We start from the raw sequence: 57,671 nt of genomic DNA, 5'->3' as shown, positions 1-57,671 counted from the left end.
CCGCACTGGATGCCCTGACCCTTGCCGCCGCGCCCGGCACGCGCGCCAGCAAGGCCAGCCAGTTAGCCCGCGCTCGCCAACTGCAGCCCGCCGCCCGCGCAAGCTTCTGGCGCTCGTTGAAATCGCGTCAGGGCACCACCACCCGCCAGCGCTTCGCCGGCTATGAACACCCTGAGCCCCTTGAGCCTGGCTCACTGAGACCGGTGCACAGCGGGCCCTACCGGCACACCCTGCGCCACACTTCCGGCGAACATTTTATTCTCAGTGAAGGGCGGCATTTTAAAGTCAGGTACGAGGCCACCACCCACGAAATGCGCCTGGTCGCCAGCGGCAAGTACTATTCACCGATCATTGCTCTGGACCACGCCCTGCACTGGGACACGTACTCGGTATTGCACGGCGGACACCTCACCGGCTACTCAGGCGGTAGCCGTCGCCCTGGGCGCGGGTCACGTCGCCCGGGCGCCAGCGTACCCGCTGCGGTGGAACGCCAGACACCCGCGGCGGTTTCACAAGTCAACCAGCAACGCCGGGCGACGCTGCTGGAGATAGGCAGGCTCAGCGATGAATTCGACGCACAGATATTGGTGTCCCAACGCGAGTTGACCGCCTTCGAACAGCAATTTGCCCTCCCCGTCACGCCAGCAGACACCGCCCAACGGCTCAAAACCACCAAAACGCTGGACGCGTTGATGGCCAGGGACATCGAAAGCGCCAAGCAGGTGTACACGGCCACTCAGAGAGCCGCCGGTTTCGACGGCCACACCTTGCGCCAGGACATCACCTTTAACCAAAGCCGCACTGCCCTGGTGGTGGGCGACCGCCTGATGCGCCAAGGTATCAATGCCAATCGGCGGCTGCTCGGCCTGCAGGATCAAATCGTCGATCTCTCCCAACGCAGGCAGAAAATGCGCAGTTACGGTCCAGAAGACCTCGCCGCGCAAGACGCGCTCAAACGCATTCGGATTGAATGGATCGATGACATGAACAGCATGGGCGACCTTCTCAGGGAGCTGGATACCTGGCTGCCACGCATCACCGTGCCGTCCATGAAAACCAAGGTCGTCCCAAATGTCACCAAGCTGCAGACTACCTATACCGAGCGCGCCCAGTTGCTGCTTAAAACCGGGCATCTGCTGCAATGCCTGCATGGTCAGCGCCAACCCTCGAACATCAGCTGGGCCTATCAGGAAGTGGTGCTGCAAGACGCCATGCAGCGACTTGATCGCACCCTGGTCACCCACCTGCAACTGCCCACTGCCAGCCTCAGCAAGGCTCAGCGCAACCAAATGCTGCAGAACATCATCGAGGTGTACGGGCAGTTCCATCGCGACCTGAGCACCTGGCATCTCGTGTCGCCGAGCCACTTTGACCCGCTCTATGTGCAGCCTCTGCTGGATCACCTGTCACAACTGATGGATACCGCCCGACGCGGGATCAAACAGGCCCATACCCGACCGCAGACGAGCGCCGGCAGAGTGCCTTTCGAGACCGAGGATGGGCAACTGTTGATGGGCACGGAGCAACCTGCGCGCCAACAATCGCCGAGGCAGTTCATCGTCACGAACGAGGCGGGAAAAACCGTCGAGGTCTGGGACCAGGTCTCCGACAGCCAACGCTACCGCCTCAATACCACCTTGAGCCAGCCGGCAGCAGCGGCGCCTGCCGTGCCTGGCAACCTCACCGAGGTCGTCAGCGAGGCCGGCGCTCGCCTCGCTGCGGTGGATGCCTTTGAACACAAGGTGCGCGCTTACAAAAACCTGGAACCGATCAATCTTGAGCATCTGCTCGTCAGTGAAGCCCAGGCATTGGAATCACGAGCGAGCCAGGTGCAACGCCTGGATGCCAACCATCCGCTGATTGCCCAACTGCGCAGCCGCGCCGCTCCCCTCAAGGCGGCCGGGCAGGCCTTGCGGATTGAACGTACGCTGGCCAGCAAGACCCCCACCGAGGGCTATCTGGACTACCTGATGGACCAGAACCGCGTTGAAATTCGCAAGCTCGGAGCTCGTCGCGAGCTCAAACTCAAGCGCCCCGATGGCACCACCGATCACTTGCAGGAGTACGCCGTGCATGACCGCCAGCAAACAGCGGACAAGCCCCTTTGGTATGCGCATTTTCATTACCTGAGCGCCGACTCAGGGTTCGAGTCCTTTACCAAGGCCCACTTGAAGATCCCCGACCAGCGCCTGCAAGGCCTGCATTGGCAGATCGCTGCCGAAGGGCGTGGGGTGACGTTTGCCGACCTGAAAATCTGGCGGGGCAACATTGATAAACCGATCGCCAACAAACATTTCAGCGCAATCCAATAGCCGCAGGGTAGACGGCGTACAAACATGAACAGAACTCAATGGGTTAACATTGATCACAAATTCTGCTCATGGAGGCCATCGTGCTGGAAATCCGTCATCTCAAGACCCTGCACGCCTTGCGCGAAGCCGACAGCCTGGTGGAAGCCGCCGAACGCCTGCACTTGACCCAGTCCGCCCTGTCCCACCAATTCAAGGAACTGGAAGAGCGCCTGGGCATGCCCCTGTTCGTGCGCAAGACCAAGCCGCTGCGCTTTACCAGCGCCGGCCTGCGCCTGCTGCAACTGGCCGACGCCACCCTGCCGTTGCTGCGCGGCGCCGAGCGTGATATCGCGCGTTTGGCCGGCGGCACCGCCGGGCGACTTCACATGGCTATCGAATGCCACAGCTGCTTCCAGTGGCTGATGCCGACCATCGACCAGTTCCGCGATGCCTGGCCGGAAGTCGAGTTGGACCTGGCCTCCGGCTTTGCCTTCGCCCCACTGCCCGCCCTGGCCCGCGGCGACCTGGACCTGGTGGTGACCTCCGACCCGCTGGAATTGGCCGGTATCACCTACGTGCCGCTGTTCACCTATGAAGCCATGCTGGCCGTGGCCAACCAGCATCCGCTGGCGAACAAACCCTACATCGTGCCCGAAGACCTGCTCACCGAAACCCTGATCACCTACCCGGTGGAGCGCGACCGCCTGGATATCTTCACGCGCTTCCTGGAACCCGCCGACGTCGAGCCGGCCCAGGTGCGCACCTCGGAACTCACGGTGATGATGATGCAACTGGTGGCCAGCGGCCGCGGCGTGTGCGGCATGCCCCATTGGGCCCTGCATGAATACAGTTCACGCGGCTACGTGAAGGCCAAGCGCCTGGGCGAAAAAGGCTTGTTTGCAACGCTGTATGCCGGGATCCGCGCGGACATGCTCGATGCGCCTTATATGCGCGACTTCCTGCTGACGGCCAAGGACACTTCGTTCTCCACGTTGGATGGGGTCAGTGCGGTGCGTTAAGCAAGTGCTTGCCCCCATGACGGGCTCACGGCGCCCCGCTATCCAAATGTGGGAGGGGCGTTGCGACGATTCGACTTGCTCCCGATGGCGGCCTGACAGCCGACCAGGATGTTGGATCAGACCGTGTACATATCCATTCCTGCGGTAACGGCCACTATTGGTTCCGCTTTTACAGCGGGTCACTTTCGAAAAGCGCGAAAGTAATCAAAGCGCTCTTGCCCCACCACTCGGCACCTCGCCCAGGCTCGGTGTGCCCGTAATCCGACAGGGATTTAGGGGGCCGCCGCCACGCGCCATCCATGGCGCGGGGCGGCTAAACCGGCATCCCTGCCGGTTTACCCCCCAAATCCCTGTCGAATTCCGGCCAGCGTGGTTTAACGGGGCGCCTAAGATCAAGATCAAAAGCAGATCAAGATCAAGAGCAGCTCGCTTCGCATCGTGGTTACTGACGGTCGCTACGTCAGAGTTGTGTAGATACCCATGCGCATTGCAAGCCAGCTGCCACATGTGGATAGAGGTGCATCAGCTGGTTCCTCGCCACATGCAACCCGCCCCCATGTCGACCCAATTGTTCGCTTCAGGCCAGCGCAGTCAGTGAAGCGCGATAAAACGGCAGGATCTGCTCACGGCTCAACGGCGCCAGCTGCAAGCCGCCGTCGCCGGCCGGGTCGATCCAGCGCACTTCTTCGATCTCCGCGGCGGGGGTCACTGCCACGTCGATCCGCAGCTGGAACATCTCGGCCTCTACGGTATACCCAGGCTCGTTGGCGGCAGGTCCCGAGAATGTACCGATGTATACCGCTTCACTTGGGTCGATATGCAAGTCCAGTTCTTCGCGCAGCTCACGCACCAGGGCTTGCACCGGCAGCTCGCCCGCATCGATCTTGCCGCCAGGTTGCATGAAGGCTTGGGTGCCGCGTTTACGCACCAGCAGGGTTTTACCGTCGCTGCCGATCAGGATGGCTGCGGCAATGCGGATAGTCTTGGACATGAAACACCCCAGGTTCTGAAAGTCGCCAAGGATCCCATGGGCATGCTGCCCACACAACCTTGTGCCCGGGTATGGCCGACATACATGCACCGCCGGCCCCACCGCCGGCCACCCTAGACTCGCATACTCCTATAGCGCCAGGCGTGCCGCACCGATGGCGCGCCGTACCCCTTTTGACGAGTTTGCCCATGCCTATTTCATTGCCGCCTCCCCTGGAACCTTCAGCTGACGACCCTCAGGCTTCCCGCGCACCTGCAGCGACCGCACAGCCAGTGACGCTGCCCGTGGTACCGCCGCCTTCGCTGTCCACAGACGCACAGCAGGCCCACCTCATCCGCACCCTCGACACGCTCAATACCCAGACCCAGCAACTGTTGCAGCAACAACCCAGTATGGGCGGTGTGTACCAGCAGACATTGGCCGAGATATTCCCCGAGCTGCATCGGCCCATTGATCCCAACCGGATCTTTTACAGTCGCTACCGAGATAAGGACGGACAAAAACAATTGCTGTCCTGCGAGCCTCTGGGCACGTTGCTGAACAGGTTGCGTACACCTGAAGCAGAGACCTACCTGAACGCGCAAACCGGCGCTTTCTACCGCGAACCCGACACACTGGACGAAGACCTACGCCTGCGCCCCACAACAGAGACAGCCACCCTGCCCGGCCGGCTGGAAGTCGCCATCACCTTGAGCCTGAATACATTCTGGGGCAGTGACCAGCCGCCCCAAGCCAACCCGCAAGCGCAACTGGTCGATTTGCGCCGGCGGGTGCTGGCCCACCAACTGGCCTTGCGCGTGCTTGACGGCACGTTGTCGGCCAGCGCGCAAGCGCTGGCGGAAACGGTGCTCAAGCACCCCAGTGACGCAGCGCGGAAACTGGCACTACCTGTCGGCAACAGACCAGCGGTCTACCGGCTGGCGTTGGCGGACGGCAGTGAGTTCGCCGGCGCATTTATCCTCAGCCCAACCCAAGACACACCGCCGGCTGGCAGCGTTTTGTTGTACAGCGCGAGCGAGGAATACGAGGAGTTTGACAACCTGCAGCGCTTGAATGAAACCGTTGCAGCGCGAATCCAAGAAGACGGACCGACAGCACACCTGCTGGTTGCCAGCCTGCCCGCAGCTGCCCGCTTGCGCCTGAGCGGCCTGCCGGCAATGGCGACACAACCGGCGCGAATAAGCGCTGACGTGATTGCCGACAGCGTCCACGCTCTTCGTGTACGCCAACAGTATGCGGTCCGCCAGGCGATGCGCAGCGAGGTCTTGCCCCAGGCAGGCGAGCTCGACGTGGTTGCCGACCTGGCTCCGCAATTGGATGTGGCCAGCGCTTTTGCTGCACGCAACCTTCGCCTGCTAGACGCCGAACCCGCCTGGTTGAAAACCGCCAGCGCGCAGGATCAAGCGCGGTACCGGCAATTGAACAAGGCGTTGCTCGACAGCAACCTGGCGCTGTTCCCGCTGCTGGAAGCGATCTCGAGCCTGCAAGCGTTCTCCGACGCGCAGACCGACAAGGTGTTGAAACGACAAAAACCCATTTATGCCGACGTAGAGATCGATCCTTACAGAAGCCTGGTGCATCTGCGTGCGTCCGCTGAGCAGGGGTCGAGGACGGCCGAAGTGCGCGGTTATCGCGATGCGGCCAGTGGCATTGTCTACGTCAGCGAAGACCCCAGGATCAACATCCCGCAGTACCTGCAAGGCAAGCAAATAGGGTGGGGCACCTGGCGCACCTCGACCCTCGTCGACCTGCGCACACTGGCCAGTTATGCCCGCCGTAATGTCGAGCCGTTCTCCGTGGCAAGCTTGCTCACGAGAATCAGCGCCAGCGCCGATATTGTCGACACCGCCGGAATGCATCGAGGCAAGCTCGGCGATGAAGATTTGCGCGCGCTCGCCCAAGGGGCCGACATTGGCCAGGGCTACGCCACCTACCTGCGCAACGCGTTCGCAGCGGATGGCGCGGGAAACACCTTTGCGGCAGCCTGGCAGGCGGCCTGCGAGGCGCAACTGCACAAGGATGCCCTGGAGAGCCGGCTCAACCCTGATGCCGACGCACTGTTTACCTTTCATACCCCCGGCAGTGGGCGCGACTGGATAAAGGCCGTTGCCGAACACCCCGACTCGAACACTCGCCCCCCGGTCAGCGGCCACCAGATAGAGGTCAACCTGCTGGTCATGGGCGGCGCACAGGCCAGGGGCCAGGGTGGGCAGGTGATCAATCGCGTGCTGGTGATTCATCGCAAGGGCACCAGGCCTGACGGCGTCAGTCTGCTGTATACGCCGGACGCCCCGGATGGCATGCCCTTGCGTGAACTGGCCAAGGGCCTGGCGGAACTCGACACGCTCAAGGCCAGGGCTGAGTGGCAGGCCTATTTCAGGCCACGCATGGCGACCCGGGATGCCGAAGAGATCACGCGGATCTTCAACGATACCCGCGGTGTGCATCGGTATGCCTTGACGCCCATCAACGGGAATATCCACGCCTACCTGTACTCGGCGCAGCTGGGGTTTCAACTGGCCCACGCCGATTTCCGCTCACGCAGTAACGCTGAGGTCTCCCGTGAGTCAGCGGTGAATGCCTTTATGCTGGGCGCGGAGGTTGCCGACACCCTGCTCGGCCTGGTCCCCGGCAAAGCCACCTTGACGCTGCTGCGCCGCGGTATCCAACGCGGGTTGGGCCTGGCCAGGCAGTTGGGGCGGCGCATCCCGGGGCTGACGAAGACAATCGGCGCCGGCCACAAAACCCGCCTCACACTCACCGCGGCCTCCGTGCGCCCGCTGGAACCTGCCTGGCTCGATGCAGCACCTTATCGGTTACCGCAGCAGATCGAGCCGTTCTTCAATGTCGCCGGGTTTGCCCAGGCCAACCGCTACACGTTGTCGCGCCAGACCGGCAGCGCACCGTATTTTCTTGATAAGCACAATCACCAGCGGATCGCGATGCGCGATCAAGCGGGCCGCTATCACCTGTATCAATCCTATGTCGAGGAGGGCGCACGCTATGTCAGCGACCCGGCAGGCACCCGGGTCAATTTCATGGTCGTGCCAGGGGACGCCAAGGGCTGGAAACCAAGGTTCGAACGCAATGCCCAGGGCGGCGGTTCCATCCTCGGCGCCCTGCGCCCGCTAAGCCCGGAACAGCAAGTGGATGCGGACCTGATCGCGGCCATGCAGCTCTACGCCACGGAAGCGGAAATGCGAGTGTTCGAAGAGGTCATCAGGCAAACCAGTGCCGCACAAAAACTCAACTTCATCACCCGCGCACGCCAGCAGCTCGGCGCCCAGGTGGATGAGGCTGAGTTTCGCCGCTGGTTGTCCAGACCCTACAGTTTGAGCACAGCCAATCAACAAAAGCTACGTACGTCCGTGCTGACGCTGCGCTTCGATCTGGCCGCATTCGAACACATTCATAAGTCGACCCGCAGCCTGACGCCGCCGTTGTCCGCCGCAGACAAGGATGAGCTGTTCAAGCAAGTCAAACGGCTGATCGGCAAGAACGACAATTTCGCCAAGGAGATCCGCACCTCGATCGCCATCATCGACCCTGATACCGAGGCGCAATTCGTCGGCTACGCCATCACGCAAAAACATCAGAATGCGATGGAGCGGTTTGCGCGCAAATATGAGTTGTATACCTGGCAACAGGCTGCGCTGAATGAGTTCGCCAACGAACCGGCACGTCGCGCGCTGATCCTGGAGCTGGCCGCCGACACCAACATCTCCCTCGAACAAGCGGCGCATCAGTTCTTGTTGCGGCCAGATGTGAAGAAAACCCTGGATGACTTCATGAAGGACACCTTCAAGGCCAAACTTGCCCGGCTGCAGGTCAACTCCTATTCAGAAGACTTCAAAAAGTCCGGCATTCCCTATATCGCCATGTCACGGGGCAAACAGGACGCAGACGCTGGCATCACCATGGTCGACAGCCGAACCGTCACGCAATTCGAACGGGAGCTGCCCAAATTCTCCACGCCCCTGGAATTTGAAGTCCCGCGCGTGCAGACCCACCGGACCCAACGACCAAGGCCGGCCCCGCCGACGGTCACAGAAGCCATCCCCACCCGTGATCTGGACATTAATATCGTGAAGCTTGATGACCTGGCACACACCCAGAAAAAGCTCCTGCCCGACAGCGCCATGGCCAAGCTCGAGCAGATAACCCAGGATATCCAGGCCGGACGCCTGAGCCGCAAGCGGATCAACAACTACACCTATGTTGATCTACCCCAGGTACAGGCCGGCTCGGGGCGTGGCCTGTGGCGCGTGGCGATCGAGCAAAACGGCAAGGAAGGCGGCAAGGATGTCTATATCATCCGCGGCATCTTCGACTATCACGGCAGCAGGCATGTGGCCTGGGGCGTGTAGCCACAAAACCGCTACGGCAGCGGCGGCACTTCATCGGGCACCCGGATAAACACACTGTACTTGGCGCCCTCCATGGCTTCGAATGCGATCAGCTTGTCCACCAGCGGCAGGTTGAGCACCTTGCCGGCATTAAGCAACAACATGCCGTTGTCGGCATTGAGGTTGCGCGCCAGGACCATGCCCTCGGCCAGTTCGCGGGTGCCCATGACCTTGACGTTGGGGTCGCCCAGGGTCACGTCGCTGAGGAAAGTGGCACAGGCCAGCACAAAGGCCTCGACCAACTGCGGGTCATAAAGGCGTCCGGCGTACTTGCGGATATACAGCAGCGCTTCGTCGCTGTTCAAGTGCCGCTCGAGGATCAGGCCTTTTTGCAGCTCGATAAAGTCCACCGCCAGTTTCAGCAGGCGCGAACCGGCGGGAATCGCCTCGCCCTTGAGGTGATCGGGAAAGCCGCTGCCGTCCCAGCGCTCCTGGTGGTGGCGAATGATCCGTGCGGCATCCTTCATCGGCTCCAGGGTCATCAACAGCGATTCGCTCTGCGTCGGGTACTCGCGGTACAGCCCGCGGTCGGTACTGTGCAGCCTGTCCGATGGGGCGATCATCATGCTGTCGGTCCAGCTCAATTTGCCGATGTTGTACAACGCCGCGGCCATGGTCAGGTCGCGGGTGCTGGCCTCGTCCATGGCCTGGCTGGCGCAGTACACGCGGATCAGCTCGATCAGGGCGCGGTTGGTCTGCTTGTCCTTGGGTAGCCGCAGGTTGGCCAGCAACGAGAACACTTCGGTGCCGGTCACGTAGCTGCGCTTGAGCTCGTCGTAGGCCAGGTCGAGCATGTCGGCGGTCTGTTGCAATTCAGCGGTACGCGCCGCCACGCGTTTTTCCAGCGTAGCGTTGAGTACCTTGAGTTGCTCGTTCTGCCCGTGGGCCAGGCGTTGCAGGCGCTGATGCTCGAGGACCTGCTGCAATACCAGCGGCAGCTCCTCGTCATTCCAGGGCTTGCTGATGTAGCGGTGGATCTGCCCGTCGTTGATTGCCTTGATGATAGTGGTCAGGTCAGCGTGGCCGGTCAGCAGGATACGACCGGTGGCGGGATACAGGCGATGCACCTCGGCCAGCAGCGTTGCCCCATCCATGCCGGGCATGCGTGCATCGCTCATCACCAGGTCAATGGGCCTACCGGCCATGATCTCAAGCGCCTGGGCGCCGCTGGTCGCCAGCACCACGTCGTAGGGCTGGCTGCGCAGCAAGCGGCGCAGGCTGTTGAGAATCGACTCTTCATCGTCCACAAGCAGCACAGCCGGCTTGATAGCGAGTGGTTCATCCATGGTAACTCTGCCTTAATAAAACCAAGTTGGGCTACATTGAGCCGTTGTATCGTGCCGTGCTCCGTCGCTGACGGGCCTCATACCGCAATCGCTGTTGATTTGACGCCAACTGGCCGTCGATATCAAGGGAGCTCGACTATGCTGTCACAGTCAGTCAGCGCCCCGTTCGAGCGAGGGTCAGGGAAGGAACCGCTATGCTATCAAGCCGTTTGCCATTACCGAGCGCATCATGAACGCCAAGGCTGCGCGGGCCAACCGCCGCATTCTGATCGTGGATGACACCGCCTCGATCCATCAGGACTTTCGCAAGATCCTGTGTGTCGATGAGCAGGGCGAGCAAACCCTGGACAGTTTGGAGTCCTCCCTCTTCGGCACGACTGCGCCGGTGCGCCAGGGCTTCGAGCTTGACTCCGCCTACCAGGGCGAGGAAGCACTGGCACTGGTCAACACAGCCCTGGCCGCCAATGCCCCCTACGCCATGGTATTTATCGATATGCGCATGCCCCCAGGCTGGGATGGCCTGCAAACCATCGAGCAGTTGTGGAATGCCGACCCCAACCTGCAAATCGCCCTGTGCACCGCCTATTCCGACTATTCCTTCGAAGCCATCGAAGCGCGGTTGAAATATGACGACCAGTTGCTGATCCTGAAAAAGCCCTTCGACCCCCTGGAAATCCGCCAGATGGCCAGCGCTCTGACCTGGAAATGGCAACTGGCCCAGGACGTAGCCCTCAAGGTGATCGCCCTGGAGCGCACCATTGAGGAACGCGTACAGGAGCTGCTCAAGGTCTCGCATTTGTTGCAATACGACGCGCTTACGGCACTGCCCAACAGCACCTTGCTGGGCGACCGGCTGACCCAGGCGATCGCCTTGGGCCGGCGGCACGATACGCAACTGGCGGTGATGTTTCTTGGGCTCGACCGCTTCAAGCGCATCAACAACGCCCTGGGTTACCCGGTGGGCGACGAGTTGCTGCTGCAGGTCAGTCAAAGCCTGGTGGCAACAGTGCGCGCCTCGGACTCGGTGTTTCGCTATGGCTCCGATGAGTTCGTGATCCTGCTCAACGACATCCAGCATCCCCAGCAGACCCAGCATATTGCGCAGAAGGTGCTCCAGGCCGTCAGCGTTACCCGCCACGTGGCGGGGCATGACCTGAGCATCACCGCCAGCCTGGGCATCAGTATCTACCCCAATGACAGCGCCCAAGCAGTGGCGTTGATCAAGCATGCGGAAACCGCCATGCACACCAGCAAGGAGCGTGGCCCGGACGACTTCAGCTTCTATACCGAAGCCATGAACCGGGGCGCCCAGCACCAGCAACACCTGGAAAGCGCGCTGCGCCAGGCACTGGAGCGCAATGAATTCACCCTGCACTACCAGCCCAAGCTGGAGTTGAAAACCGGGCGCATCGTGGGTGCCGAAGCGCTGGCCCGCTGGTTCCAGCCGCGCGCAGGCTGGATCAGCCCGACGGACTTCATTCCCGTGGCCGAAGACAGTGGGCTGATCGTGCGCCTGACCCAATGGGTGTTGCGCCAGGCCTGCGAACAAGCCCAGGCCTGGCGCGCCATGGGCCTGCCATCCTTGCCCATTTCGGTAAATATCTCGGCCATCGATTTTCGCCAGCGCGACTTTGTTGACAACCTGGCCGCCATCCTCCAGCGCACCGGCCTGCCACCCACCCTGCTGGAACTGGAGATCACCGAAAGCGTACTGATGCAAAACGTCGACGCCACCGTGGACAGGTTGCACAGGATCAAAGCCATGGGCGTACGCCTGGCCCTGGATGATTTCGGCACCGGGTACTCCAGCCTCAGCTACCTGCGGCGCTTTCCCATCGACGTGCTGAAAATCGACCAGTCCTTCGTGCGTGGCCTGAGTGTAAATAGCCAGGACGCACAGCTGATCAGCGCTATCATCGGCATGGGCAAGAGCCTGGAGCTGAACATCATCGCCGAGGGCGTGGAAACCCTTGAACAGTTGAAATTCCTCCAAGCCCAGCAGTGCGAGGAAGGCCAGGGTTTTCTCTTCAGCAAGGCCTTGCCGGCCGAGGATTTCGCCCAGTTGCTGCAAGTCGGTGGTGCAACACTGATACCCGATCAATAACCCATTGCCTGCAAGGAGTGCTCGCTTGAGCGATGTCTCGATTTACCGTCTCGGCCTCGTGCTATTGCTGAGTTCGGGCCTGGCGATGCCGTTGATCGCCGCACCGCTGGACGAAGCGCTCAAGCCCCTGCCGGCCATTGCGGTACTCGACCCGGCCAAAGTCGAACTGGGCCGCCAACTGTTCAATGAACCACGGCTGTCGGTCAACAACACGCTGTCCTGCGCCAGCTGTCACCACCTGGAAACCAGTGGTGCCGATGACAAAGCCTTCTCCCTGGGCTTTGATGGCAAGCCGGTGCCCCTCAATACGCCCACCGTGTTCAACGCCAGCCTGAACTTCAAGCAATTCTGGGACGGCCGGGTCGATACCCTGCAGGCGCAGGTCGAACACGTGGTGATCAGCCCGCTGGAAATGGGCAGTGACTGGAAAACCGTGGTGCAGAACCTGTCCGCCCTGCCCGCTTACCAGAACGCGTTCAAGCAGACGTACACCGACGGCGTCACCGCCGCCAATGTGCAAGACGCCCTGGCCACCTATGAGCGTACGCTGCTGACCCCCAACTCGCGGTTTGACCAGTACCTGTTGGGTAATACCGAAATCCTGACAATCCAGGAAAAGTACGGCTATCAACGCTTCAAGGACTACGGCTGCATCGCCTGCCACCAGGGGGTGAATATTGGCGGCAACATGTTTCAGAAGTTCGGCGTGATGGGTGACTACTTCAAGGCCCGCGGCAACCCGCTGGAATCAGACCTGGGCCGCTACCTGTTGACCCAGGATGAAGAAGACCGTCACGTGTTCAAGGTACCCAGCCTGCGCAATGTAGCGGTCACCGCGCCGTACTTCCACGACGCCTCGGCCAAGACCCTGGAGGAGGCCGTCGACGTGATGTTCAAGTACCAGCTGGGACGCACGCCGAGCCAGGAAGACAAGGACCTGATCATCCAGTTTCTCAAGACCTTGACCGGCGAATGGGCGGGTAAGCCCCTATGAGCCGCTCGTCACGCATGTCACGGCGCCGCATCAGCCAGCTCCTCCTGGGTGTGATAACCCTGCTGCTGGTCTCGACGCTGGTGTTTCTGTACCTCAAGTCCTCCCGCGACCAGACGGCCAGTTATACCCAATCACGGGACCTGATCCGCCAGCTCCAGCAGCTCAATGCCCAGTGGGACAGTGAAGTGCTCAAGGCGCGGATTGCGATTACCCACAACTACGATCCTCTGGTCACGCCGCTGGCGGAAATGACGCGGCTCTGGGCTGACCTGCAGAGCCGCGACACTTATCACAACCCGGTCGACCTGCCGCGTTGGCGCACCAGCCAGGAAACCTATCAGGCCGCCATCCAGGAAAAGGCGCGATTGGTGGACCAGTTCAAATCCCACAACGCGGTATTGCGCAACTCGCTGGCTTTTCTGCCGACGGCCGAAGACGATATCCAGGCCCAATTCAATGAAATTGACGATGAAGGCCGGCTGCGCCTGCAAGGCGTGGCCACCGACACCTACGACCTGCTGCTCAGCAGCCTGGAGTTTGCCCAGGTTACCAGCGACGAGCGCGCCGCCGATATCCTGGTAGGCCTGGGCAAGCTGGCGATCAACAAGGAGAGCCTGCCCAGCGACTTCCAGGCGCCGGTGGAGCTGCTCAGCAATCACATCTCGCTGATCCTGCGTGAGCAACCGCTGGTCAACAGCCTGCTTGAGCGGATTGCCGCGGTTCCGGTAGCAGAACGCCTGGACGAGCTGACCACCCACCTCAACCAGGACCAGCAAATGGCCGATCTGGTTGATCATCAATACCATCGCTACCTGCTGGTGTTCTCGACCTTACTGGTGGTGTTGCTGCTCTACCTGGCGGTGCGCCTGCTGCGCAGCTTCGCCGAGATCAACCGGGTCAACCGCGCCCTGCAGGCGGCCAACGAAACCCTGGAGCAACGAGTGGAACGCCGCACCCAACAGCTCAAGGATGCCCAGAGCGAACTGATGGACAGCGCCCGCCAGGCCGGCATGGCCGAGATCGCCACCAATGTGCTGCACAACGTCGGCAACGTGCTCAACAGCGTGAATATCTCCGCCGACCTGGTCGCCCGCACGTTGCGCAACAGCAAGGCCCAGGGGCTGGGCAAGGCCATGCAATTGCTCAACGAGCACCCCGGCGACCTGGGCACCTTCCTGACCGAAGATGCCAAAGGCAAACTGCTGCCGGGCTACTTGAACCAGTTGGTGGACGCGATTGCGCTTGAGCAGCAAGGCATGGCCGATGAGCTGACGCAATTGAGCAAGAGCGTCGACCACATCAAGGACATCGTCTCGACCCAACAGTCCTACGCCGGTGCCTCATCACTGCTCGAACCCGTCGACATCGGCGCCCTGATGGACGACGCCCTGCGCATGAACGCCGGCGCCCTGAGCCGTCATCACGTCACTGTGGTCAAGGAGTACGCGCAGGTGCCGCAGATTCTCGGCGACAAACACCGGCTGCTGCTGATCATGGTCAACCTGATCAGCAACGCCAAGTACGCCATGACCGGCCTCAGCGACCGGCCACGACAGATGACCCTGACGGTGCTGCCGGGGGCTGACGACACCTTGAAGATCAGCGTGAAGGATGACGGCGAAGGGATACCGCCCGAAAATATGATCCGAATCTTCAGCCACGGCTTTACCACGCGCAAGGAAGGCCATGGCTTCGGCCTGCACAGCTGCGCCCTGGCCGCCGTGGAAATGAATGGCCAGCTCAGCGCCCACAGCGACGGGCCGGGCCGTGGTGCGGTATTTACCTTGACTATCCCTCTCACCCACGCCGGAACAACGCCATGAACAAACCACCCAACCGGCGCGTCCTGCTGATTGATGACACGCCGTCCATCCATGATGATTTTCGCAAAATCCTGATGCCCGCCGTGGAATCCAACCAGGCGTTGGACGCGATGGAATCAGCCCTGTTTGGTGAAACCGCCAAACCTCAGGCCCAGGTGTTCGAGCTGCACTCGGCCTATGGCGGTGAAGAAGGCCTGGGCTTGCTGACCACGGCCATGACCGAAAAACGCCCCTATGCCCTGGCTTTTGTCGACATGCGCATGCCCCAGGGCTGGGACGGTGCCCGGACAATTGAAGAATTATGGAAAGTCGCCCCTGACCTGCAAGTGGTGGTGTGTACCGCGTACTCGGATTATTCCTGGGAAGACCTGCTGTTTCGCCTGCATGCCCACGAGCGCTTGCTGATCCTGAAAAAACCCTTCGATAACATTGAAGTCCAGCAAATGGCCAACACCTTGGCCAACAAATGGGACATGGCTCGCCGCGCCTCCCTGCAAACCGAACAGCTGGAGCAACTGGTGGAACAGCGCACCCAGGCGCTGCAACTGGAAATCGACGAGCGCAAGCATCTGGAAAGCCAACTGGTGCAATCGGAGAAACTCGCCTCACTGGGGCAACTCGCGGCCGGTGTTGCCCACGAGATCAACAACCCGGTAGGCTTCATTTCATCCAACCTCAGTACCCTTGATAGCTACTTCAACCAACTGCAGCAGATGCTCGAGGCCTACCAGCACAGTGAAGCGTTCATTGCGGCACAGGATCAGCGTGATCAACTCCAGGCACTGCGCACGAGCTTGGAGCTGGACTTTCTCCAGGAAGATATTCCGATCCTGATCCGCGAATCCAAGGATGGCATTGGCCGCGTGGTACAGATCGTCAAGGACCTGAAGAACTTCTCACGGGTGGATAACGACCAGACCTGGCAGTTCGCCAACCTGCAGCACGGCATTGATTCGACCCTGAACATTGTCGCCAGCGAACTCAAGTACAAGGCTGACGTAGTCAAGCACTACGCGCCGCTGCCGGACATCGAATGCCTGGCCTCGCAGCTCAACCAGGTAGTGATGAACCTGGTGATCAACGCTGCCCAGGCCATGGGCCCCGAGCGCGGTACCATCACCATCAGCAATGGCGTGGAAGGCGAGAACATCTGGCTGGAAGTGGCCGATAACGGTTGCGGGATTGCCCCGCAGGCCATGCAGAAGATCTTCGACCCGTTTTTTACCACCAAGCCAGTGGGTGAAGGTACGGGGCTGGGATTGTCACTGTCCTACGGCATCGTCAAGAAACACCACGGCGACATATCAGTCAGCAGCGAACCGGGCAAGGGCACCACATTTCGGGTGGTCCTGCCGATTCGGCAGACGGCGGCGTAAGGCACGCCGGCGAATCATACTCAAGCGTCAGCCTTTTTCGGGCTCGAACCAAAGGATGCAAAGCGAAGCCGATCAGGAAGAACACCTCTGCGGGCAGTAACGTGGAAACCTTGTTCATCTGAGCCCTGGCAATTCTAGGAACCTGCGCGCGGGTCCTTGCCATAGGTGCGATTGATGGGCGGCGCACTCAGATGTAACTTTCTCAAGATGCCCTCGAAGTTGCTACCGTCCCTGAGCACATGGCCGTCCTGGGTGGAGTCGAGTCGATGGTCATCGCGTAGGGCGGTATACCCTTGTTCAGTAAAGTCCTTCCACATGCCCGCAGGAGTGCCTCGCCTGGCATCGCCGCTGCTGGTAAAGCCTTCAAGCACACCATTGCCGTGGACATCGCCACGGTATTTCCCCTCGGCCGATAGGGAAGTATCGATATAGTTGAGCACCCGCGCGGCGTTGAAAGCGGCGTCAGCTCGCGCGTCCGGGTCTTTATTGTCCTCCGTCCAATCACCCACCAGTTCGAAAGCTAATGAAAAATTGGCATCTTTCACACGTTTCAGGTTGGCGAGGATCGGATTGTCTTTGATAATTTCTTCAGCGGTGCGCTTATCACCTGGTGGACGGCCAGTAGAGAAATCCGGCTTTCGCCTCACATCTTGCTCGGGCTTATTAATACCTTCCATGCGTTTATGCGCTTGGTCGACTTGCTCTTGAAACCGGCCTGTCAGAAGACTCCTATTCCAGTAAGGCATAGGAGGTGCAAGACCAAAGACACCAGTCGAACCCGTCGATGTAGTCATGCGCGAACTCCTCTTCATTATCGCTGTAGACATGATGCACGCGTACCTGTCCTTACACGACAGATGGCATCGGTAATCAAGTAGTGCTGGGAGCCGTGCATTCAGTTCCCTTGCCTACGCACATATATACCTTCGCCTAACAAGCGATTCGGCCTGAGTCGCACAAACAGGCCAACATGTGTCAATCCTTGTTTCGGGTGCCTGCCGATTCGGCAGACGGCGGCGTAAGGCACGCCGCCGAATCATGCTCAAGCGTCAGCCTTTTTCGGGCTCGAACCAAAGGATGCAAAGCGCTTGTTGAACCCGGCAATCCGGCCTTCGGCCTGGGTCTTGCGCTGCTGGCCGGTGTAAATCGGGTGCGACGCGCTGGACACGTCCAACGGGATGTAGGGATAGGTGTTGCCATCGCTGTGTTTGTGGGTGCGGTCGCTGTCGGCGGTGGAGCCGATCAGGAAGAACACGTCGGCGGCAGTATCGTGGAACAGCACGGTGCGATAGTCAGGGTGGATACCAGCTTTCATAAGGCCTCCTGGGCGTTTGGGTGCAATTTAAGTGTTATACAGTAACACAAAATCACTTCACAAACGAGAACCGATTGCAATATTGGTAGACCACAAAGCTCTATGGGCTCCCTGGAAACTGTTACCCACGAAACCCGCAGGCCAGTTTCTGCTCGGCAACCGCCGGGATCCAAGCTGATTTCGTAGAAGGCCTAGCCGCTTGACCCAAGGGCCTTAAATGCCCACAGCATTCAATGCTGACTTGACCACCTGCGGCGTGGACTCATTGTTGCGCACCGCATCTGCATAGCCTTGGGCGATACCCTTGATGTCGCCAATCACAGCGCTGGCAAGGGCCTTATCGAAGCCATCAGCCCGGGTTTTATCAAAACCGGCCTTGGCCCCCTCGATGGCCCCGCCTATCCCCGGCTCCGAATTGCTGATCCCATTGAAAATATTGCTGAGCCCCGGGATGAACCAGGTTTTCTTTCCAACCTCACCCGCGAACCACTGCAGGTCACTTTTGACCGTACCGTCCGCCTTGACATAGCTGTCTCTGGTCGAATCCAGGCGGTGGTCATCGCGCAGTGCGGAATAACCCTGCTCCGTAAAGTCCTTCCACATGCCTGCCGGCGTACCACGCCTGGCATCGCCGCTGCTGGTAATGCCTTCAAGCACGCCATTATCGTGAGCTTTGCCACGATGTTCACCGTTAGCCGATAAGGATGTATCAATGTAATTGAGCACCCGCGCGGCGTTGAATGCGGCATCGGCTCGTGCCTCCGGGTCTTTGTTGTTAATCGTCCAGTCCCCCAAACGTCGGTAGGCCCATTCACGATTGATATCTTTCTGATGACCAAGGTTCTTGAGGATCGGATTGTCGGCGATGATCTGTTCCGCGGAACGGTTATCACCCGGAGGGCGGCCCGTGGAGAAACTCGGTTTTCGCCGCACATCCTGTTCGGGCTTCTCGATACCTTCCATCAGTTTGCACTCTTGGGCGATATACGCAGCTGCCATTTCCTCATGATCATCGGCTAAGTAATCTGAAGCGTTAAAGATACTTCCACTAGCACCAACATTGCTCAATGTAGTCATACAAAAATCACTTGTTCTAGTCGTTATAAACTCCGTCTTGAAAAATGCGTCCTTGGCCTACCAGCGCGATCTGGTCACACCCAGATGCCGAACCAGGTGCCTAAAGAGTGGTAACGCTGCAGTCATCGGTTCCTCTACGACGTTGATAGATATTTGTACAAAGATTCGCACGCACAAATACGCGACCGGAAGATCAATCCTTGTCCGTGCTTTATCGACAGGCGCAGAATGGGCAATCGACCTTCAGAGTTGAAACCAAGGAAAACCGTATGAGCCTGTCTTTGTTAAGCCGTTACGCCTTCTTTGCCGTGTGCGTCATTTTCACCCTCGCCAGCCTCCCTTTTATCGAACATGAATGGCTGTGGCCCATCACCCTGGTCACCGGCATCCTCAGCCTGATCGGTATTTTCGACCTGCTGCAAAGCCCCCACGCGGTGCGCCGCAACTATCCGATCCTGGGCAATATCCGTTACCTGGTGGAAGGTATCCGTCCGGAAATCCGCCAGTACCTGCTGGAGTCCGACAGCGACGCGTTGCCCTTCTCCCGGGCCCAGCGTTCACTGGTGTACTCACGCGCCAAGAATGAAACGGCAGACAAACCCTTCGGCACCTTGATTGACGTGTACCAGTCGGGCTTCGAATTTATCGGCCACTCCATGCGCCCGGCGCCGTTGAGTGACCCCAGTGCCTTTCGCGTGATGGTCGGCGGCCCACAATGCACGCAGCCGTACTCCGCGTCGGTGTTCAATATCTCGGCGATGAGCTTTGGCTCGTTGAGCGCCAACGCGATTCGCGCCCTCAACCAGGGCGCCAAGCTCGGCAATTTTGCCCATGACACCGGCGAAGGCAGCATCAGTCCCTACCATCGCGAAAACGGCGGCGACCTGACCTGGGAACTGGGCAGCGGCTACTTCGGCTGCCGCACCAGCGACGGTCGTTTTGACCCGGAACGCTTCGCCGTGCAGGCGCAGAATCCGCAGGTACGCATGATTGAAATCAAGATGAGCCAGGGCGCCAAGCCCGGCCATGGCGGGATTCTGCCCAAGCACAAGGTCACCCAGGAAATCGCTGACACCCGCGGCATCATGATGGGCGAAGACTGCATCTCGCCATCGCGGCACAGTGCGTTTTCCACGCCAATCGAGCTGATGCAGTTCATCGCCCAGTTGCGTGAACTGTCCGGCGGTAAGCCAGTAGGCTTCAAGTTTTGCCTGGGCCACCCGTGGGAATTCATGGGCATCGCCAAGGCCATGCTCGAAACCGGCATCCTCCCGGACTTTATCGTGGTCGATGGCAAGGAAGGCGGCACCGGCGCCGCGCCGGTGGAGTTCACCGACCATATCGGCGTGCCGCTGCGTGAGGGCCTGCTGTTTGTGCACAACACCTTGGTGGGGCTGAACCTACGCGACAAGATCAAGCTTGGTGCCAGCGGCAAGATCGTCAGCGCCTTCGATATCGCCAGCGTCCTGGCCATCGGCGCCGATTGGGCCAACTCGGCGCGCGGCTTCATGTTCGCCATCGGCTGCATCCAGTCGCAAAGCTGCCACACCAACAAATGTCCGACCGGCGTCGCCACCCAGGACCCACTGCGCCAACGCGCCCTGGTGGTGCCAGACAAAGCCCAGCGCGTGTTCAACTTCCACCGCAACACCCTGCACGCCTTGGCGGAAATGCTCGCCGCTGCCGGCCTGGATCATCCCTCGCAGTTGTCGGCCAAGCATCTGGTACGGCGCATGTCGGCGACCGAAATCAAGCTGTTCTCGCAATTGCATGTGTTCTTGAAACCCGGCGAATTGCTCACCGGCGAAGTGAACGGTGAGTTCTATTCACGCATGTGGCAAATGGCACGAGCGGATAGTTTTGAACCCCATGAAGTCGCCGCTGCCTGAGGACGCCCGCCGTGTTGAAAGTCATCGCCGAGGATTTCATCCGGCCTGAATACCTGGAGACTGTGCGCCCGTGGTACGCCGAACTGGTGGAGAAAACCCGTCAGGAGCCGCTGTGCATCGCCTACGATCTATTTGTGGACCAGAAAGACCCGGGACATTTTATCTTTATCGAACAATGGCCCGATCAGGCGGCGCTGGATGCTCACTGCCAGACCGAGCACTTCAAACGGTTGGTGCCGCAGATCAACGCCTATCAGGCCGAGCCGTGCAGGTTCTTGCTGATGGACGCTGTCTGAAAACAGCCCCGCACTGTCAACTCTGACAGTAGATGATTGTGCTCGGATGCAAAATACTTGAAGGCATGTACCTTGCCCATGGACGGCGCAACCATGCCTTTACGTCTTGCCTCATTAGTCCTCGCCTCCCTTCCGCTAGTGGCCTTAGCCCAGAATGATCCGGTCGAAGACCTGCTAGCGAAAATGAGCCTTGAAGAAAAAATCGGCCAGCTCAGCCAACTCAGTATCCAGAACACCCTTACCGGCCCCGTCATTGATCAAGGCGAACCGACGCAGATGCCAGTGACTCTGGTGGGCTCGGTACTGGGGGCCAGCAGCGCGCAAGCGACCCGTCAGTTGCAGGAACAGGTAATCAACGGCTCCCGACTGCGTATCCCCTTGTTATTCGCTTATGACGTGGTGCACGGTTTTCGTACAGTGTTCCCGGTCCCCCTGGCGCTAGCCTCAGCCTGGGACCCGGACTTGGCCCAACGGACCGCTCGCGTGGCGGCCATTGAGGCCACCGCCAGTGGCGTGCATTGGACCTTTGCGCCAATGGTCGATATTAGCCGTGACCCGCGCTGGGGCCGCGTGGTGGAAGGCGCTGGCGAAGATCCGTTCCTTGGCTCTGCATTGGCCGCCGCACTTGTTCACGGGTTCAAGGGCTCAGGTGCACCTGACATCTCATCCATGCTCGCTACGGCAAAACACTTTGTCGCCTACGGGGCTGCCGAAGGCGGTCGAGACTACAACGTCGCCGATCTGTCGGAGCGGACCTTGAGAGAGGTTTACTTGCCTCCCTTCCAGGCAGCCGTCGCGGCCGGCGTCGATGCAATCATGCCGGCCTTCAACGAGCTGGCCGGCGTTCCCATGAACAGCCATACCGCCCTGCTGACCGGTCTGTTGCGCAAGCAGTGGGGGTTCGCCGGCTTGCTGGTCAGTGATTTCAATGCCGTCTGGGAACTGGGGCCACAAGGTATCGCCGCCACGCCAGCCGACACCGCACGGCTAGCATTCAATGCCGGGGTGGATATCGAGATGGCCAGTCAATCCTATCGCCAGCACCTGCCGACACTGGTGCGCAACGGCCAGGTATCGCGCAAAAACCTGGATGACGCTGTGCGTCGCGTCCTCAAAGCCAAGCAGCGCCTGGGACTGTTCGATGATCCCTACCGGTACAGCGACGAAGCCCGCGAGCGGGCCAGCCAGCTCACGCCGCAGCACCGTGCCCTGGCGCGAGAAGCGGCGCAGAAATCTATCGTCTTACTAAAAAACAACGACGCGCTGCTGCCGCTCTCCAAACAACCGGGTAAGGTCCTGGTGGTCGGCAGCCTCGCTTCGGACGCCAGCGCCACCATCGGCCCATGGGCCGGGGCCGCCCACCCCGAAGACTCCGTCACGGTCCTGCAAGGCCTGCGCAATGCATTAGCCCCTGGCACCCAGATTACTTACCTGCCCGGCGCCTCGCCCATCAGCCAGCACCTCCAGGACATCACGCTGGTTGAAAAAGTCGCGCGTGACAGCGATCTGATAATCGCCGTACTCGGAGAAACTGCAGAACAGAGCGGCGAATCCCATAGCCGCGCCGATCTCGGTCTACCGGGTGGGCAAATCGCGTTGCTAGGCTCATTACTGAAAACAGGAAAGCCGCTGGTCATCGTCCTCATGAACGGCCGCCCCCTAGTGCTCGATGCTTCAGTGCAACAAGCCCATGCATTGCTCGAAACCTGGTTTTTGGGCAGCGAAACCGGAAATGCCGTGGCCGATGTGCTGTTTGGTGACGTCAACCCCAGCGGCAAGCTGCCAATGACCTTCCCTCGCCATGTGGGGCAGATACCAATTTACTACGCCCATAAAAATACAGGTCGCCCACCCAGCGGTGATGGCAGTTACGCATCCGCCTATATCGATGTGCCCTGGACACCGCTCTATCCATTTGGCTTCGGCTTGAGCTACACCTCGTTCAGTTACTCCTCCCCTCGCCTTAGTCACACTCGACTGGCGTCCACACAAACGCTGGGGGTTGAGGTCACCGTCACCAACACCGGCAAACGGGCAGGCGATGAAATCGTCCAGTTATACCTGCGCGATGACGTTGCCAGCGTGACCCGCCCAGTGCGCCGACTACGGGGTTTTCGCAAAATTTATTTGGCACCGGGCGAAAGTCGCAGCGTCAGCTTTTCCCTGGACCAACGGGACTTTGCCTTGCTCGACGAGCATTTTTCGCCGAAGGTCGAAGCCGGCAGTTTTACCGTCTTCGTCGGGCCTGATTCAACCACCACCAACCAGGCGCATTTCGAGGTGAGCGATAAGCGTCAGTTGCCTATTCCGGGCCAGTCTGTCCCAGTGGCGGTGCTAGACTAAATGCCTATAGATTGTTTCCTTACGGGCGAAAAATGGCGAATCGACTCGAAGACACCTGCCCCAAGGAAACCGTATGAGCCTGTCCAATTAACGGCGAGTTCTATACGCATGTCGCAGATGGCGCGGGCGGATAGTTTTGAATCGCAGGAGATGGCGGCGTGATGCGCTCAAGGTGCCTGGTACAACCGTAAATCAAGTTTGCCAGCGGGGCGGGCTTCAACCTCTCGCCACTGCCCACTATATTGAATTCGATGAATCTCAGACGGAGCCACCGACAACCACCAAACGCGCTTCACGCTAGATGGCATGGAATCCAAATCAGAGATGGTATGGTCATCCCAAGTGTCATACATCAATGTGCCTGCACCATAGCCACTGGGCCGCGTCGAGCCATTCTTATTCAAACTAGGCCAGTACAGGTACAAGCCACTATCTCCACCATTATAAAAAACACCACTAAAATAGTAGTGCCCAGCCCCCACCACAACGATATCCCCTTCTTGACGATGACGTGAAATATAGTCAAACACTTCAGGAAATCGGAATTCATGAATGCTTTCGGAATAACCAACTTGACCTTTTTGACTATAATTCAACTTCAACCCGAATAACTCAACACACACCACCGCAACAAATAGCACAGCGCTTACGACGCGATATTCCCTGTGCATGCCCACCAACCCTATTGCCAATATAAGCGGCAGCCCTACAGCGGAGAACATTACATAGCGCTCATAAAAAGCTGGCATAATTAACGAAACAACAAACAAGACAAACATAGGAACAAAAGAAAACAAGACAAGCAACGTAGCGAGCTTATATTGAGTTCTGTCTACTACCAGCAGACAACCGGCGATTAAGACCAATGTAATAGGCAGCACCCAATAGACGGGGGTAAAAACAGCCACATCCGACTTAAGCATAAAAAATCGCCATACCGTGTCTGGCAATGTGTAGGTATTACCCATATACATCCACGTGGTAGCGCCCGTGGCCTTTAGTTTAGAATAATTAACCAGCAAATCAACCAAGCTAAATAGCCAAGGTACATAAGCGACAACGATCATTAGATTGAAACACCACCACGGCAGACTGGTCACATAACCAGCCCGAATAGAAGGATGCAGACGCAGAATCACGAGATAAAGCCAATGGGCGAGCGCCGCCAAAATTGCGTAATAATGAGTGTACAACGCGGCAATCATGAGTACTGCATACAGCACTCCATAACGATAACGTTCCGATCGCTCTACCCAACATGCCAACGCGAATGTGGCTCCGGTTATAAACAGTGTTTCCAGCGCATACATCCTGGCCTCCTGGCTGAATCTAACTAACATCGGAAACAACGCCAGCAAGACACCCGCCATTATAGAAGCACGATAACTTACCCATTTTCGAACCATCACAATACAGAGTGCGACCGTCGCCACGCCCGCTATTGCACTTGGTGTTCGAATTGAAAAAGCTGTCTTTCCGAACAGCTCTATCCATCCGTGAAGTACGAGATAGTAAAGGGGTGGATGGACATCTCTGCCAGTATGAAACCAGATGGCTTCGGGTGATAGCGAACTGATCCATACACTGAACGCTTCGTCGTGCCAGACATAGGGTTCAGTGATTGCATAGAAACGAACTGCGGCAGCCATTACTATAATCAACAGCCATACAGCATAACAGCCGATTTTATCGCGAGCGAAATCATTCATCCTTGACTCCTTCTCTCCTGAGCGCACAAACTATATCTTTCACTACATACCTCGGCCGATGCTTCGCTTCCATATAAATCCGCCCCACATACTCCCCCAATATCCCGATCCCAATCAGTTGTACCCCGCCCAAAAACAAAATCGCGGTCATCAACGACGGATACCCCGGCACGTCATTGCCAAACAACACCTTGTCCACAATCAAAAACCCGGCATACACCAACGCCAACAGCGAAACCCCCCCGCCGATATAACTCCACAACCGCAACGGCAAAGTGCTGAACGAGGTAATCCCATCCAACGCCAGGTTCCACAGTTTCCAGCCATTGAATTTGCTTTGCCCCGCCGTTCGTGGGGCACGGTCGTATTCAACGATGGCAACCGTGAACCCTGCCCACGACAGCACGCCTTTCATGAACAGTTGCTGTTCCGGCAGTGACTTGATCACGTCGACGACTTTGCGGTCCATCAGCCGGAAGTCTCCGACGTTTTCTTCGATATGGGTGTAGGCGATCAGGTTGAGCAAGCGGTAGAACAACGATGCACTGTGACGCTTGAGATAGCCGTCGCTGGAGCGGTCGTGCCGTTTGGCCAGCACCACGTCGGCGCCCTGCTGCCACGCAGCGATCAGCCGAGGGACAACGTCGATCGGGTCCTGCAAATCCACGTCCATGGGCACGACCGCGTCGCCCGTGGCGTATTCCAGCCCGGCAAACAACGCGGCTTCCTTACCGAAATTGCGTGAGAAGTTGATCAGCATCACGTCGCGATCAGCCAGCGCCAGCGCCTCGGCGAGCTCGGCCGTGCGGTCAGTGCTGCCATCGTTGATGAACACAATTTCCACAGTACAGGCCTGCAATAACGAGTCTTGCCGAACCGCACGGTAAAACGCGCCCACCGTCTGTTCCTCATTGAACAGAGGCACTACCAGTGAGACCCTCATTGGCTACCCTCGCGAAACACCACCCACCGCGACAGCAGAAACCCGCACAACAGACTGACCAGGGAAAACACCAGCACAGTGACAAGCCCGGGCAGGTGCAGATGATCACCCAGCCAACCCGCCAACAGGCTCAAGGCCCCCATGCAGGTCATGAACAGCAGGTAGCGGCCCAAGGAAACCGGCATGGCAAACGTAAACAGGGCATTCACGTAGAACGAGAAGGATGCCGCCACACAGAAGGCCAAAAAATTACTCGACGCCTGGCTGAGCTCAAATCCTGCTCGCAACATAAAAAACAGCTGCCAATGGATCACCGTGTTGGCGATACCAATCACTGTGTAAAGGGTGAAACCTTTCCATAGCCGGGCCATACCGTCGTCCTTTGCGGTTACGTCTTAGCAAGCCATGGCGCTCCTTTTGCGTCTACTGTCAAAGTTGACAGGTTCCCACCCTTCTAAGGCTGAGACATCCAGTAATATCCACCCTTTGCATTTGCTTACAAATACCGCCAACCTGCGCCCGCCCGATGTGCGGCGTACGACAACCCGCGCACTCACCTATCGTCATTCAACAACTTGTTCAAGAGCCCGCTGCCATGCTGAACGGACGCGACCCGCGCATCGATTTTTTTCGGGGCCTGGCGTTGATCTTCATTTTCTGGGATCACGTGCCCCACAACCCCCTCGGCTTGATCACCTTGCGTAACTTCGGTTTCAGCGACGCCGCAGAAGTCTTCGTATTTCTCGCCGGCTTCGCCTCGGTGCTGGCATACGGCAAGGTCCTGCAACGCGAGGGCTACTGGATGGCCTGCCTGAAGATCCTGCGACGCACCTGGGTGCTGTACGTGGTGCATATCTTCCTGCTGGCCCTGTTAATGGGCATCGTGTTCTTCGCCAACAGCCACGTGGAAACCCGAGACCTGGTGGCGGAAATGGGGCTGACGCACTTCATCACCCACCCGCAACAGGCGCTGACCGATGAACTGCTGCTGCGCTTCAAGCCCAACCTGATGGACCCGTTGCCGCTGTACATCATCTTGCTTGCCGGCTTGTCCGTGGTGTTGCCATTGATGGTGCGCGCCACCTGGGCGGTGGTAGGCGTTTCGCTGGTGATATACCTGATGGCACCGTGGATGGGCTGGAATCTGCGGGCGATCGCCGACGGCGTGTGGTATTTCAACCCGGTCACCTGGCAGTTGCTGTTTGTGCTGGGGGGCGCCGCGGCGATCTACAGCCAGCGGCCCCGCGTGCCCGAGACACGTTCCTTGTATCGTCAGCCGCTGTTCGTCGCGGCAGCATTCTATGTGGTGGTGGCCGGTGTGATCACGCTGTCGTGGCTCTGGCCTGAAGTGCATGACGCAGTGATGCCGGCCACGCTCAGCAACCTGCTGTACCCCATCAGCAAGACCGACCTGTCGCCGGTGCGCCTGGTGCATTTCCTTGCCCTGGCCTATGTCACCGCCAAACTGCTGCCTGGCCGGAGCTGGACGCAAAACCCGCTGGCCGAGCGCGTCTGCCAGATGGGCCGCTATTCACTCGAGGTGTTTTGCCTGGGTGTAGTGCTGGCACCGCTGGCGGATATGCTCAATGCCCTGGCGGATGACGCCGTGACCATGCAACTGCTCACTGCCTTGGTCGGTGTGGTGCTGATGTCGGCCCTCGCTGCCTGGCTGGATTTCAACAGACGCCTCCATCAGGCGGCTCGCGAAACGGCGCTAAATAGGTAATCCCCGTCGACACATGCCGAGTGCTTCTATCTGCCTTCCACTTCACTGTGAAAGGAACAGCACTTGGCTACCCATCTACTGCTCAACGGACTGTCGGGTAACCTGCAGTCCAATGAATCCTGGGCCCGGCAGCAGGCCCTGGAATTTATCCGCCAGACGTTCACGCGCACCCTCGCCAGCCTCACCCCCAGCCAACAGCAGGACTATGTCCGGCTGCAACGTGAAGCCCTCCATGCCCTCAACGCAGTGGACAAGGCCAACACTGAGCTGATTGATGCCTTCAAGACCGACGGGCTGGTGCAATTGCGCAGCAAACTCGGTGGGCTGGACCCCGAGGCGATTTTCCTGCACACCCGCTACCTGGAAGACGTCGGTGCGCCCCAGCCATGGGAGCCGCGCACCAGCGACATCTTGCCGCTCGCCGGACAGCGCTTTCGGCGCGCCTTTGATGAATGGATGTACCGCGCCCATATATCCACGATGTCGCTATGGGACGCTGCCTGCCTGAACTTCGATTTTGCCACCGAGGTGAAACACAAAACGGGGCATAGTTTCGTCGACTCCACTTACCTCACCGGGGTGGATAAGCAGCAACTGAATGTGCAGCGTTTTATCGCCATCAGCCGCGAACTGGACCTGGGCGGCCAGTTGAAAAACCGCCTGGAGACCGTCCTGGGCCCGGGCGGGACCCTCCAGGCACTGATTCAGGCCAGTGCCCGTGCATGCCTGCGCTTCGAAGCCCTGGAAGCCTATCGCAACCGCGCCAGTACCGGTGTCACCTGGGCACTCCACGAGCAACTGGTACAGGCCATCGACGGCAGTGGTCCGGCCTTGGGCTTCGACACCCTGAGTATGCAAACCGGACCCTATGAAACTGCGGTGCCGCTCCCCCTGCTGTTGATCCGGGTAGCCAGCCTCGGCGTACTATCCTACTTTCCGTTTCGCCCCGGTGGCGCCCTGCATTTTCACACCGACGCCAAGGCCGCCGGCGCGCAGTTTCTGGCCGACCTCAAGCTTGGCCAGCGCAACCGCGACTTGGGTTGGTTCTCCCGACAGTTGCCCATGTCGCAGATGCACGCCTTCAAGCAACTGTTGAGCGACGAGTCCCGCCCTACGGGCCTCAGCCCGGCGGCAGGGTTTCTGTATGACACCTTCCATCACTGGTTCCCGGAGCGCACCGTCGATCAACTTCGGTTTACCAACGACCCGCAATCCGGGCCGGGCAAGACCCTGGTGCAGGCTTTCGCAGCGCGCCAGGTACAGCGTTACCAAGCCAATCTGTCGACCCTGGCCACCACCCGCTCCGAGCGCGACTTGCAAGCGGTAATTGACGGCGCCGCCGCGGTGGCCGATGAAGTCCTGCAACTGCTGCTCACGCCCATACCAGGTGGCGTTACCGGCCTGAACCGGATCATGCAGGCCGTGGTATTTGGCAGCCTCAGCTATAGCCTGGTCGCCGGGATCACCCAGGCAGCCCAGGGCGAAGCCAGCAACTTCGCCGCCGCCCTGACCGATGTCGCCGACCTGGCGGTCAATGGCCTGCTGATCTCTACAGCCGGCCGCGTGCATCGCCTGCGTATGGAAGGGCTGCTGCAACGCCTGGGCAACCCGCGCAAAGTGCAGCGCGCCGACGGTGAATTCGAACTGTGGAAACCCGATATCAGCCCCTTCGCCACCCTCGACCAGCACCTGCTCAACGGTCAGGTCGCTAACCCCCAGGGCGTTTATCAGGTCAACGGCAATCAATATGTGTGGCTGATACAGGACCAGCAGCGCCAAGTGGTGCAAGTGCAACTCGACCCGCAGTCCCAGCGTTTTGTCCTCAAACAACACAATGGCGCCAGCTTCGCGCCACCGATTATCTTCAACCCGGCACAACAAGCCTGGACCCTGGACCTGCAAGGCGCCCACACCTTGTCTGATGTGCAATTGGCCGAGCGCATGCTACCCAACGGCTCAAGCGCCGTGCCTTCTACTGCCATGGAGCGCATGCTGCGCAGCACCTCCACCACCCGCGCCACCCTAGACCGGATCTGGGCCGGAGAACCCGCGCCGGTTAACCTGATCGAAAGTGTGCGCCGCTTGCAAGTCGACCAGGTCATCAAGCAGTTGATCCACGACTTCCACCGTCGCGGCCATATGCCGCCTTATGCCGATAGCAGCGTGCTGTGCCTGCTGACCCAACTGGAGACTTGGCCCCGGGACTGCGCCATCCGCATTCACGACCAGGCGGGCACCCCTATGGAGACCTATGCCGGTAGCCGCCAGCTACCACCGGCAGTCCAGTTCATCGACCTGACCCGACGCGATGACGGCACCTACCTGGCCTTCGGCGACAACACCCAGGGCGTAGCGCGCCAGGAACAACTGTTCGAACTGATCATGGCCGGGCAACCCGCTGATTCCACCCTGGGCAAGGAAGGCAGCGCGCACCTGACCCTCGCCCAGCGCATTGCGCGCGTGCGCGTGCAAATCAGTGCCCTGGCCAAGGCCCGGCAAATTGAGTTATTCAGCGCCATGACCCGCCACGCCGGCAAGGCACGCGAGCAGGTCCCGGCCACCGATGGTGCCAGCGAGCTGGTGCCGATCAAAGTCGCGTCGCCCCTCGTGGAAGTGACCCCGCTGCTGCAAAAGCTGCATGACCTGTACCCACCCCTGACTCCGGCCAACCTGCAACAGCTGTTAGTGCAAACGCCACTCACCGCGGCGCAGCAAAGCCAGTTTCTCAGCCATGGTCAGTTACCCGCCAGCGTGCAGCGACACCTGGAACATCAGCGCACTGCCCTGCGCATCGACGCGGTGATAGATGGCCTCTACCACCCTCGGGCCTACCACCAGGACACCGATCAGTGGGCGCGGGAATTCGCCTCCAGCCTGGTGCGCAAAACCCTGGGCCGTCACTTCGTGGTCACCGAAATGAACAACGGTGCACCTGCCGACCGCTACGTCTCCAGCGGGCCGAACGACACCACAGTAGAACTGCTGCATTACGGTGAAGGCCGCTACCAAGCCTACGATATGCGCAACGGCGGGCCCATCCCGGTCTCACCGCCAGCGGACAGTTTCTACCTGGCCATCGGCTCCGTGCTGCAACCCCATGAGCGTACGCAATTGGGCATGCGCTCGGCCGCCGACGCCCAGGGCCTGCGCCAGACTCTCGGCGACCTGATGAGCACACAGCGCAGCCCCGATGGCTATGTCAGCTTGTTGGACAACTCCCTGGCCCAGTACGAACAGCCCATCGTGCTACCCACCGACCTGCTGCCCAACGCCCAAGGCTTGTACGAATACCAGGGCCAGCAACTGGTGCCGCTGTACGGCTCGCTGTACCCGGTCGTCTTCGACAATACCCTGCTCAAATGGCGCCTCAAGCACCCGCAAAAAGTCGGGGTCCAGACCCCGCGTTTGGAGCACAACGGCTTGGGCGCGTGGCGCTTGTCCAGCGAAAATCCGATGACCTGGGACGACCATCGCTTGTTCTATCGCCTGGGCCCCCAGGACTACAACGTCGACCAGCCCACCGCCGCGCGCATCCTGCGTATCACAGGCACCCCGCCCAGTGCTCTGCGCCAGGTGCACAGCGCCAACCTGCCGCCACCGCCGCTGCTGGCCGATACCAGCAAACGCTTTCGCATCGAGCGTGAGATCGAGTCCTTCATCCAGGCCATGACCACCTATTCAGCCAAGGGCAATGCCCGGCCCGCCCTGCAATTGTTGCTGGCGTGTGCGCTGCCCACGTGGCCGGCGAGCCATGTACTGCATGTGGTCGACAGCGATGGGCAGATCATTCGCAGCTTCCCGGCCGCTAACGCCAGAGCCCCGAATATCATCCGCATGAGCTTTGAACAGAGTCGCGGCGCCGAACCGCTGAGCGCCATTGTCAGGAACGACACTGTGGCCCGCGCTCTGCTGGATGAGCTCCCCGAAAGTCTCGAAGAACGTCTGTTCAAACTCGGCAAAAAAATCGCCGAGTATGCTCACCGTGAGCGCACACAGTTGTTCGACACCCTCTACGCCCAAAGTGAAAGCAATGGCACCACGGCCCTGCAACGTCGTTTGCGGCAGCACTACCCCAACCTGCCCGGCAGTGCCCTCGACGCAATGCTCGAACAGGCCAGCCCCCGAGAACTCAAGCAATTGCATGAACACGACGAGGTCGGACTGCGCCTGGCCGAGCAGGCGCGCCTGAGCGCCAACGATGTGCGCCTCAACCGGGCCTTTGAAGGCCTGTACCTACGCACCCTGCGCAATCCCGACAGCGAAACGATCATCCTGCACCTGCTCAAGTCGGCGGCAGGCTGGCCAGCCAACACACGGCTGGACATCCATTTAGTCGATGCCAATGGTGCATTGCTCAACAGCGCCGGGCACTTGGACGGCAGCGCGCGCAAGGTGCTGGCCAATGTCGATGGGCGCTACCTGGCATATGACCAGCAGGGGCAACTGCTCGGCGACACGGCAGAGGATCTGCTCGGGGCACTCAGCCTGGTGCTGGGCGGTGTCGAACTGGCGCCCCTGCAAAACAGCATCGCCGACGCGGCACTTAACCAGCGCATCGCCATCAAGGCCCTGCTGGACATCCCCCACATCCCCCACTGGTTGCAGCCGCCCATGGCGCTGGACACCTCATTCACCGCCTACCCCTTCTCGCTGAGCAATCTGTGGCCATTTAACAGCCAGCAACCGGTTGACCTGGTGAGCAAGGTGCTCGAACTCTACCCCAGCCTCAATCGGGCTGCCGCCCACGACCTGATCGACGACCTGGGCATGAGCGACCCGGCCGCGTTGATCGAACTGCAACGGCGCAAAGTCGAATACCAGGCGCTGGACCATGGCCTGACGCGCTGGGCCGATGCCCCCCATGCCAACGACGCCGATGACCCCCTGGGCTTGAACCTGGGCAGGCGACGCTTTGTCGCCCAGCAGATCCGCCGTGCCTGGCGTCGCGAAACCGGCGCTCCGTATCAGAACGGCCTGTTCGACGCCCACCATCTGGTGGTGCAACTGGACGGCAACGACCTGCCCGACCCCGACTTCATCCTTGGCACCCGAGGTTTCGAACACATTGAATCGCTACGCCTGATGGCCGATGAGTTTCCCGCCACCGGCAACGCGTTCTTGAGCAAGTTCGTGAACCTCAAATACCTGCAGGTCGATTGCCAGCTCACTGAACTGCCGACCAGCATCACCGATATGACCCAGCTCGAGCACCTGGACCTGAGCTCCAACGACATCCGGCTGACAGTCGAGGCCCGCGAGCGCCTCAGGTCTCTCACGCGCCTGGAAGAGTTACACCTGGACGGCAACTCACTGGTGCTGACGCCGGATGTCAGCACCATGACCCGCCTGCGGATCTTGAGCCTGCGCGGCACCGGCATCACCCAGTGGCCGATTGGCGCCGAGCGGCGCCCCAATATGAATGCACTGCTATTGCAGGATAACTTCATCACCCATGTGCCCCCTGTGCTGTATACCGACGCACGCATGCACCTCACCAACCGCAACACTTACCTGCATGGCAACGACTTGAGCCCGGACACATGGCTCAGGCTCGACGAATACAGACAAAGTACCGGCATCCGCTTGGGCGGTGCTGCGCGGGGGCCACAACATGCGCCGGCTGCGCCGCACGAGATAGACCAGTGGCTGGCCGGTGTGCCAGCGACCGAACATCCCAAGCGCAAGCAGCTATGGGAGCAGCTGCGCGCCAATGAATCGGTACACGCAGATGATGTGTTCGAAGTGCTTCGAGACCTGCCCAATACCTATGCCTACAGCGCCTCCAGCGAGTCCAGGCAAGCACTGACCACAAGAGTCTGGACCTTATTGCTGGCGATGGCCGACTCCACTGAACTGCGCAACAACGTCTGCCTCAATACCTACGGCGCCGGTGACTGCGGAGACAGCGTCCTGCTTGCATTCACCAAGATGGAGCTTGAACTTCGCATACACCAGGCCAAGGCAAAGACTCGTACCTACGAGAGCGACAGGGACTTGCTGAAATTGGCCACCGGGCGTTTTTACTTGAACCAACTGGATGAGTTTTCCGCCAGGTTCATTGAGCTTCGGGAAATGGCCGCACTTGAAGTCGACCCGGCCGAGGTGACTATTTATATGCGCGCCCAGTTGGCCGATGAATTCGACCTGCCCTTTCATCCATTGGAGTTGCTCTACACCGTTGACACCTACGTGACCGACACGGTGCTCGATGATGCTCGCACCGAGCTGCGTCGGCTCGGAGCAAGCTCGGCCTTGCAGGAATGGTTGCTGATGGAAGGATTCTGGATCGAGTACCTGGCCAGGAGTCATCCGGAGCCCTTTTCTACCGTCAAGGACAGTATCAAGCACAAAGTGCGACAGTTGGATAAGGAGCTGACAGACAAACGTTCGGAAGACTATCTGGAGCGGCGTCAGTCACTGGTCGACCTGGAGCAGGCGGAACTCAACCGCCTGGTGCGGCAACTGACCCTCGCCACACAGGCTGCCTTGCAACATGCCTGATCGACGTTAGAGCCAACTACATGCGACCTGTGGCGAGGTGGTTTGCTTCCTCGCCACAGGTTTAGCCACGCCAGACTCGCTCGGTGCACCGCTAATAAGGATTACGACTCAGGGCGAATTGCTTGGGCCGATGGGTATGGCTTTTCGACGTCCCACCAGTGCAATCAAATAGGCTACGGAGTCGGCGTTGTTAAGCACGGTGACGACGCGTTTGAGCGCATCGGTCCGGAAAACACGTCGAGCATCGCTCAGGGTTTGCGTACCCGTCGCGGCGAGCAGTCGATTGAGCACCGGCGCCGTTGACGTGCCCTGGGCCGGATCAGTTTTGAGGCCGGTGGCGATATCCACAACCTGGAACAATTCATGGATCGGAGTCTTGAGCGACAGTCGTGACAACTGGCGGTTTTCCAACACCGTTTTAGTGCTATTGCCGTCAGGCACCTGAGGGTCGATCAAGTCATGGAAGGGATGGGTGGAATGCACATAAGCCAGGTCCAGGGTGCCGCACACATGATGAGAGACCTCATGAATGAGGGTAGTGGCACGCGCGTGAACATTGATATAGAAGGGTTTTATCAACAGATGACTGTATTTTAAGCCCGGGGTGAAAAACGCCTCGGTCAAGTACAGCAATTGGAGGGGATCGGGGACAATCGTGAAGGCCAGCACCTTGTAGGCTCCTGTGAGCGTGGGCATTCTCGAGCGGCCAATGACAAATCGCTTCGAAGACGGTGAGGTCAGCGACGGCTCGATCAACGCATTGCACACCTTGTCGACAACCTCGCGGATTTTTTCCAGATACCGGGCTTCGAGGGTCTGCAAGCCAAAGAACATTTTGATCTGTTCGGCCACGTCAGGCACCGCAAGGGGCGTTTGCTGGAGCAGGCGCAGGTTCTCCTCGGCGTTCTTCGCATAGAACGTCGCCATTGCCAGCGCCTCAGTGATCATCAGTGATTCTTGAGCGTAAAGCGCGCGAATATCGCGCATGCCGATGGCCAATATATTCATACTTGGCCGGGCAAATGGCTCTGAGTAAAAGCGATTGGTCAGTCGCGCAACCGCTCTGCGGCCGGTCAGCAACGGGTCGCTGCTACTGAGCATCCACTGTTGTCGTGTGTTGCTGTGCACCAAGGGGCCGACTTCGGCGTCACCGGTTATGTGCCAGTCCAGGCCGAGCTTGATAATCCGGTAGACTTTCCCTGCCACGGCGGCGTAGTCGTGATTGGAAGCGGACCGGTACAGGTTGAGCGCGGTGTCTTTGACCAGGCTGGCCAAGGTTGGCTCAAGGACTTCAAAACCTTGTAGCCGGGTGCGGCGCGCGGCGGTTATATCCAGCGCCGGCCAGGACGCCACAGCCGTTGCCGGGGTTGCAAACGCCGGTCTGGGCGCGGGCGTCGGCGGGCTGCCGCTCTCAGGCACCCAGGGGCTGGAGCGCCGCAGGCCCGCGATCAGGGCAACCCCCGCGATGAACTGCCCAAGTGCCTCATGCCAGTTCTGGCTTTGCAGCTCATCGGCGCTGGCTTTGAACAGTTTATAGCTCTGCCAGACGATCAAGGGATACGCCAGCTTTGCGGGCAGGAACACGCTGGCAGCCTGCACGCCCTCTGCAAACACAGCCTTGACCTTATCCCAGGCGGTCTGCGCGTCGGCTTTGTTCTGACAGCCGAGCAAGCGTACCAGCAGCTCGGTATTATCGATGAACAGCTGCTTGAACAGCGGCATGTGGATGGCGTTGTAAGCCAGTCTCACCGATTTTCCTTTCAGGGCGGCTGCCAGCGCGTCCTGGTCGACTGCCTGGGCCACCTGCAAAACCCAGCTATTCAAGGCGCCTGGTGACGTCAGTTCAGCAACCAGTCCGGCCTCATGCCGGTATTCCTTGAGGGTATGACCGAGGCTGTAAGGCGCATAGAGCACTTGAGGCGTCTTGCCGGCACCGGTACGACCGATCAAGTAGACTCCAGGCACCTTGAGGGTTTTCGTGCCGGCATCGATCAGCAACTGCAGGGGACAGATCATGGCGTCGGCACCTGCCACGGTCGCCCGGGCGGTTGCATCCGGCATATCCATGACCTGCTGGATAAGCCCGAAGGCCGTCGGTGAAAGCTGGCCTTGCAACGTCAGGCTGTGAGCGTATTGCATCAATTGCCAAGGCAACTGCTTGGCGAACCGCGTTGAGCGTTGCGCAAAATCCGCACTGGCAGAGCCCAGGCAGGACTCGATGTAAGCCTGATAAGCTGCGTTGATCTTCAGCGCCTGAATCCGAGTCTTCAATGTGCGCGCATCCAGGGTGTCGGGCAACGGCGTTGTTCCGGTACCGGCGAAGAACGGCACCTCATCCTTCCAATACGATTGATGACTCAGTGCATACCCCAGCAGCGACTGATTGCGGGCTGGCGTGTCGCCCTGGGCCGGCAGACCCACTTCGATTTCATCAGGGGTGACGCTGCTGCGGTCGTACAGCGTTGTCAGCAAAGCACTGAGCTTCTTGCGCGTGAACTGAGCCAGCGAGTCGATCCCATGCAGGTAATCCTGGTTGTCGTTGACATTGTTTCGATACTGCTCCAGCAGTTCGGCATAGAGCTGTTGATCGACAGCACTGGCGTGGCCCAACCACTGCAGGCCCTGTTGCACGATCATGGACTGGGCCATCTCCATGGCCCGCTGCACATTGGTGGGCGCCAGGCTTTGCGTGACTTGAACCTGCCATAGCTTGTGCAACTGCTGGACCGACAGCTGCATCGACAGGATGTGTGCCAGTTCAAGGTCTTTTTGTTGGGCATGGGTTCGTTGCACGTGCTCAACAAGGTTGTCTTCGATCAGTTCAAGGGTACTGAGCGCATAGGTCGGGTAGGTCTGCCAGTCCGGTCGAGCCAGGTTTTCCAGGAAAACCTGGCGTTCGACCGGATCTGCCAGGCGTTGATCCACTGAAGCTTTGAACTGACTTAGTGAACCGAAACCTTCCAGCCCCAATGCGGGCGTCCATAGCAGCATGCGCCCCGAATATTGAGGGTCCAGCCCACCACGCTCGGTCAACACGAAACAGTTCTTGAGGGCGTGCGAGGTCGCTTGCCCGATGATCGCTACCTTCAAGTAAAACGCATCAGGACGGAACCCGTTGACACTCAGGCGCAGGTCCCTGGCGTAGATACCCAGCACGCTCGAGAGCACTTCGTAGTCGATAGGTAACACAGCGTTGTTCCAGAGCCTGAGTTGCATTTCTGCGATCAGGCCCATCTCCATGGCTTTTTTCAGCACCGGCTCCATATTGGGGTAAAGGCTGTGGGTCCGACGCAGATACTGGGTAAAACCGCCCATGGCCGTTTCGATCAGATGATTGAAGGTCTTGACCTCCAGGCCTGGGATCTTGCTGGCGGTTTTGTCTGGCGCGGTCGAATAGAACTGGGTGTCCGGCGAGTCGGTGAGTGGGCCCGCCTCGCCACATAAGCGCGCCAGGAAATGCTCGACCATGCTGCTCGATGACAATAGCTGAGGTTGTCCGGTGGCACTCGAGGGGCGGCTGTAATACCGCACCGACAGGCACGCGGCCTGCAGCTGCGCAAGCTTGAGGCTGTGCAGTCTGGTATTAAGATAAGTTATGGCCGAGCGTTCCAGCGAGGGCCGCGACGATCGTTGCTGCTCGATTTCGGCAGCGACGTTTTCGAGCAAATACACCGTGGTGCGCATCGCCAGAAGCGTTGGTGGAATCCTCGGTTGCAGCGCACTCGCCGTCCAGCTGGCCGCCAACTGTGTACTCCAGCGCCCCATGGGTTCGAGGGTCAATAGTGCTGGATCAACCATGCCGCGCACATCCAGCACATGGTCGACCAGCGCGTCGAGGTCCAGGGTGCCCTGGCTCAGGCGATACTGGTCCAGCGCATATCCAAGGTTGCGTCCTTGCTTTTGAATGATGCCTTCCAGAAGGCTTTGGAAAATGCACCCGGTGATGGGCGCGTGGGCGATGTCGCTGGTTTGCAGGTCGACTTCGCTGGCGCGCTCCAGCCTGGACAGATAGTTTCTCCAGGCGGTGGGATGCTGCTGGGGGTTCAGGTGACCGAGAAGGTGAGCTTTGAGTGAGTCCAGCTCGGTAAACGTCTGTAAGCCCATGTGGGGACTATAGAGCAGCCAGAGCGATGCCTCGCCGCTTTTGTCATCGCGGATAATCAAAGTGCTGGCCAGCTCGGTCGAGGGCTGTCGCGGCCCCTCCAGCAGAGCTTTATCGACCGCCAGGGCGGGGGCGATGATGATCGCGCCAGGGTCGGCCTTGAGCGGCAGCGCCTGCAGTTGCAGACGCTGCTCAGGCGAGATGATGCCTTGCTGTTGCTGGTCCAGCAGGACGGTGAGAAACCCATGAAACATCGCTTGGATAAACAACTGCTGTCGCGTCATTCCGGTCGAAGCCGGTTGCTGCCAGAACAACTTGGGCTGCTGCAGCATGTATGCGCTGAGCCCCCGGGCCAGCCCTTGGATTGAGGTTTCCCAACGCAACTGATCATCGGCGTCCTGAGTCAATCGCTGGGGGTTGGAGTAATGGCGGGTTTCTCCCCTTGGCCAGCCGTTGGCGACGAAATACATCAACACGGTTTCATGCAGGGAACGCATGGTGGTGTGTCGGGACGCTGGCGTAGCGGTGCCACCCGAGGAGCTGGAAGTATCGACGAGGGTGCTCTGCACTTGAGTCTGGCGCTGGTCGATACCTGCGAAGGACTGGGCCATTTGTGCGGCGATGTATTCATCCAGCAAAGACGTGAAACTGGGCAGCTTGAGCAGTTCCTTGCGCATCAGGCAGGCATTTTCAAGCCGGTTGTTGGCAAGGGTCGCTTGCTGTGCTTCGAAGACAGCCCCAGCCACGGTTTGGGTGGAAATACTCAGACTCGTCTGCGACGCCAGCTGCGCTTGCTGGGTAATGGACAGGTAATCAAGCAACGGTTGGCGCTGCACGGGATCCTTCAGCCAGGTTGCCAATTGGGTTTTGAGTGCCCGATGGCTTTCCAGCTTTTCCAGGCCTCGAGCAGGGGTGTAGAGAAATACCCCTGCGCCTGGGGCGGGGCTCATGACAAACGCGCCCGCCAGTTCAATCGGCTGTTTATCGGGCACGCTCAGGTGCAGGGTGTGCACATGCATGGGCGCTTTCTGTGCCTGGCGCAAGGCATCAGTGGCCAGATAGACAGTGTCGAGCCAGTCGAGGTCCTGGAGCGTGAAGTGGCGCGTGCTTTGGCGCTCGGTCAGTTGTGTACGGTCGGTTTGGGTTTCGCGGAAAAAATACGGAAGGTTATCGCTAGCCATCAAGTGCGCTCCATGCAGGCCTGGCTGCTGGATGAACTGCCAGAGTGATCCGGGAGGATCACTCTGGCAGTTCAGGCTTGCGCCGATGCGCTATATATACAACGAAGCGTCATGCCTCGGAGTGCTCGGCGCAGGAGTCGCCTTCACCCCGAAAAAGCGCCAGTGACTTTAACAATGTGCCGGTGTCCCCTTGAGTGATGAACGCTTCACGAAAGGCTTTCCCGGTCTCGGGGTTGAACAGCCCGTCACGCTCGAACCGCTCAAATGCCTGCCTGGCCAGGACACCCGACCACCTGTAGGAGTAGGCGTTGGCTCCATAGTCGATAAGCTGTTCAAAGCTATTGAGTGGACGAGCGTCAGCCGGCCATTGCAAATGCCCGACTTGCGCGTTGCATTGGCTGAAAACCTCATGGGGCGTACGCCCGTCACCAAAGGTAAGGTGCAGTTCGAAGTCGACAAGGCCTGTGAGCAAGACCCTGGCGGTTTCCTGACTGGTCTGGGTGTGAATCAACCGGCTGATTCTGGTGGCCATGTCGTCAGGCAACGGTTCTCCCGTCTGGAAATGGCTCGAGAGCCAGATCAGGAACGAGGGTGTAAAGCAGAACTGCTCCAAGACCTGGCTGACGAACTCCGACGCATCCCGGCTTAGTTGATCAATACTGGAGATCGTCCGATAAGGCGCCGAGGTCAACAGGTGCTGCAGGCAGTGGCCGAACTCGTGTAGCAAGACCCGCAGCTGTAAATGATCCATCAAGCAAGGATGGGTCGTGGTCGGGGCCGGCATTTGGGTACGCAGCACCGCCATGGGCAGTTTTGGTCGTCCTTCAGCTGTCATTCGATGGCTTCGTAGACTGGATGTGAAGCCAAACCCCGCCGCCTCACTGCGGCGATAAGGGTCAATGAACAAATACCCGATCGGTACTGCGTACTCTCTGAGCTCAAATACCCGCACATCCGGGTGCCAGATATCGACCGTGGCCTGTTCGATCAAATCGACGCCGAACAGGGTCTTGGCGAACGCGCATAGCCTTTGCAGTACCCACTCAAACGGGAAGTAGTTGCCCACGGTTTGCTGGGAGATGCCCGCCAGATCCTGACGGATTTTTTCCGCGAAATAGTCGTGATCCCAGGGCTCCAGCACATCGATACCGCGTTGCGCGGCATAGTTTTGCAGTTGCTGTGCCTCGTGGGTAAACGTTGTGCGTGCCAGGTCGATCTGTTGGTGAATAAATACGCTGACCTGCTCCGTCGTGCCTGCCATCTGCTCCACCAGTGCCAGTTGAGCGAAATTGGCATAACCCAGCAGTTGCGCTTTCTGGTGACGACTATAGAGCAGCGCTGTCAGCACCTGTTCATTGTCATCGGCGATCGCCTCCGGGTCGCTGTTCACTGCACGGCTGTAGTACGCGAGCATGATTTCCTTACGCAAGCCTCGATGATCGGCGTAAGTCATCACCTCGCGAAAGGACTGCTCCGACAGGGTCAATAACCAGCCTTGCAGACCGGCCGCCGTAGCCGCGCTCGCCATGCGTGCTTGAGCTGAATCAGGCAATCCGCTCAACACTGACGCGTCCAGGATATGCTTGCGCCATGCATCGTTTGCGTTTTTCACGCGGTCCAGGAATGCCTGGCTGAAGACGTCGATGTCTTGGTTCAACGCACTGAGCTGCAGCTGCTTTTCCGGTGACAGCTCAAGGCCGGCCACGCGGTACTTGCGCAGTTTTTTTTGCAGCGCGCTTTGGCGTTGCTCACTGAACAGCGCGGCTATAGGGCTGGCGGCCAGTTGTCGGTGAAGCCGATACAGGTCGCCATTGCCTGCCAGCTCGGCTTTGTACTGTGTTGCCATCGCTTGACTACGCGTTGATGCCTGCTGCCAGGCCAAACCTTGGGGGACGGAGTCAAGCAGCGTGAGGACGTGCACAAAACCATCCAGGCGCGCTTCCAGTTCATCCACGGCCAGCACCAGGTCATCCCAGGTGGGAAAGGCTGCCTGACTGGCAATAATCGAAGCGGTGACACTGCGGCACTCGCTGATGATCTGTTGAATGGCGGGCACCAGGTGGTGCGCCTGGATCGCTGAAAACGGCGGCCAATCATAGGGCAGCAGCAGGGGATTAGTGTCGGGCATGGGGTCACTCTTTGAAAAATGGCAGTCGGAACAGCCAGCCTAAAGAGTGAATAACCGCAGGGAGGAATAGATAGGTAGGCGCACCGACACGCAAATGTGACGCCCCTAAGGCGCCACATTTGCGTGCACAGGCGCGCTCAGTGGCTCATGGCTGCTTGAGCGCCGCTCCATCACCAGCGTTGGTCGGCTGCAACCTGAACACGTAGAACAACACCGTCAGCAGCACCAGGAACACCGGGCCCACGTACAGCGCAATGCGGGTGTCCGGGAAGTACGCCATCAGGCCCACCACCAGCACCAGGAACGCCAGGGCCAGGTAGGAACTGACCGGGTAAAGCCACATGCGGTATTTCAGGGCTTTCTGCTCGGCCGGGCTCAGGCCCTTACGGAACTTGAGCTGGGCCAGCAGGATCATCACCCAGGTCCAGATCGCGCCGAAGGTGGCGATCGAGGTCACCCAGACAAAGACTTTTTCCGGCACCAGGTAGTTGAGCAGTACCCCCAGCAGCAAGGCAAAGATCGACAGCAGCAAGGCCTTGCGCGGTACGCCGTTACTGGAGGTGGTGCCGAAGGTCGCCGGCGCCTGGCCGTTCTGCGCCAGGCTGTAGAGCATGCGCCCGGTGCTGAAGATGCCACCGTTGCAGGAGGACAGCGCGGCGGTGATCACCACGAAGTTGATGATGCCGGCGGCGGTCTTGATGCCCAGGCGCTCGAAGGTCATCACGAAGGGGCTGCCCTGGGTGCCGATTTCGTTCCACGGGTAGATCGACAGGATCACGAACAAAGCGCCCACATAGAACAGCAGGATGCGCCAGAACACCGAGCCGATGGCATTCGGGATGGTCTTCTGCGGGTTCTTCGCTTCACCGGCGGTGAGGCCGATCATCTCCACGCCCAGGTAGGCGAACATCACCATTTGCAGGGACATCAGCACGCCCTGCACGCCATTGGGCAGGAAACCGCCGTGGGCCCAAAGGTTGGAAATACCCAGTGCCACGCCGTCATTGCCGAAGCCGAAGGCGATGATGCCGACGCCGCCGATCACCATGGCAATGATGGTGACGATCTTGATCAACGCGAACCAGAACTCGAACTCACCGAAAGCCTTGACCGCGATCAGGTTGATCGTACCCATGCTGATCAGTGCTGCCAGGGCCCAGATCCAGCGCGGTGTATCGGGGAACCACACGCCCATGTACACGGCGACGGCGGTGATTTCCGCGACGCAGGTCACCAGCCACAGGAACCAGTAGTTCCAACCGGTGAGAAAGCCCGCCAACGGGCCGAGGTAGTCCTGGGCATAACGGCTGAACGAGCCGGCGACGGGGTTGTGCACCGCCATTTCGCCGAGGGCGCGCATGATCACCAGGATCGCCAGGCCGCCAATGATGTAGGAGAGCATGATCGCCGGGCCGGCCATTTCGATGGCCTTGGCCGAGCCGAGGAACAGGCCGACACCGATGCAGGCGCCAAGGGCCATCAGGCGAATATGCCGTTCACCGAGTTCACGTTTGAGCGGGCCGCCTTGAGCGGTCTCGCCATGGGGCAGTGGGTTGCCGACTGGCATAAGGGTACAACCTCATTTTGTTATTGGATTAGCCACTGAGCCTCAAGCGTATCGGCGGATGGCCTGATACACCGGCTGGACCGGGCCTGCCTTGTGGACAGACCCGCCTGGCCGTAGGAACCGGGCAGGTCAGCGGGCGTGCAGTATAAAAAGCTACCGACAGGGCTTTTCACTCTATAAACAGCAAAATTTGGCGATAAGCCCCGTAAAAACCGCTTTCGACGGCGGCAGCTGCAAGCGTCTAGATCGGCCTTCACGGCGCAAAACGGCGGGAATTATTACATAACTTGTCTGCATCCGGGGGCATGTGTCCGCGCCGTTGGCGAGCCAGCTGCCATCAGTCGCCAGGGCTAATCCACACTGAAAAACAAGCGCCTGGCCAGCGCCCGCGAAATGCTTGCCCGGTCAATCTCCAGGGTCTGGCGCACACGTCCGGCCTGACCGGTACGGATACGCGCAAAAGCTTGGGCCTCGACCTCAGCCTGGGCCTGGCGCCCCAGGCGCTCCTGCTCGGGGCTCTTGAGGTGCGCGGCGGTGTAGTGGTCGTCCGGCCCCTGACTGCGTTCATAGTGAAAGTGGGCATAGCACAAGGGGTGTTTGGAATGGGCATCCACCACTGTGTACACCTGCAGGAAATCCTGGGCTTTGCCCTGAAGCGGCACGCGAGCTCCCTGGCGAAGAATGTTCACCTCGTCGAGTTGTTTCAGAAAGGCCACGTCCTCTACGCTGTCCAGCTTGAGTTTGCTGGCCCGGACCCGTGCCTGCACCCCGGCAGCCTCAAGGCGCAACGCCGCTGCCCGCAACTCACCTTCCCGAGTCCTGGCATTGCCTTGCTGTACGACCGACAAGCGGGAAAGGTCCAGGTCTCGCAGTTTGCCGGCGATACTGTCGGCCACCCAGCGTCGGCTGGTCGCCTGCTCGTCCAGCAACGCTTGCAGGGAAGATGGGGTACAGGTCGCGGCCAGTGCTTGTACCTTGAGAATTGCCTTGTCGACATCTCGCAGCAGGCGCTGACCTTTGTTCATCAACGCGCCCAATTGCGGATCTGCGGCGGGGCCCCGGGCCGGTGGTTCCACAGGTTCCCAGATACCGTCTGCCGCCTCGGTGAAGGTGGCGATCACATTGTCCTTGGCGTCCACCAGTTCTGCCGTCTCGGCACCACCGCCCTGGGCACGAGCCTTGAAACGCGCCACATACACATCACGATTGCGCGTACGAATGATCTTTTTCTGCCGTGCGCCGGTCGCCACCGGGGCGCTGGTGCTTGGCGCATCCGCTGCCAGCAGCCCGGCCAGTTCTTCCTCCACCTGCTGGCGCAGACCGCGCAGCAGCGCCTGGAGTTTTTGCAGGTAGGGCAAGTCAAAGCTCTCCGGTGTCATGGCGCGCCAGAACTCAATGCGATCGTCAGTGAAGGCGTACACCTGACTGAAGCTTTTGAGCAATTCGATCCGTTCCTCGCGGGTCACGGCCAGTTGTTCCAGATCCGCCAGGGAGCGGCTGGCACACCGGGCCCGGTTCATCACCTGGTTCAAGCCCTGATAGAACTCATCTTCCAGCGGCGGGCCGCCGGCGTCGATGCTCAGGCCCCACAGGGAAGTCATCTGCAAGGTCTTGAGGTCTACATTCGACGGTCGCGCGGGCAACTGCGCCACCAGCGCGGCGGCTTTATCACGCCCCAGGCGCGGCACATTGCGCAGTTGGTGCATGGCGTTGATTTCCAGGGTACGCCACTCAATCGCCGACTCCTGTACCACCACCAATTCGCCCATGCGCGCCTGGAGTCGGGTGTGGGCCTGATGGTTGATATCGGACTCCGCCTCCTCCGCACTCTCGCTCTCCAACAGCGTCAACAACGGCCTGACCTGCGCATTGATCCGCAGCATGTGCTCACGGGCGTGGGCGTCCAGAAGTTGCAGGGCCAGGATCAGCGATTCCAGCACTTCGCAAAGATCCTCTTCGTAGTGGGGCCGCGGCTTGATCTCCCGCAGGCGCATCAGCAGTTGCAGCTCGTGCTGGGACAGGCGCACCTTGTTCTGGACTTCCGTGCGGTAGCGCTCGCGGACCTGGGCCAGTTGTTCATCACTGAGGTGAGTGGCCTGACGCATCAGCCTCCCTGCGACTTCCATGGCTGCCTGGGAGCGTATGCGTGCCTGGCTTGCGTCAAGGTACTCGCGCTCAAGCATGGGCAGTGAAGCCAGCGCCGTCTGTTGCGCGGCTTGAATCACGCTATCGGCATTGCCGCCATCCAGATAGAGGCGCAAATCAAAATCCCAGCGCCCCCCGCCCAGTGCTTCGAGCCGGGGACCGAGGGTTGCGCCATCGGCACTGATCACCCGCACGCGGCCTTGTTCAGCCTGGACCCGGTACAAGTGCCCGCGCACCAGGGCCTGCCACTGGGCCGGCATGTGCGCGGTATCACGCAGTAGGCCCCTCCAGCGACCGCTTTGTTCTGCGTTGGGCAGGAACTCGGGCCACGGCTCGGCGAACACCTTGAGGCTCAGGGTGCGCAGCCGCGCCTGCTGGGAATCGGTCAAGGTCGCGCGGGCATTGGCCCAGCCGGCGGCTGCGCGGAAGGTCGCGGGCGTCGGGATCTGCGTCGGCACTGGCTGCCCTGGAATCACTTCGGGTTGCGCCAAGGGGGCGAACAGTGGATGTTCCAGTGCAACCTGCTGTCGTGGATCGTGAGGGGCGCCCTGATGGGCGAGAATCAGCGTCAGGTTCATCAATACATCCATGATCGCCGCGCTCTGCACCTGCTTATCGCCGCTGCCCAGCCCCTGGACATCCTGTTGCAGGCTGTCCATCAGTTGCAGCAGCCACCCGCCCAGCATCCATGGCCCCCGTGCAAACGGCAGCACGGCGCCGAACAGCAACCACCCGGCCTGTTTCAAACTGGCCCAGCGTTGCTCGGTATTGGACACCGACTGCCGATCGGCCAGGGCCACCAGGGCCTTGGCGGTCGCGTTGAACACCTGGCTGGTCGGCCCCTCGGCACTGATCTGTTTGGCGAGCTGCGCTGGCGCGGGTTTTTCATACCGGGTGAATTCATCGCCCGCCAGAAAGCGGCGGACATGCGGTTCTTCAAACCCGCCTTGGGCGTAGACCGCCCGGCGCCGAGGGGCGATCCAGGTCAGTACGCTGTCCTGCAACGGGCCTGGGGCCTTGATCGCAGCGAACAAAGCATCTATCGAGGCAAACTCCAGCAACATCGGTTCCAGCAATGGCCGGTATAGCAGGTGCACGCCGGTCTGCAGCCGTCGCGGTCCGATGATGAAGTGGTTGGCAATCACATCCGCGGCAGCATCTGCCGTGGCCTTGAATGCCAGCGGCCACAACGCCATCGCTTGGCCGTCTACCTGGCGGTCCGCGGTCTTGGCTTGCAACACGGCATGTACACGCCTGAAGCCTTGCTGGGTCAGGCCGTGCTCGCCCTTGATCTTCAATTCCAGCGCCAGCATCGGCAGTTGCACGCGTAGTTGGCGCCTGAACAACTGCAAACGGCGGGCGGTCTCCTGCGGGTCATCCACCAGTTTCTGTTTGAGCAGATCCGGGTAGGCCTGGCCGACATTGGCGCGGGCGACACAGCTCTTGAGCAGGTTGTATGTCAACCATACCGGGGCCTTCGCATTGTCGAGGGTGATCAAGGAGGGGGTGGAGGGGAATCCGGCCAGGTTCTCCAGGGCCAATTCGGTGAGGGTAACGGTCACAGGGTCAACCTCCCCTGCGATGAAGCCCCCCTGCACCGGCACTGCGGCGGCGACTACGCGATTGAACGTCAGGCGGATATTGCCGGGGCGTACTTCCTGGGCACTGGACTCACGCCTCAAGCACGCTTGCAGGGCGTTGTCGGCAAACTGCTGGATCGAGCCGATACCCTCGAGAAAATGCGCGCCGGCACTGTCCTGGCGCGCCAGCACCCAGGCCTGGAGCAACCGCGCATAGGCAGTGCTGTCGGCGTCGCCGGCCTGGGTCAGCCACAGTGGCATGACGTTGCGCAGGCTGCGCTGCAACGCGCTGGGGCGGGGGACAAACCAGCGGCGGGCATCGGTGATGTAGTCGAGCAGCGCCTGATGTTGCCCGGGTGCCAGGGCAATGCTGCGGTCGATGCGGTCGATGTCACGCAGTTGCTGCGCCAGGTAACTCGCCGCCAAGGCATCGAACGGATCGCCCTCGACATCGGCGGCAAACCAGTGGGTCGGCGCGCCAGGCGTCGGCGCATAGGCCGCCAGCCACTTGGCGACATCCTCCAGGCGGGTCAAGGGGTGCAGCCCATTGGCCGGGCTGAACAGCACATGCTGCGCCCCATGGCTGAGGACCAGCAATGGCAGCATCTGCGCCCCATCGTTCGTCTCTGGTTCGCCGGACAGGTACAGGGCCTGTACACGCACCGCATCACCGTGCAGGTTCCACTGCGGATCGGGTCGATCGGGGCGCAGCAAGCGCCTGGGGAATACGCTGGCAAAACGTTGCGCAGTGAATCCGGGTGGCGGCGGGGACTCGTACAACAACGCCAGCAAGTCATCCGACACATAGCCCCAACGCGTCATGTTCACCGGCAAGGCTTCTCGCCACCAGGCTTGCAGGTGTTGGGCATAGGCCCCCAGTAGCAGCGTTGCGCAGCGATTGATCAGGACTTCCAGCTGTGCCAGGGGCGGGCCACCGGGCACGAACACCTCGCGCTGGCGCTGCACAACCACCTGATAACCCGGCACCAGCAGCAGTGGCTTGGCCGCGGCCAGGCGCTGCAGTAAACAATCGACCAGGGCCTGATAGGCCAGGGCGCCATCGCTCTCACCCGGTGTGCCGATATAGAGCCGCTCGGCTTGCCAGGTTGCTGCCCCGAAGTGTTGGTCCAGGTCAGCCTGGGCACTTTGCTGCGCGACCGTACGCAACGACGGCGGCGGGTGCAGCAAGGTGTGAATTTGTTCGATAGCCGCCTGGCGTGACGATGCCGGGACGGGGCCGAGGGTAGTCATGATGAGCGCTCTCCATACGGTCAAACCCGCAACCCTACGCCCTGCCCTGCGGCCCATTGCCGTAGACAATTACCGCCGTCGATGCCGCGCTGCGACTGGCCCGCTGAGGTAGTTAATTACCCTCCGGCCAGGCATGGCGCTCCGTAGTGTGGGCCGGTCGTTTTCTTCGACAACTGTGCAACGGCCTGCACGGATCACCCACACTACGGAAAACCCTGGATATGCCCGCACTCCCGCCCCCTACCCATGAAGAGCTGCTGCGCCAACTCAGCCTGTGCACCAGCAGCTTGCAGAGCTTGCTTGATTGCCAGCCCCTGTTCGCCACGCAACTGAGCGCCGCCTTGCGCCAGGAACTGGGCGAACTGTCGCCCGACCAGCCTCTGAACCCTGATGCGCTGTACTTGAATGAATACACCTACGACAGCCCTTCGCAGGTGCCGCGTATCACGCGTTCGCGCAACCTGACCCAGGTCGTGCAAGCGGCCGTTGTCACCGGCGCCGCACCCACCCTGCTCGCCAAGGCGACGCCAGCCGCGCCCGACGGCCCGGCCATGGGCTTCTACCACGACGCGTTGAGCGCAGGCAAAGACGGCGAGTTTGCCACCCTTGAAGTAGCGGCCCTGAATGCGCTGGTCGATGACCTGCGCCAGAACAGCCTGCTGGCTTATCAACGCAGGCTCCAGGATTTCTGGTCGGGGCTGCACCCTCTCACTGGCGGGCTCAGTGTCCAGGATGCCGTAAGTCAACAGCTGCGCGACTTGCTGCGTATTGAAGCAGACCTGAAACTGCTCAGCGCGCGCCAGGCCAAGCACCCGGACCTGATGCTGTTGACCGAAGGTCGGCAATTGATCGAGAACCTGATATTGCATGAAACCTTGGGCGCCGCGACCCCGCCGCGGGCGGTCAGCCTCACCCTGCATGACCCACAGACCCCCACGTGGTCGGTGCCGCTTAACGGGGTGTTCATCCTCAGTGAACAATTGCATTCGACGCTGCCGGCAGTGCTGTACACCCCGCAATATGGTGGTGAAACCTTCAAGGACTTTTTTACCCTGCAAAACACTTTGAGCAGGCGCCTGGTCAGCGGCACGAGCAAAAGTCTGCTGTTGGCCAACGTGCCAGGCAGCGAACGCGAGCGCGCCAGCGAAGTCTTGAAAAGCGGACAAAACCTGCGCTTTACCCCAATCAACGGGCCGGTGTTCAGCCACTGCCTGCACGCCCAGCGCGACCAGCAACAGGCGGATATCGCCCACGCCTTTGGCACCACTCACGCCACGTTCGAGGCACTGGCCACCCGATTGCACACCCACTTGGCGCTGCCGCTGTCAGGCAACCAGGCGCTGCTGGAGCACCTGCCCGCAGCACGCGACCCGGTGGCGCAAATCATCACTCCCCACACCGCGCCCGACAGTGAGCAGCAAAAGCACCTGATCCGCCTCTGGGACTCCCTCAACGTACAAATCGGCTACCTGCTGGAAAAGGACAAACACCCAGCGTTGGAAGGCGTGCTATCGACTCTGCTTGAGGAAACCTTCACCCAATTGCCCACCGACGCCCGCCTGGACGCCTTGTATGTCAACCGCTACCGCATTGACAGTGCAGGCACCCGCCGATTGGAGCTCTCCCAGACTCTGCGCGAAGCGCTATTGAGACACCTGCCCACGGACACCGTGCAGGACGACACCGCGGATGCGACGCTCGCCCAAGCTGTGTTCCCCAGCCCCAGTAGGGTGGCCGAGACCGAGCAAGTGGCCTGGAACGGTACCCTGCAAGAACTGGCCGAAACCCTGCGCAGGCGCTTGCCGGCGCAGGTCACCGCGTATTGGCACAGTCCCTTGGGGCCAGGCTTGAGCTGCCCGCAAATCAAGCTCAACGACCTTTACCGTCAATGCCTGGACGTGCAAGCGCGCCTGCGTTTTATCGACACCACCCTAAGCCCCGCCGCCAAGCTGCTGATCGAGCGCGTACTGGGCCATACCAACCAGGCCCGGCGCGAGACGCGCTTCAGCCACGGCCAACGCCCCGGGGTGTATCAACTCACGGTCGATAACGGCAGTGCTCAGGGCCAACGCCTGGCCGGGTGCTTCGTAGTGACCCCCAGCGACGCCAGCCTGGCAACCCTGCCCCACTGGCCCAATGGGCACAAGAACCTGAGTACCCAAGGCACCGCCGGCAGTACGGTGCATGGGCCGGTGGTACTGTTCTCCCCGGTCCAGGGGCTTGAAGAGTTCGCGACCTTGCAGGCGTTGCACGATGGGCTGACCGCCCGCCTCGACGCCGGCGAGGAAGCGGGCAGACTGCTCGCCTGCACCCTGCCGATCGCCCAGGCCCAATCGCTCGAGGGGCTTTGGGGGATGCACCTGAGCAAGGTGTTCAGGCCGATTGAGGGCGACTTCATCGCCGACGCCGTGCAAAGCCTGCTGGACAAACAGCTCGATGATATCCAGACCCTCCTGGGCCAGGCCGAACACTGGCAGGAGGCCGACTTCAAGCCTGGGTGTGGCCCCGGCAGCGTCGAACACAATGGCCGTGCCGAACTGGCGGAACTGCTGGACACCGCCAGCGCGTTCATGGCGCGCAATCAGCTGCTGCTGGATGAACACCGGCCAGACTGGGAAAAACGCCTCAGCCCGACCAACAAAGCCCGCCTGCACAGCCACGCCCAAGCGGCCCTGGAGAAGCAGCAGGTGCTGGCGCAACAGTGGAAAGTCGTACCTGCCCTGAGCGAATACGCCAAGCAACAGGTGATGGCCAAGATCAATGCGCTACCGGCCATGAAAGCGTTGGCCGCCAGCCTCAAGGCCGGATGCCCGGTGCCTGAGGCAGACCCGGACCTGACAATGGTCACCCGTACCGAACGGGTGCGCATCAGCGCCGGCAGTGGCTTTGGTTCGGGCCATGAAAGCGTCGGCGACGTCGAGCGCATGAGCCTGACGCAGTTACTCCTGAGAAACACCAAGCCCTGGGAAAAAAGCCTCACCTGGAGTGCCGACGACAAGCTCGAAACCACGCTCACCAACACCGCGGGCCGATGGCTGCGCGATGGTCGCGGCAAACCCATCACCCTGGCGAAGGACGTGCTGGAGCAATGGCTCAAGGAGCTGAATATCGGGCCGCGCTACATTGAAAACGTACTCCAGCAACACCTCTATCCGCAGCCCATGACGCGCCAGGCCCAAGCATTGAAAGACACGTGGATGGCCGCCCAGCAAGCTACCTTGAGTTACGCCGCGCTATTGGCCGAGCTGAACCCGGATGCCTACAGCACGCCGCTGGCCAGCGACAACGCGCAAAAGAAAGGCGCCGCCTGGGTTGCCGCGGTACTGGCTGCCCCCGCTGCGCAAAACCGCCAACCCGTAGACGGCCAAAGCGTGATCGCCGCCGCCCTGATGTTCAACCCCGCCAGTGATGCCCCCGAAGGACGCGGCGGGCAAACGGTGAACGGGGTGCTGCTGATCGGCACTGCGGTCGATGAGCCGGTCGTGATGTATACCCCGGACGCTCCGGACGGGCAGTTGCTCAGGGAGGTCCAGAACGAGGCCGAACTGGCGAGGCTGACCCAGGCCCCGGCCTGGCAGACCTACCTCAAGGCCCGGCTACCGACCGATGCGCGCCTGCTGAATCCGCGATTCGCCCCCCATACCGGTGATTTCCTCGCCGGGCTGTATCGCCAGCACCAGCAGCACCTGACCTACCGGGCCGACGAGCAGACACTGAGCAATGAGGAACTTGAGAGCCAGTCCACCTTCAACAAGGTAATGTACGGCCTCGAGTTCGCCCTGACCGCATTGGGCGCATTTCCAGGGGGGGGTCACTACGCAGCATCGACGGTCAAATGGCTGGCCCGAGTGGGCGGCCTGACGCTGCAAACCCTGCGCAAACTGGGGCGCAACATCCCCGGGCTGATTGTGCGGCATGGCTTTGCCGGGCGGGTGATGGTCGAAATGGCGAATGCTGGCGCCCCCGTTGCCGGCGCGGCGCGCAGTGCCGGTATCAGCCTGCGGCCATTGCCACTGGTGCTCGGTTCGAGCCCACGCGGTACAAGGTCGATGAGCCAGGCCATCCTGCCGGGCTATCAGCGTGAGTTCCAACGCCAGAGCGCCAGCCTGGCAGTGCCCGGAGGCATTCCCACCAGCGCCTCACTGGCCGAAGGCAGTGCCATTTATCGGACCGCGGGCTCGCCCTCCACCTTGCTGGTGCGCGGCACTCATGCCTCGGGTGATGAGGTCGTACTGCGCATCCAGGACTCGTTCAACCTTTACGATCCCGATGGCGTAGTCGCACGGGTGCTGACTCCCTCGGGTGCCAGTACGCCGTTTCGCCTGCGCCGAATGGCGGGGACGCAGCGCTGGGCGTTGGACACCCTGGAGCGCCTGCCCGGCGGTGCCCCCAAGACCAGCCAGGAGGTGGATGAAGCGCTCAGACAGTGGCAAGTGTACGTCGCTACCACTCTGGCCCAGGCCCCGGGGCAAGCACCGGCCCTGACGCCTGCGGTGTTTTTTGCCGAACGCGGTATCCCGTTCAGCACGTGGAGCCAACACGTAAGGCAGAGCGGAGAACTCACGGCGCGGGGTATCGAGCGGCTCACATTCGAAGCCAAGCCTTTCAACGATGCGACCTTCATGCGATGGGTGGATGCACCCAACAAGACGCCACAGAGCGCACAGTTGTTCAGGCAGGAAAACAGCGTGAAGCTTTCAGTATGGGAAGCGTACGTGCAGCCCGATGGTGCACTGACCATCCGGGGCCTGGCCAGGCAATCAAAAATACTCAATACGCGCATCACCGGAAAAGCCAACCGCCGTATCACTGACCAGCATTTGAAAGCCTGGTACGAGAAATCCCGCGACCCGGCCAATCGCAACAGAATCGCCCTCGAGCGATTCGCCATCGAAAACGATATTCATCTGGCCTCCTGGTACCGATACGTACGCTTTGATGGCAGCTTCAAGGAAGACGCGTTCCTGGTGCGGCGGCTCAAACGCTTGAACATCCCGGTAGCCGAGGTATCCGAGCCGCTGCCGGGGCCTTCCACAGAGCCCGTCTGAACCGCCAATCTACGTCTACGCTTGAGACAGGTCCGATCAATCTGCACGCATGGATCAATCGACTATGGGCGCTCTGTGGCAAACCGATCCGAGCAAGGCTGAAGTCAACAACGACAGCCCGTCCACCGCGCCTTTGTCGAAAAACAAACCGCCGCCCCGCCTCTGGCGGCGGTTGGGCTGGCTGATTGTGTTGATGGTCGTGGTCGCCGCCGGTTATGCCGCACTTAGGGAAATGCGTAGCGCCCACTGGCAAGCCCGCTTGTTCAGCCAGTGGGCGAGCGATCTGACCTACAGCGTCGGCCCCGGCGCCAGCGACGCCATGGTGTATGCCGGCGCCGGGCCCTTTGACCAGCGCCTGGGCTACAGCGCCCTGGACGAGTTCCTGCCGCGCCTGCTCAAGCGCAACTACGTGATCGCATCCCAGGCGCGCTTCTCCGAGGCGCTGATGAATTACAGCCGCCATGGGCTATTTATTCCCTACGCCGAGAAACTCCAGGCCGGGTTGGCAATCAACGATTGCCGCGCCATGCCGCTGTATCAGTTCAGCTACCCGCCGCAGTTATATGTACGCTTCACCGACGTGCCGCCGCTGCTGGTGCACAGCCTGTTATTCATCGAAAACCGCGAACTGCTGGACCCCGACCCGGCCCAAGCCAACCCGGCCGTGGACTGGCCACGCTTTGCCAAGGCGGCCTGGTCGCAAGTCGCCCGCCAGTTGCACTTGCCCGGGCAGGCGGCCGGCGGCAGTACCCTGGCGACCCAGCTGGAAAAGTACCGTCACTCACCCGAGGGCCTGACCCTATCGGGCAGCGAGAAAATCCGCCAGATGCTGTCCGCCAGCGTGCGCGCCTACCAGCATGGCCCCGACACCCTGGTCGCCCGGCAGAACGTGGTGCGCGACTACCTCAACAGCGTGCCGCTGTCGGCGGTGCCCGGCCATGGCGAAGTACATGGCATGGCCGAAGGGCTGCGGGTGTGGTACGGCGCCGATTTTGCCCAGGTCAACCGGGCGCTGGCGGACACTGGCCAGTCTGCGGCCAGCCTCGCCGCACGGGGCTTGGCCTTGCGCCAGGTACTGTCGTTGATGATTGCCCAGCGCCGGCCTTCCCATTACCTGATCAAGGGCCGCGACGAGCTGGCCCAGCTGACCGACAGCCACCTTCGATTGCTGGCTCATCATCAGATCATTGACGCGGCCCTGCTCAAGGCGGCGCTGGCAGCACAGGTCAGTTTCCGTGACTGGCAACAGCAACCGACGTTGCAACGGGTCGACAGCAACAAAGGCATCAGCGTGGCGCGCAGCCAATTGGCCGGCCTGCTCAACCGCCCGCTGTACGATCTGGATCGCCTTGACCTGGCCGCCACCAGTACCTTGCAAGGCCCCTTGCAGAACCAGCTCACCGACTACCTCAAGCAACTCGCCGACCCGGCCAACGCCGCCAAGCTCGGCCTGCTCGGTGAACGCTTGCTCAGCCCCGCCAGCACTGCGCAGGTGCGCTACAGTTTTACCCTGTTCGAGCGCACCACAGACGGTGCGCGGGTGCGGGTGCAGACCGACAACACCGACCAGCCTTTCGATATCAACGAGGGCAGCAAGCTCGAACTGGGTTCCACCGCCAAGCTGCGGGTGCTCACCACCTACCTGCAGATCATCGCCGAGCTGCACGAGAAGTACGCCGCACTGGCCCCGGCCGCCCTGAAGAAACTCGACATCGCCGAGCAGGACCGTATCAGCCGCTGGGCCGTCGATTACCTGATCCAGACACCAGATAAACCCCTGGCAAAAATGCTCGATGCCGCCCTCGACCGAACCTACTCGGCCAGCCCCTACGAAGGTTTTTTCACCGGCGGCGGCCTGCATCACTTCCGTAATTTTCGCAATGAAGACAACCACCGCAACCCGACCTTGCGTGACGCCCTGCGCGAGTCGATCAACCTGCCCTTCATCCGCCTGATGCGCGACCTGGTGCGCTTCACCACCTACTCTGGGGCCAACAACAGCGCCGCACTGCTCAAGGACGACAGCGACCCGCGCCGTCAGGAATACCTCGCCGGTTTTGCTGACCGTGAAGGTACGACCTACCTGCGCAAGTTCTGGAAGAAGTACCAGAAGAAAGATACCCAGGCGCGCCTCGACACCTTTCTCGACGGCCTGCGCCCCACCCCCATGCGCCTGGCCGCCGTGCACCGCTACCTGTTGCCCGACGCCAGCCAAGACAGCTTCAACCGGTTCGTGCGTGCGCACCTGACCGGAACCAAGACGAATGAAAAACTCAGTGACGAACGCCTGCAAAAACTCTATCGAGATTATGGCCCCGGGGCCTATGACCTGCCGGACCAAGGCTATATCGCCAAGGTTCACCCGCTGGATCTGTGGCTGGTGGGCTACCTGCTCAACCATCCCGAAGCGACGTTCAGTGAGGTGGTCAAGGCCAGCCAGTTCGAACGCCAGGAGGTTTATAGCTGGTTGTTCAAGAGCCGCCATCAGAGCGCCCGTGACAGCCGGATCCGCACCATGCTTGAGGTCGAAGCCTTCCTGGAGATCCACCAGCGCTGGCAGGCCGTCGGCTACCCCTTCGACCATCTGGTGCCGTCCCTGGCCAGCGCCATCGGCAGTTCCGGCGACCGTCCGGCGGCCCTGGCCGAATTGATGGGGATCATCCTCAACGACGGCGTGCGTCTACCGATACTGCGCATCGACAGCCTGCACTTCGGCGCCGGCACGCCCTATGACACCCGCCTGGTCAACGACCCCAACCGCAGCAAGCGCGTGATGCCGTTGGAAGTGGCCCAGGCCCTGCGCGGTGCCCTGTCCCAGGTGGTAGACGCCGGCACAGCCAAGCGCGTAGCCGGCAGTTTCAAACTGGCCGATGGCACGCCCCTGGCCATGGGCGGCAAGACCGGCACCGGCGACAACCGCATCGAAGCCATCGGTGCCGGCGGGCGGATACTCAGCTCCAAGGCGATCAACCGCACCGCCACCTTTGTGTTCTTTATCGGCGACCGCCATTTCGGCACCCTCACTGCGTTCGTACCCGGCAGCTCGGCCCAAGGCTTCACCTTTACCTCGGCATTGCCGGTGCAAGTGCTCAAGGGCATGGCGCCGATGCTGGTGCCGTATCTGGAAACGTCGGGAGAGGCGCTGTGTCACCGGTGATCAAGCGGGCCTCTGTGCATCGAAGATAATGGACGTGCCCGGCTTCCGCGATCACGCCAGCAACTGATCCTCCACCCGCCCTCCTGCCACTTGAGCGACTATCAGTCGCTCAAGCTTGCCAAGATTAAAGATATATCTTAAGTTCTATCTTAACCAAGACGGAGAACTTAAAAGATGAGAGAACACCTTCCTCACGATGGCCGTGACGGCTTCGATAAACGCCCCGGCCGCGGTCCACGCGTATTCGCACCGGGCGACTTGAAACTGCTGCTGCCGGCGCTGATCGCCGAGCAGCCTTGCCATGGCTACGACTTGATTCGCCGAATCGAAAGCCTGTTCGATGGCGCCTATACCCCAAGCCCGGGCGTGATCTACCCGACCCTGACCTTCCTTGAAGAAAGCGAATTGATCAGCGGTGACGCCGAAGGCGGAAAAAAACACTACACAATCACCGACACCGGTCGTCTCTTCTTAAGCGAACAGGCGGTTGCCCTCCAAGGCATTCGCATGCGCATGGAAGTCAGCAAGCGCTCACTGCGTGGCCACGACCGCCCGCCGGAAATCCACGAGGCGGTGCACAACCTGCGTCACGCCCTGCATTCGCACCATGGGCGCTGGAGCCCGGAAGAAATCGTTCGTGTCGCGGCGCTGCTTAACGGCACCGCCCAAGCCATTGTCGACGGGAAAGACCAATGAACACTCAAGCCATCCATCGCGTTACCCACGAAATCAAACGCCGCCGCCTGCAAGTCCTGCGGGTGGTCGACCTCACGCCGCGCATGCGTCGCATCACCTTGGGCGGTCCTGAGTTGGCCGGCTTTGTCAGCCTGGGCAGCGACGACCACATCAAGCTGTTGTTCCCGCAGAACGCCGCCGAACAAGCCGCACTGGAAAGCCCGACGTTCACGATCAAAGGCGACGGCCCGCAACCGGCCATGCGCGATTACACGCCACGACGTTACGATTTGAGCATCGGTGAACTGGATATCGACTTCGTGCTGCACGGCGACGGCCCCGCGTCCACCTGGGCCGAGCAGGCGCAGGTCGGCCAGCACCTGTATATCGGCGGGCCGCGGGGCTCGATGATCGTGCCGGATATCTTCGACAGCTACCTGTTGATTGGCGATGAAACCGCCATCCCGGCCATCGCGCGGCGCCTGGAAGAACTGCCGGCGGGTCGCAAGGTGCTGGCGGTGATAGAAATCGCCGACGCGGCGGAACAGCAAGTGCTGGAGAGCGCTGCGGATGTTGAGACTATTTGGGTGGTGCGCGGCCAGGAAGACCTGCTCGATGTAGTACGCAATCTGACGCCGCCTGGCGGCACGCTGTACAGCTTCGTCGCAACCGAAACCAAGCTGTCACGCCAGATACGGCGCGTGCTGCTGGATACGCACAAGGTCAACGAGGAATTCTTGAAGGCTGT

General features: G+C 60.5%; 28 protein-coding genes (2 of these 28 cut by a window edge). 16 read left to right on the top strand and 12 right to left on the bottom strand.

What is annotated here, in order from left to right; translation table 11 throughout:
* Nucleotides 1–2,312 carry the 3' portion of a dermonecrotic toxin domain-containing protein gene (locus QYQ93_RS06525; protein WP_338476571.1) on the top strand. It extends 3,247 nt beyond the left edge of the window, so only the last 2,312 of its 5,559 coding nucleotides appear in the window; its start codon lies beyond the left edge, outside the window; its stop codon occupies nt 2,310–2,312.
* An 80-nt stretch (nt 2,313–2,392) separates the two neighbouring features.
* Nucleotides 2,393–3,310 (top strand): transcriptional regulator MetR, encoded by a 918-nt coding sequence (metR, locus tag QYQ93_RS06520; protein WP_043051677.1) that lies wholly within the window; start codon nt 2,393–2,395, stop codon nt 3,308–3,310.
* Between the two features lie 577 nt (nt 3,311–3,887).
* On the opposite strand, the gene QYQ93_RS06515 is transcribed toward metR, so the two are convergent.
* Nucleotides 3,888–4,301, bottom strand: coding sequence for an NUDIX hydrolase (locus QYQ93_RS06515; RefSeq protein ID WP_043050143.1), 414 nt, complete (start codon nt 4,299–4,301; stop codon nt 3,888–3,890).
* A 188-nt stretch (nt 4,302–4,489) separates the two neighbouring features.
* On the opposite strand from QYQ93_RS06515, the gene QYQ93_RS06510 reads away from it, so the two are divergent.
* Nucleotides 4,490–8,668, top strand: a complete 4,179-nt coding sequence (locus QYQ93_RS06510) for a hypothetical protein (protein WP_338476570.1) — start codon at nt 4,490–4,492, stop codon at nt 8,666–8,668.
* An 11-nt stretch (nt 8,669–8,679) separates the two neighbouring features.
* Here the strand turns inward: QYQ93_RS06510 and QYQ93_RS06505 are convergent, their stop codons facing one another.
* Complete coding sequence (locus tag QYQ93_RS06505) at nt 8,680–9,993, bottom strand: HD domain-containing phosphohydrolase (protein WP_338476569.1); 1,314 nt, start codon at nt 9,991–9,993, stop codon at nt 8,680–8,682.
* A 229-nt stretch (nt 9,994–10,222) separates the two neighbouring features.
* On the opposite strand from QYQ93_RS06505, the gene QYQ93_RS06500 reads away from it, so the two are divergent.
* From QYQ93_RS06500 to QYQ93_RS06485, 4 genes are all read left to right on the top strand, one after another.
* The gene (locus tag QYQ93_RS06500) at nt 10,223–12,097 is read left to right on the top strand and encodes a putative bifunctional diguanylate cyclase/phosphodiesterase (RefSeq protein WP_338476568.1); all 1,875 of its coding nucleotides are present in this window, start codon (nt 10,223–10,225) and stop codon (nt 12,095–12,097) included.
* A gap of 85 nt (nt 12,098–12,182) precedes the next feature.
* On the top strand, nt 12,183–13,091 hold the full coding sequence (locus QYQ93_RS06495) for a cytochrome-c peroxidase (protein ID WP_419178703.1): 909 nt from the start codon (nt 12,183–12,185) through the stop codon (nt 13,089–13,091).
* Nucleotides 13,092–13,105: 14 nt separating this feature from the next.
* Nucleotides 13,106–14,914: a DAHL domain-containing protein gene (locus QYQ93_RS06490; protein ID WP_043050138.1), complete on the top strand. Its 1,809-nt coding sequence runs from the start codon at nt 13,106–13,108 to the stop codon at nt 14,912–14,914.
* Entirely contained in the window at nt 14,911–16,290 is a 1,380-nt protein-coding gene (locus QYQ93_RS06485) for an ATP-binding protein (protein WP_338476567.1), read from the top strand. Before QYQ93_RS06490 ends, QYQ93_RS06485 begins: the two co-directional genes overlap by 4 nt.
* A 134-nt stretch (nt 16,291–16,424) precedes the next feature.
* Here the strand turns inward: QYQ93_RS06485 and QYQ93_RS06480 are convergent, their stop codons facing one another.
* From QYQ93_RS06480 to QYQ93_RS06470, 3 genes are all read right to left on the bottom strand, one after another.
* Nucleotides 16,425–17,084 (bottom strand): hypothetical protein, encoded by a 660-nt coding sequence (locus QYQ93_RS06480; protein ID WP_338476566.1) that lies wholly within the window; start codon nt 17,082–17,084, stop codon nt 16,425–16,427.
* Nucleotides 17,085–17,332: 248 nt separating this feature from the next.
* Nucleotides 17,333–17,605, bottom strand: a complete 273-nt coding sequence (locus QYQ93_RS06475; RefSeq protein ID WP_016970719.1) for a type B 50S ribosomal protein L31 — start codon at nt 17,603–17,605, stop codon at nt 17,333–17,335.
* A 213-nt stretch (nt 17,606–17,818) separates the two neighbouring features.
* Complete coding sequence (locus QYQ93_RS06470; protein WP_338476565.1) at nt 17,819–18,682, bottom strand: hypothetical protein; 864 nt, start codon at nt 18,680–18,682, stop codon at nt 17,819–17,821.
* 269 nt (nt 18,683–18,951) lie between these two features.
* On the opposite strand from QYQ93_RS06470, the gene QYQ93_RS06465 reads away from it, so the two are divergent.
* From QYQ93_RS06465 to QYQ93_RS06455, 3 genes are all read left to right on the top strand, one after another.
* On the top strand, nt 18,952–20,571 hold the full coding sequence (locus QYQ93_RS06465; protein ID WP_043050135.1) for an FMN-binding glutamate synthase family protein: 1,620 nt from the start codon (nt 18,952–18,954) through the stop codon (nt 20,569–20,571).
* Between the two features lie 11 nt (nt 20,572–20,582).
* On the top strand, nt 20,583–20,867 hold the full coding sequence (locus tag QYQ93_RS06460) for a putative quinol monooxygenase (protein ID WP_338476564.1): 285 nt from the start codon (nt 20,583–20,585) through the stop codon (nt 20,865–20,867).
* A gap of 78 nt (nt 20,868–20,945) precedes the next feature.
* Entirely contained in the window at nt 20,946–23,210 is a 2,265-nt protein-coding gene (locus QYQ93_RS06455; RefSeq protein WP_338476563.1) for a glycoside hydrolase family 3 N-terminal domain-containing protein, read from the top strand.
* A gap of 167 nt (nt 23,211–23,377) precedes the next feature.
* Here the strand turns inward: QYQ93_RS06455 and QYQ93_RS06450 are convergent, their stop codons facing one another.
* The 3 genes from QYQ93_RS06450 to QYQ93_RS06440 are packed head-to-tail and all read right to left on the bottom strand — an operon-like array spanning nt 23,378 to nt 26,233.
* Nucleotides 23,378–24,919, bottom strand: coding sequence for a glycosyltransferase family 39 protein (locus QYQ93_RS06450; RefSeq protein ID WP_338476562.1), 1,542 nt, complete (start codon nt 24,917–24,919; stop codon nt 23,378–23,380).
* On the bottom strand, nt 24,912–25,862 hold the full coding sequence (locus tag QYQ93_RS06445) for a glycosyltransferase family 2 protein (protein WP_338476561.1): 951 nt from the start codon (nt 25,860–25,862) through the stop codon (nt 24,912–24,914). Before QYQ93_RS06445 ends, QYQ93_RS06450 begins: the two co-directional genes overlap by 8 nt.
* Nucleotides 25,859–26,233 (bottom strand): GtrA family protein, encoded by a 375-nt coding sequence (locus QYQ93_RS06440; RefSeq protein WP_043050132.1) that lies wholly within the window; start codon nt 26,231–26,233, stop codon nt 25,859–25,861. The genes QYQ93_RS06445 and QYQ93_RS06440 overlap by 4 nt, the downstream gene beginning before the upstream one ends.
* Before the next feature lie 224 nt (nt 26,234–26,457).
* Between QYQ93_RS06440 and QYQ93_RS06435 the strand changes: the two genes are divergently transcribed.
* The gene (locus QYQ93_RS06435) at nt 26,458–27,588 is read left to right on the top strand and encodes an OpgC domain-containing protein (RefSeq protein WP_338476560.1); all 1,131 of its coding nucleotides are present in this window, start codon (nt 26,458–26,460) and stop codon (nt 27,586–27,588) included.
* Between the two features lie 63 nt (nt 27,589–27,651).
* A complete protein-coding gene (locus QYQ93_RS06430; RefSeq protein ID WP_338476559.1) occupies nt 27,652–34,089 on the top strand; it encodes an NEL-type E3 ubiquitin ligase domain-containing protein in 6,438 nt (2,145 codons plus the stop codon).
* 108 nt (nt 34,090–34,197) lie between these two features.
* On the opposite strand, the gene QYQ93_RS06425 is transcribed toward QYQ93_RS06430, so the two are convergent.
* The 4 genes from QYQ93_RS06425 to QYQ93_RS06410 all read right to left on the bottom strand — a co-directional run bounded on the left by QYQ93_RS06425 (nt 34,198) and on the right by QYQ93_RS06410 (nt 48,043).
* On the bottom strand, nt 34,198–39,372 hold the full coding sequence (locus tag QYQ93_RS06425) for a dermonecrotic toxin domain-containing protein (protein ID WP_338476558.1): 5,175 nt from the start codon (nt 39,370–39,372) through the stop codon (nt 34,198–34,200).
* A 109-nt stretch (nt 39,373–39,481) separates the two neighbouring features.
* On the bottom strand, nt 39,482–41,500 hold the full coding sequence (locus QYQ93_RS06420) for a M3 family metallopeptidase (RefSeq protein WP_338476557.1): 2,019 nt from the start codon (nt 41,498–41,500) through the stop codon (nt 39,482–39,484).
* Nucleotides 41,501–41,645: 145 nt separating this feature from the next.
* Nucleotides 41,646–43,067: an amino acid permease gene (locus QYQ93_RS06415; RefSeq protein WP_043050126.1), complete on the bottom strand. Its 1,422-nt coding sequence runs from the start codon at nt 43,065–43,067 to the stop codon at nt 41,646–41,648.
* Between the two features lie 350 nt (nt 43,068–43,417).
* On the bottom strand, nt 43,418–48,043 hold the full coding sequence (locus tag QYQ93_RS06410; RefSeq protein ID WP_338476556.1) for a hypothetical protein: 4,626 nt from the start codon (nt 48,041–48,043) through the stop codon (nt 43,418–43,420).
* Nucleotides 48,044–48,264: 221 nt separating this feature from the next.
* Here QYQ93_RS06410 and QYQ93_RS06405 point away from each other — a divergent pair, with 221 nt between their 5' ends.
* The 4 genes from QYQ93_RS06405 to QYQ93_RS06390 form a co-directional block, all read left to right on the top strand.
* Nucleotides 48,265–53,091, top strand: coding sequence for a dermonecrotic toxin domain-containing protein (locus tag QYQ93_RS06405; RefSeq protein ID WP_338476555.1), 4,827 nt, complete (start codon nt 48,265–48,267; stop codon nt 53,089–53,091).
* Between the two features lie 64 nt (nt 53,092–53,155).
* Nucleotides 53,156–56,248: a transglycosylase domain-containing protein gene (locus QYQ93_RS06400; RefSeq protein ID WP_338476554.1), complete on the top strand. Its 3,093-nt coding sequence runs from the start codon at nt 53,156–53,158 to the stop codon at nt 56,246–56,248.
* Nucleotides 56,249–56,422: 174 nt separating this feature from the next.
* Nucleotides 56,423–56,944, top strand: coding sequence for a PadR family transcriptional regulator (locus QYQ93_RS06395; RefSeq protein WP_338476553.1), 522 nt, complete (start codon nt 56,423–56,425; stop codon nt 56,942–56,944).
* Nucleotides 56,941–57,671, top strand: partial view of a siderophore-interacting protein gene (locus QYQ93_RS06390; protein WP_338476552.1) — the 5' portion only. Its footprint extends 37 nt past the window's final position; only the first 731 of its 768 coding nucleotides appear in the window; the start codon lies at nt 56,941–56,943; the stop codon falls past the right edge of the window. The genes QYQ93_RS06395 and QYQ93_RS06390 overlap by 4 nt, the downstream gene beginning before the upstream one ends.

This window comes from Pseudomonas khavaziana (assembly GCF_036704165.1).
In the GTDB taxonomy this organism is placed as follows: Bacteria; Pseudomonadota; Gammaproteobacteria; order Pseudomonadales; family Pseudomonadaceae; genus Aquipseudomonas; species Aquipseudomonas khavaziana.
The sequence above is the reverse complement of the archived record's forward strand: the minus strand, read 5'-3'. Positions and strand labels throughout refer to the sequence as shown.

Bases quoted from the DNA above. Each gene is read 5' to 3' on its own strand.
- QYQ93_RS06400 (WP_338476554.1), top strand. From the start codon at position 53,156: ATGGGCGCTCTGTGGCAAACCGATCCGAGCAAGGCTGAAGTCAACAAC.
- QYQ93_RS06440 (WP_043050132.1), bottom strand. From the start codon at position 26,233: ATGGCCCGGCTATGGAAAGGTTTCACCCTTTACACAGTGATTGGTATC.
- QYQ93_RS06435 (WP_338476560.1), top strand. From the start codon at position 26,458: ATGCTGAACGGACGCGACCCGCGCATCGATTTTTTTCGGGGCCTGGCG.
- QYQ93_RS06410 (WP_338476556.1), bottom strand. From the start codon at position 48,043: ATGACTACCCTCGGCCCCGTCCCGGCATCGTCACGCCAGGCGGCTATC.
- QYQ93_RS06395 (WP_338476553.1), top strand. From the start codon at position 56,423: ATGAGAGAACACCTTCCTCACGATGGCCGTGACGGCTTCGATAAACGC.
- QYQ93_RS06445 (WP_338476561.1), bottom strand. From the start codon at position 25,862: ATGAGGGTCTCACTGGTAGTGCCTCTGTTCAATGAGGAACAGACGGTG.
- QYQ93_RS06425 (WP_338476558.1), bottom strand. From the start codon at position 39,372: ATGGCTAGCGATAACCTTCCGTATTTTTTCCGCGAAACCCAAACCGAC.
- QYQ93_RS06495 (WP_419178703.1), top strand. From the start codon at position 12,183: ATGCCGTTGATCGCCGCACCGCTGGACGAAGCGCTCAAGCCCCTGCCG.
- QYQ93_RS06455 (WP_338476563.1), top strand. From the start codon at position 20,946: ATGGACGGCGCAACCATGCCTTTACGTCTTGCCTCATTAGTCCTCGCC.
- QYQ93_RS06405 (WP_338476555.1), top strand. From the start codon at position 48,265: ATGCCCGCACTCCCGCCCCCTACCCATGAAGAGCTGCTGCGCCAACTC.
- QYQ93_RS06475 (WP_016970719.1), bottom strand. From the start codon at position 17,605: ATGAAAGCTGGTATCCACCCTGACTATCGCACCGTGCTGTTCCACGAT.
- QYQ93_RS06415 (WP_043050126.1), bottom strand. From the start codon at position 43,067: ATGCCAGTCGGCAACCCACTGCCCCATGGCGAGACCGCTCAAGGCGGC.
- QYQ93_RS06420 (WP_338476557.1), bottom strand. From the start codon at position 41,500: ATGCCCGACACTAATCCCCTGCTGCTGCCCTATGATTGGCCGCCGTTT.
- QYQ93_RS06485 (WP_338476567.1), top strand. From the start codon at position 14,911: ATGAACAAACCACCCAACCGGCGCGTCCTGCTGATTGATGACACGCCG.
- QYQ93_RS06480 (WP_338476566.1), bottom strand. From the start codon at position 17,084: ATGACTACATCGACGGGTTCGACTGGTGTCTTTGGTCTTGCACCTCCT.
- QYQ93_RS06500 (WP_338476568.1), top strand. From the start codon at position 10,223: ATGAACGCCAAGGCTGCGCGGGCCAACCGCCGCATTCTGATCGTGGAT.
- QYQ93_RS06510 (WP_338476570.1), top strand. From the start codon at position 4,490: ATGCCTATTTCATTGCCGCCTCCCCTGGAACCTTCAGCTGACGACCCT.
- QYQ93_RS06450 (WP_338476562.1), bottom strand. From the start codon at position 24,919: ATGAATGATTTCGCTCGCGATAAAATCGGCTGTTATGCTGTATGGCTG.
- QYQ93_RS06470 (WP_338476565.1), bottom strand. From the start codon at position 18,682: ATGACTACATTGAGCAATGTTGGTGCTAGTGGAAGTATCTTTAACGCT.
- QYQ93_RS06515 (WP_043050143.1), bottom strand. From the start codon at position 4,301: ATGTCCAAGACTATCCGCATTGCCGCAGCCATCCTGATCGGCAGCGAC.
- QYQ93_RS06505 (WP_338476569.1), bottom strand. From the start codon at position 9,993: ATGGATGAACCACTCGCTATCAAGCCGGCTGTGCTGCTTGTGGACGAT.
- QYQ93_RS06465 (WP_043050135.1), top strand. From the start codon at position 18,952: ATGAGCCTGTCTTTGTTAAGCCGTTACGCCTTCTTTGCCGTGTGCGTC.
- QYQ93_RS06490 (WP_043050138.1), top strand. From the start codon at position 13,106: ATGTCACGGCGCCGCATCAGCCAGCTCCTCCTGGGTGTGATAACCCTG.